Source organism: Paenibacillus sp. S-12, from assembly GCF_030363895.1.
Classification (GTDB): domain Bacteria; phylum Bacillota; class Bacilli; order Paenibacillales; family Paenibacillaceae; genus Paenibacillus_B; species Paenibacillus_B alvei.
This window is the reverse complement of sequence record NZ_JASIUF010000016.1, coordinates 173,014-230,684: the sequence shown is the minus strand read 5'-3', so window position 1 is coordinate 230,684 and position 57,671 is coordinate 173,014. Positions and strand designations below refer to the sequence as shown.

General features: G+C 47.0%; 53 protein-coding genes, 1 pseudogene and 1 riboswitch (2 of these 55 only partly in view). Of the genes and pseudogenes, 49 read left to right on the top strand and 5 right to left on the bottom strand.

Annotated features, from left to right (window positions below):
* Window positions 1–175: the 5' portion of a phage holin family protein gene (locus NO352_RS16455; RefSeq protein ID WP_005548522.1), read on the bottom strand. It extends 182 nt beyond the left edge of the window; the window shows 175 of its 357 coding nt (coding positions 1–175); its start codon is at window positions 173–175; its stop codon lies off the left edge, out of view.
* A 154-nt stretch (window positions 176–329) separates the two neighbouring features.
* Between NO352_RS16455 and NO352_RS16450 the strand changes: the two genes are divergently transcribed.
* From NO352_RS16450 to NO352_RS16370, 17 genes are all read left to right on the top strand, one after another.
* Window positions 330–2,693, top strand: a complete 2,364-nt coding sequence (locus NO352_RS16450) for an endonuclease MutS2 (protein ID WP_289356160.1) — start codon at window positions 330–332, stop codon at window positions 2,691–2,693.
* A gap of 22 nt (window positions 2,694–2,715) precedes the next feature.
* Window positions 2,716–3,135, top strand: coding sequence for a DUF350 domain-containing protein (locus NO352_RS16445; RefSeq protein WP_005548517.1), 420 nt, complete (start codon window positions 2,716–2,718; stop codon window positions 3,133–3,135).
* A gap of 261 nt (window positions 3,136–3,396) precedes the next feature.
* Window positions 3,397–3,927, top strand: a complete 531-nt coding sequence (locus tag NO352_RS16440; RefSeq protein ID WP_005548516.1) for a hypothetical protein — start codon at window positions 3,397–3,399, stop codon at window positions 3,925–3,927.
* Between the two features lie 88 nt (window positions 3,928–4,015).
* Entirely contained in the window at window positions 4,016–5,221 is a 1,206-nt protein-coding gene (locus NO352_RS16435; protein ID WP_268620728.1) for an MFS transporter, read from the top strand.
* 442 nt (window positions 5,222–5,663) lie between these two features.
* Window positions 5,664–5,933 (top strand): hypothetical protein, encoded by a 270-nt coding sequence (locus NO352_RS16430; RefSeq protein ID WP_005548511.1) that lies wholly within the window; start codon window positions 5,664–5,666, stop codon window positions 5,931–5,933.
* A 27-nt stretch (window positions 5,934–5,960) separates the two neighbouring features.
* Window positions 5,961–6,359, top strand: a complete 399-nt coding sequence (locus NO352_RS16425) for a spore coat protein (RefSeq protein WP_289356159.1) — start codon at window positions 5,961–5,963, stop codon at window positions 6,357–6,359.
* A 263-nt stretch (window positions 6,360–6,622) separates the two neighbouring features.
* The gene (locus NO352_RS16420; RefSeq protein WP_005548508.1) at window positions 6,623–7,123 is read left to right on the top strand and encodes an Lrp/AsnC family transcriptional regulator; all 501 of its coding nucleotides are present in this window, start codon (window positions 6,623–6,625) and stop codon (window positions 7,121–7,123) included.
* 13 nt (window positions 7,124–7,136) lie between these two features.
* Entirely contained in the window at window positions 7,137–8,345 is a 1,209-nt protein-coding gene (locus NO352_RS16415) for an aminotransferase class I/II-fold pyridoxal phosphate-dependent enzyme (RefSeq protein ID WP_005548505.1), read from the top strand.
* Window positions 8,346–8,558: 213 nt separating this feature from the next.
* Window positions 8,559–8,753 (top strand): aspartyl-phosphate phosphatase Spo0E family protein, encoded by a 195-nt coding sequence (locus NO352_RS16410; protein ID WP_306416469.1) that lies wholly within the window; start codon window positions 8,559–8,561, stop codon window positions 8,751–8,753.
* The gene (locus tag NO352_RS16405; RefSeq protein ID WP_289356158.1) at window positions 8,754–9,422 is read left to right on the top strand and encodes a hypothetical protein; all 669 of its coding nucleotides are present in this window, start codon (window positions 8,754–8,756) and stop codon (window positions 9,420–9,422) included.
* 98 nt (window positions 9,423–9,520) lie between these two features.
* Window positions 9,521–10,087: a bifunctional adenosylcobinamide kinase/adenosylcobinamide-phosphate guanylyltransferase gene (locus NO352_RS16400; protein WP_005548500.1), complete on the top strand. Its 567-nt coding sequence runs from the start codon at window positions 9,521–9,523 to the stop codon at window positions 10,085–10,087.
* A gap of 65 nt (window positions 10,088–10,152) precedes the next feature.
* Complete coding sequence (locus tag NO352_RS16395) at window positions 10,153–10,737, top strand: cob(I)yrinic acid a,c-diamide adenosyltransferase (RefSeq protein ID WP_005548499.1); 585 nt, start codon at window positions 10,153–10,155, stop codon at window positions 10,735–10,737.
* Complete coding sequence (locus NO352_RS16390) at window positions 10,730–11,725, top strand: RluA family pseudouridine synthase (protein ID WP_005548498.1); 996 nt, start codon at window positions 10,730–10,732, stop codon at window positions 11,723–11,725. The genes NO352_RS16395 and NO352_RS16390 overlap by 8 nt, the downstream gene beginning before the upstream one ends.
* Window positions 11,726–11,765: 40 nt before the next feature.
* Window positions 11,766–12,140, top strand: a complete 375-nt coding sequence (locus tag NO352_RS16385; protein WP_289356157.1) for an arsenate reductase family protein — start codon at window positions 11,766–11,768, stop codon at window positions 12,138–12,140.
* A gap of 344 nt (window positions 12,141–12,484) precedes the next feature.
* A complete protein-coding gene (locus NO352_RS16380; protein WP_005548495.1) occupies window positions 12,485–13,189 on the top strand; it encodes an MgtC/SapB family protein in 705 nt (234 codons plus the stop codon).
* A 42-nt stretch (window positions 13,190–13,231) separates the two neighbouring features.
* A complete protein-coding gene (locus NO352_RS16375) occupies window positions 13,232–13,399 on the top strand; it encodes a hypothetical protein (protein ID WP_268599003.1) in 168 nt (55 codons plus the stop codon).
* A complete protein-coding gene (locus NO352_RS16370; RefSeq protein WP_289356156.1) occupies window positions 13,374–14,264 on the top strand; it encodes a 5'-3' exonuclease in 891 nt (296 codons plus the stop codon). Before NO352_RS16375 ends, NO352_RS16370 begins: the two co-directional genes overlap by 26 nt.
* 105 nt (window positions 14,265–14,369) lie before the next feature.
* Here the strand turns inward: NO352_RS16370 and NO352_RS16365 are convergent, their stop codons facing one another.
* Window positions 14,370–14,666 (bottom strand): DUF3055 domain-containing protein, encoded by a 297-nt coding sequence (locus NO352_RS16365; protein ID WP_005548491.1) that lies wholly within the window; start codon window positions 14,664–14,666, stop codon window positions 14,370–14,372.
* A 275-nt stretch (window positions 14,667–14,941) separates the two neighbouring features.
* Between NO352_RS16365 and NO352_RS16360 the strand changes: the two genes are divergently transcribed.
* The gene (locus NO352_RS16360; RefSeq protein WP_005548490.1) at window positions 14,942–15,997 is read left to right on the top strand and encodes an HRDC domain-containing protein; all 1,056 of its coding nucleotides are present in this window, start codon (window positions 14,942–14,944) and stop codon (window positions 15,995–15,997) included.
* Between the two features lie 138 nt (window positions 15,998–16,135).
* Here NO352_RS16360 and NO352_RS16355 read toward each other — a convergent pair.
* Window positions 16,136–17,230: pseudogene (locus tag NO352_RS16355) on the bottom strand (LLM class flavin-dependent oxidoreductase).
* Between the two features lie 142 nt (window positions 17,231–17,372).
* Between NO352_RS16355 and NO352_RS16350 the strand changes: the two are divergent.
* Together NO352_RS16350 and NO352_RS16345 are read left to right on the top strand one after the other, a co-directional pair.
* A complete protein-coding gene (locus tag NO352_RS16350; RefSeq protein WP_268599002.1) occupies window positions 17,373–17,741 on the top strand; it encodes a winged helix-turn-helix transcriptional regulator in 369 nt (122 codons plus the stop codon).
* Window positions 17,742–17,813: 72 nt separating this feature from the next.
* Entirely contained in the window at window positions 17,814–18,494 is a 681-nt protein-coding gene (locus NO352_RS16345; protein ID WP_005548486.1) for a VOC family protein, read from the top strand.
* 134 nt (window positions 18,495–18,628) lie between these two features.
* Here NO352_RS16345 and corA read toward each other — a convergent pair whose 3' ends face one another.
* A complete protein-coding gene (corA, locus tag NO352_RS16340) occupies window positions 18,629–19,564 on the bottom strand; it encodes a magnesium/cobalt transporter CorA (RefSeq protein WP_005548485.1) in 936 nt (311 codons plus the stop codon).
* Between the two features lie 549 nt (window positions 19,565–20,113).
* Window positions 20,114–20,242, top strand: a riboswitch (SAM riboswitch).
* 164 nt (window positions 20,243–20,406) lie between these two features.
* Here corA and metA point away from each other — a divergent pair.
* From metA to NO352_RS16295, 9 genes are all read left to right on the top strand, one after another.
* Window positions 20,407–21,351 carry a homoserine O-acetyltransferase MetA gene (gene metA / locus NO352_RS16335; RefSeq protein ID WP_268599000.1) on the top strand — a complete coding sequence of 315 codons (945 nt, stop codon included), beginning with the start codon at window positions 20,407–20,409 and terminating at the stop codon, window positions 21,349–21,351.
* Entirely contained in the window at window positions 21,348–22,541 is a 1,194-nt protein-coding gene (locus tag NO352_RS16330; RefSeq protein ID WP_268598999.1) for an aminotransferase class I/II-fold pyridoxal phosphate-dependent enzyme, read from the top strand. The genes metA and NO352_RS16330 overlap by 4 nt, the downstream gene beginning before the upstream one ends.
* Window positions 22,534–23,724: a trans-sulfuration enzyme family protein gene (locus NO352_RS16325; protein WP_289356155.1), complete on the top strand. Its 1,191-nt coding sequence runs from the start codon at window positions 22,534–22,536 to the stop codon at window positions 23,722–23,724. The genes NO352_RS16330 and NO352_RS16325 overlap by 8 nt, the downstream gene beginning before the upstream one ends.
* A 43-nt stretch (window positions 23,725–23,767) precedes the next feature.
* The gene (locus NO352_RS16320; protein ID WP_005548481.1) at window positions 23,768–23,926 is read left to right on the top strand and encodes a hypothetical protein; all 159 of its coding nucleotides are present in this window, start codon (window positions 23,768–23,770) and stop codon (window positions 23,924–23,926) included.
* Window positions 23,927–23,946: 20 nt separating this feature from the next.
* Window positions 23,947–25,086 (top strand): cyclic dehypoxanthinyl futalosine synthase, encoded by a 1,140-nt coding sequence (gene mqnC, locus NO352_RS16315; RefSeq protein ID WP_040736184.1) that lies wholly within the window; start codon window positions 23,947–23,949, stop codon window positions 25,084–25,086.
* Between the two features lie 183 nt (window positions 25,087–25,269).
* Window positions 25,270–26,193, top strand: coding sequence for a putative sporulation protein YtxC (gene ytxC / locus NO352_RS16310; protein WP_005548477.1), 924 nt, complete (start codon window positions 25,270–25,272; stop codon window positions 26,191–26,193).
* A 497-nt stretch (window positions 26,194–26,690) separates the two neighbouring features.
* Window positions 26,691–28,664, top strand: coding sequence for a threonine--tRNA ligase (gene thrS, locus NO352_RS16305; RefSeq protein WP_005548475.1), 1,974 nt, complete (start codon window positions 26,691–26,693; stop codon window positions 28,662–28,664).
* Between the two features lie 202 nt (window positions 28,665–28,866).
* Window positions 28,867–31,104 (top strand): M1 family metallopeptidase, encoded by a 2,238-nt coding sequence (locus NO352_RS16300; protein ID WP_353961264.1) that lies wholly within the window; start codon window positions 28,867–28,869, stop codon window positions 31,102–31,104.
* Window positions 31,105–31,385: 281 nt separating this feature from the next.
* Window positions 31,386–32,861, top strand: a complete 1,476-nt coding sequence (locus NO352_RS16295; RefSeq protein ID WP_289356154.1) for an ammonium transporter — start codon at window positions 31,386–31,388, stop codon at window positions 32,859–32,861.
* A 326-nt stretch (window positions 32,862–33,187) separates the two neighbouring features.
* Here the strand turns inward: NO352_RS16295 and NO352_RS16290 are convergent, their stop codons facing one another.
* Window positions 33,188–33,862: a helix-turn-helix transcriptional regulator gene (locus tag NO352_RS16290; protein ID WP_268598995.1), complete on the bottom strand. Its 675-nt coding sequence runs from the start codon at window positions 33,860–33,862 to the stop codon at window positions 33,188–33,190.
* A gap of 592 nt (window positions 33,863–34,454) precedes the next feature.
* Here NO352_RS16290 and NO352_RS16285 point away from each other — a divergent pair.
* From NO352_RS16285 to NO352_RS16190, 20 genes are all read left to right on the top strand, one after another.
* Window positions 34,455–35,516: a PTS sugar transporter subunit IIC gene (locus tag NO352_RS16285; protein ID WP_005548470.1), complete on the top strand. Its 1,062-nt coding sequence runs from the start codon at window positions 34,455–34,457 to the stop codon at window positions 35,514–35,516.
* 64 nt (window positions 35,517–35,580) lie between these two features.
* On the top strand, window positions 35,581–36,288 hold the full coding sequence (sdaAB, locus tag NO352_RS16280) for an L-serine ammonia-lyase, iron-sulfur-dependent subunit beta (protein WP_289356153.1): 708 nt from the start codon (window positions 35,581–35,583) through the stop codon (window positions 36,286–36,288).
* Entirely contained in the window at window positions 36,273–37,142 is an 870-nt protein-coding gene (gene sdaAA / locus NO352_RS16275; RefSeq protein WP_005548466.1) for an L-serine ammonia-lyase, iron-sulfur-dependent, subunit alpha, read from the top strand. Before sdaAB ends, sdaAA begins: the two co-directional genes overlap by 16 nt.
* 272 nt (window positions 37,143–37,414) lie before the next feature.
* Window positions 37,415–41,353, top strand: coding sequence for an SdrD B-like domain-containing protein (locus tag NO352_RS16270; protein ID WP_289356151.1), 3,939 nt, complete (start codon window positions 37,415–37,417; stop codon window positions 41,351–41,353).
* Between the two features lie 169 nt (window positions 41,354–41,522).
* The gene (locus NO352_RS16265) at window positions 41,523–43,055 is read left to right on the top strand and encodes an MDR family MFS transporter (RefSeq protein WP_289356150.1); all 1,533 of its coding nucleotides are present in this window, start codon (window positions 41,523–41,525) and stop codon (window positions 43,053–43,055) included.
* Entirely contained in the window at window positions 43,056–43,670 is a 615-nt protein-coding gene (locus tag NO352_RS16260; RefSeq protein ID WP_289356149.1) for a PadR family transcriptional regulator, read from the top strand. It abuts the gene before it with no gap.
* A gap of 289 nt (window positions 43,671–43,959) precedes the next feature.
* On the top strand, window positions 43,960–44,607 hold the full coding sequence (locus NO352_RS25310; RefSeq protein WP_412102513.1) for a 3D domain-containing protein: 648 nt from the start codon (window positions 43,960–43,962) through the stop codon (window positions 44,605–44,607).
* A gap of 138 nt (window positions 44,608–44,745) precedes the next feature.
* Entirely contained in the window at window positions 44,746–44,964 is a 219-nt protein-coding gene (locus NO352_RS16250) for a hypothetical protein (RefSeq protein WP_163977745.1), read from the top strand.
* 238 nt (window positions 44,965–45,202) lie between these two features.
* Complete coding sequence (gene liaF, locus NO352_RS16245) at window positions 45,203–46,258, top strand: cell wall-active antibiotics response protein LiaF (protein WP_289356148.1); 1,056 nt, start codon at window positions 45,203–45,205, stop codon at window positions 46,256–46,258.
* A 7-nt stretch (window positions 46,259–46,265) separates the two neighbouring features.
* Window positions 46,266–47,384 carry a HAMP domain-containing sensor histidine kinase gene (locus NO352_RS16240; protein WP_289356147.1) on the top strand — a complete coding sequence of 373 codons (1,119 nt, stop codon included), beginning with the start codon at window positions 46,266–46,268 and terminating at the stop codon, window positions 47,382–47,384.
* Entirely contained in the window at window positions 47,377–48,042 is a 666-nt protein-coding gene (locus tag NO352_RS16235; protein WP_005548451.1) for a response regulator, read from the top strand. Before NO352_RS16240 ends, NO352_RS16235 begins: the two co-directional genes overlap by 8 nt.
* Before the next feature lie 284 nt (window positions 48,043–48,326).
* Entirely contained in the window at window positions 48,327–49,961 is a 1,635-nt protein-coding gene (locus NO352_RS16230) for a S1C family serine protease (protein WP_005548450.1), read from the top strand.
* Window positions 49,962–50,139: 178 nt separating this feature from the next.
* Complete coding sequence (locus tag NO352_RS16225) at window positions 50,140–50,826, top strand: response regulator transcription factor (RefSeq protein ID WP_040736178.1); 687 nt, start codon at window positions 50,140–50,142, stop codon at window positions 50,824–50,826.
* A gap of 4 nt (window positions 50,827–50,830) precedes the next feature.
* The gene (locus tag NO352_RS16220) at window positions 50,831–52,300 is read left to right on the top strand and encodes a sensor histidine kinase (protein WP_005548446.1); all 1,470 of its coding nucleotides are present in this window, start codon (window positions 50,831–50,833) and stop codon (window positions 52,298–52,300) included.
* A gap of 81 nt (window positions 52,301–52,381) precedes the next feature.
* Entirely contained in the window at window positions 52,382–53,332 is a 951-nt protein-coding gene (locus NO352_RS16215) for a 4-hydroxy-3-methylbut-2-enyl diphosphate reductase (RefSeq protein ID WP_040736176.1), read from the top strand.
* Window positions 53,333–53,808: 476 nt separating this feature from the next.
* Window positions 53,809–54,582, top strand: coding sequence for a hypothetical protein (locus NO352_RS16210; RefSeq protein WP_005548442.1), 774 nt, complete (start codon window positions 53,809–53,811; stop codon window positions 54,580–54,582).
* Window positions 54,583–54,780: 198 nt separating this feature from the next.
* On the top strand, window positions 54,781–55,563 hold the full coding sequence (locus tag NO352_RS16205; protein ID WP_262866633.1) for a hypothetical protein: 783 nt from the start codon (window positions 54,781–54,783) through the stop codon (window positions 55,561–55,563).
* Between the two features lie 193 nt (window positions 55,564–55,756).
* The gene (locus NO352_RS16200; protein WP_289356145.1) at window positions 55,757–56,521 is read left to right on the top strand and encodes a hypothetical protein; all 765 of its coding nucleotides are present in this window, start codon (window positions 55,757–55,759) and stop codon (window positions 56,519–56,521) included.
* Between the two features lie 307 nt (window positions 56,522–56,828).
* Window positions 56,829–57,233, top strand: coding sequence for a BlaI/MecI/CopY family transcriptional regulator (locus tag NO352_RS16195; protein ID WP_197268137.1), 405 nt, complete (start codon window positions 56,829–56,831; stop codon window positions 57,231–57,233).
* Between the two features lie 193 nt (window positions 57,234–57,426).
* Window positions 57,427–57,671, top strand: the 5' portion of a protein-coding gene (locus NO352_RS16190; RefSeq protein ID WP_289356144.1) for a hypothetical protein. It continues 520 nt past the right edge of the window; 245 of the gene's 765 nt are visible here — the first part of the coding sequence; it begins with the start codon at window positions 57,427–57,429; its stop codon lies off the right edge, out of view.

Sequence of the window (57,671 nt, the reverse complement as noted above, 5' to 3'; positions counted from 1 at the left end):
GCGTGACTCTTTTTCCAAAAATGCCTTCGACAATCCAGCCGAATAAGGCTATGACTAAGGCAAGGATTAAGGCACTCCAGAAACCGCCTACGGTAAACATCGGCACAATCCAGCCCGTAACCATCAATACGATGGCTGCCACAATGAATCGAACGACATGACCGAGAAAACTCATGGACTTTTCCTCCTTACTCGTTTGAAGGGTATAGGTTTGTGCAACAATTATTGTAACCTTATCCGCGATATTCATGAGTGGCATGTTCAGACATTGGATAGCCATTATTTCGGTATACCGCTATAATGAACAGCGAGAGGAGCCGTGACTTGTTTTGGACTCGAAAATTTTAAAAACAATGGATTACCATAAAATACTGCAATCGCTTGCCCGACATGCGGCTACCCCGTTAGGGGAACATGCTTCCTTGTCCCTGCTGCCGAGCACGGATTTGGAGGAAGTGAAGCGTCGCCTGCAGGCGACGGATGAGGCGATGACGATAGATCGGTTGAAGGGCGGAGCTCCCTTCTCTGGTGTTGCCGATATACGCCCTGCCGTAAAGCGCGCACGCATTAATGCAATGCTAAGCGCAAATGAATTGTGGGAGATTTCCGTGCTGATCTTCGCAGGTCGTCGCGTGAGACGCCATATTGAGAGTGTGCATGAGGACAACCCGGTGCCGCTGATGATGGAGCTGGCGGATTCTTTAAGCTGGCAAAAAGAATTGGAAGATGAGATTAGACGCTGTATCGACGAGCAGGGTGAAGTGCTGGATCAAGCCAGTTCGGAGCTGGCAGCTGCACGTCGCGAGCTGCGCATCGGAGAAGCCCGTATTCGGGAAAAACTGGAATCAATGATTCGATCATCCAATGCATCCAAGATGCTGCAGGAGCAACTCATCACTATCCGAAATGACCGGTATGTAATCCCGGTTAAGTCAGAATACCGCGGTCATTATGGCGGAATTGTACATGACCAATCAAGCTCTGGTGCTACGCTCTTCATCGAGCCAGAAGCGATTGTTACGCTGAATAACAAGCTGCGGGAAACGAAGCTCAAAGAAGAGCGTGAAATTGAACGGATTCTGTCTCAATTGACCGAACATGTAGGTTTGCAGGTGGATCTATTATTGAATGATACAGATATCATGGAGCAGTTGGATTTTATCTTTGCCAAGGCTCGCTTAGCGCATGAGATGAAAGCTACGCTGCCACGCATGAATGACCGCGGTTATATGAAGCTGATTAAAGGCCGCCACCCGCTTATCGATAGGGAAAAAGTTGTGCCAATTGACGTGGAGCTTGGCAATGACTATACCTCAATCATTGTTACTGGACCGAACACAGGTGGTAAGACAGTATCGTTGAAAACGATGGGGCTGCTGAGCCTTATGTCCATGTCTGGTTTATTTATACCGGCGCAGGACGGCAGCCAAATGTGTGTATTTGATGCCATTTACGCCGACATCGGTGATGAGCAAAGTATTGAGCAAAGCTTGAGTACGTTCTCCAGTCATTTGACGAACATTATTCGCATTTTAGGTGAAATGACACCGAAAAGTCTTGTGCTGCTAGACGAGCTTGGAGCGGGAACAGATCCTGCGGAAGGTTCTGCTTTGGCGATTGCGATTCTCGAACATATTCATCGCCTGGGCTGCAGAATCGTTGCAACCACTCACTATAGTGAGCTGAAGGCATATGCATATGAGCGCAAGGGCGTTATTAATGCCAGCATGGAATTTGATGTGCAAACACTGCGTCCAACGTATAGACTTCTTGTTGGTGTTCCAGGCCGAAGCAATGCATTTGCAATTGCAGAACGCCTTGGCCTGCCATCCTCCATTATTGAACATGCTCGTGGAGAAGTGACAGAAGAGGATATGCGTATCGAGACGATGATCGCTTCACTAGAGGAGAACCGTCTTCGTGCAGAAGCGGAACGCGAGGAAGCGGAGAGGATACGGAAGGAAACAGAGCATCTTCGAGCAGTGCTTGCCTCTGAGGAAGCGAAGCTTCACGCAGAGCGCGACAAGCGAATCGAGCGTGCTTCCGAGGAAGCGCGCGAAATCGTTCGTAAAGCGCGCCATGAAGCGGATGACATCATTACTGAACTGAAGCTGCTCGCTCAGGAAGGCGTAAATGTGAAGGAGCATCTGCTAACCGAGGCGCGCAAGCGGCTGGATGAAGCTGCTCCAGCAAGCAAGCTTGCCTCCAAGGCGAAGCCAGCGAAGAAGCAGGCTCGCAAGATTGAAGCTGGGGATGACGTTATGGTGTACAGCTTGAATCAGAAGGGCAGCGTAGTCGAACTGGCGGGCAACGAAGCAGTCGTGCAGCTTGGCATTATGAAAATGAAGGTTCCAATGGACGATCTGGAACTTGTCACTTCCTCGGCTTCGAAGCAGAGCAGCAAGTCTGTCAAAGCAGGCACAAATGTGAAGCGTACACGAGCAGATAATGTACGTTCTGAGCTTGACTTGCGTGGAGCCAACTTGGAAGAGGCCATCATTGAGGTGGATCGGTTCCTGGATGAGGCGCTGCTCGCTAATTTGGGACAAGTGTACATCATTCATGGCAAGGGGACGGGAATTCTGAGAACGGGAATCCAGGAGTTCCTGCGCAAGCATAAACATGTGAAGACGTTCCGTCTCGGCAACTATGGTGAGGGTGGTACAGGAATTACAGTTGCAGAACTGAAGTAACAGTGAACCGGGGAGGATGAATGTGGAACGATTTATTGAGCAATGGCTTAGTAACCCATACGTATCCATGTGTGCCTATTTTTCTGTAACCGTGCTGGCGCTTGTGTTGTTCTTGTCCATATTTGAATTAGTGACGCGATACAGATGCTGGGAAGAAATTCGCAAAGGAAATATTAGTGTTGCGATGGCCACATCCGGTAAAATCTTCGGGATTTGCAATATCTTTCGCTTCGGAATGGTAGCGCGGGATACACTGTATGCATCATTGACATGGGCGGCCCTTGGGTATGTACTGCTGTTATTGGCTTACTTTTTGTTTGGATTTTTGATGCCGTACTTCAAGTTGGACGATGAGATTCAAAAGGATAATCGTGCAGTAGGCTTATTGTCTATGGTGATCTCGGTATCCATGTCCTACATTATTGGAGCTAGCATTAAATAGATCAGTAGGTTTGAGGTTCGTTACTATCGCAGCGGAGGTCTTGCATGAAGTACTTATGGGGAACACTGTTTGCATTGGCAGCGATATTTATTATTATCGGAATCGTGTATTGGGTGAACCTGTAGAAGCTGTTATCAGTAGTTGCAGCCAGGCACGGACGAGTATAACGATATTGAGTGAAGACATCTAAGATAACTGAGGGATGTGCTCTGCAAGCAATTGAAGGAGCCTTCTCATTTACGAAAGGCAGGTTGATAGGACATGAGTCAAATTTGTCCTTGGTGTGATACGGAAATTGTGTGGGATGAGGTGCTTGGTCCTGAAGAGGAGTGCCCACATTGCCACAATGAACTGAATGCTTATCGAACATTGAATGTAGATATTGAGCATGACCCCGATAAGCAGCATGGCGATCATGATGAGCACGAGCATGATCAGGAAGAAGCAGAAGAAAAAGGCTGGTCCAACTTCGGATGGGCAGAGGATGCTGCCATGTTCGGCGATTCAGATTCCTTGCGCTATCAAGAGGGAGTGGACAAGGCACTGCATGGACAAGCTGAAGTACCAGAATGTCCACAATGCAGAGAATATATGTTGCTGGCCGGCACAGAAACCATTAGCTCCAATCATTTTGAGCCGAATGTATCAGAATCGTTGAAGGAGCCAATTGTAACGGCGCCTTTCCGAATGAATGTATATGTGTGCACATCATGCTTCCAAGTATCAAAAGTATTGGCCGAACCGCATCGTGAGCCGTTGATGGAAGTCGTTCGCCGCGCGCAGTCAGAATAAAATATCATAAGACGCCTGCTTTAGGGCAACTTAAAAGCTGTAACGAAGAGGGCTATATGCCCGATTAAGCAAGGGAGGGGTTCCCTTCGTGACAGCGCGTCTTGACGCTCAATCGCTTTTGCTGTTGATCGTTTTTGGCCTCTTTTCGTTGGCGAATGCTCTATCCGGGGCATTCGTCAATGTTTTTCTATGGAAGGCAGCCTCCGATTACAGCTTAATCGGCTGGTTTGCGTTCAGTCAGCAAATATCCAGTGGATTGGTCTTCTATTTTGCCGGCAAGTGGGTAAAGGAAGGCAACAAAATGAATTGCTTGCGGCTTGGAATCGGATTAGCGGGAGCCTTCTATGCAGCTGTACTTTGGCTCGGCAAAGGTGCTGTTGATTACATATGGCTGCTGGGATTCCTGCTAGGTGCAGCATTCGGGGCCTTTTGGCTTGCTTATAACGTGGTGTATTTTGAGGTAACAGACCCTGACAATCGTGACCTATATAATGGCTGGGCCGGCCTAATTGGATCATGCTGCGGTATGGCTGCACCGTGGGCTTCCGGTTATCTGATCTCCAAGCTTGGCGATGGGATAGGTTATCGCATTATCTTTACCGTTTCGTTCGGGGTGTTTATTGGGGCAATTATTTTCAGCTTTTGGCTGCGCAAGCGTCCTCCTGAGGGGCATTATAACTGGACGCTGCCCTTTACAGAGTGGAAATCCACCGATAGTCCTTGGAGGCTCGCGCTGCCGGCGCTGGCTGCACAAGGTGTCAGGGATGGTGTCTTCGCTTTCTTAATTGGACTGGTGGTGTATATTGCGACGACAAACGAAATGAAGCTGGGGAATTACACGCTAATTACTTCAGCTGCTGCATTAGGCAGCTTCTATGTAATCGGTAAGATTATGCGCCCAGCCTTCCGTGCACCGGGTTTGTTTCTCGGAACAATTGCTATGGCACTTGCGGTCATTCCACTGTTTTTCCATGTTGGATATGGAAGTCTGTTGCTATTCGGTGTCATTACTTCTTTGTTCTCACCATTATTCGTTATCCCAATGACGTCGGTTACTTTCGACATTATGGGAGTAAATGAGCAGTCCGCATCACAGCGCGTCGAACTGACGGTATTGCGTGAATTTGGCCTGCTGATTGGGCGAATGGTGGGAGTTGCAGCCTATTTAGTTGTTGTTCAATGGAAAACGACAGATGCGGTAGTCGTTGCTTTTTTGACTGTCATTGGAGCGTTTCCGATTATCAGTGCAATATGTGTCCGAACATTAGTGAAAAATCATCCTACGGGGAAATAAGTAAAAGCCCTGCATGCTTCATAGAAGCAGTGGGGCTTTCATGCATTACATTCTCAAATAAGGATATGACGTCAATCTCGATTCACAACTTATCTCCTCGAATACCGAAATAGTCCAGCGTCTGGATGGGAACCACATTCAATCGTAACACCCACCTGCAACAATTCGCTTATCAGTTGAGGTTCGCAAGTATAAAATGCCGCTTCGTTTCCCAAATCAAAAAAGCGTTCTTGCCGTATCTTATGCAGATCCCCAATGTGTGTTGTCAGGGGAGAATGTGCAATCCTTTTAGGCAATATAGGTTCCCAAGAACGCGATCCATATAGTAAATCCACGGGTTTTCCCCCTTATTCTGTATTTCCGGTTACATATTTCCCTGATATTGGGTTCATAATACATAGAGAACAACAACCTACAGACATGATGAAAGGAGTATGCTCAGATGCAATATGCTCAGCATAACCAACAGTCACATCAAGGCTCTATGAAGCCATTATCAGCGAAAGAATTAGAGTATATCGTTGACTCCATTTCCAATGAAGATTTGCTTATCAAGCAATGTGCGGCAACCGCTTCGATAGCGACAACTCCCGGCGTTCAACAGGCGCTGACACAAATGATCAATGTTCATCAGCAGCACATGAATGCATTGCTGCATACTCTACAGCAGCACGCACATTTGGCGCCAACCAGCCCGCAGCAATCTCAATAATAGAAGGAATGAAGGAGGAGCCGCAGTATGAACGGAGCTCAAAATAATCAATTCATGCAAGAAAAGGACTTGCTGTCTTCGATCTTGGCAGATTTGAAGCGAACCTCTCGCGAATATACAACAGGTGTTACGGAGGCTGCCTGTCCGGTGGTACGGCAGATGTTCACTGAGTTAACGCATAGCACGTTAACGCTGCAAGGTCAGCTGTTCACGATTATGGAACAAAATAATATGTATTCCGTAGCGTCACCTGCTTTGCGTCAAGAGATAAACAAGCTATTGAATGACAATCAACAGCTGCAAATGAAGTGCAATCAGTTCGTACAACAGAAGCTTGGCCAAGCGGGAGCGGGATATGGTCACTATCAGCAGCATGCTTATCCTTCCCAAGAGCATCACCAAGGGAACAATAACAATTACATGTAAAAAGGATAGAGGGCTGCTGAGCACATCGGCAGCCTTTTCTCTTGCTGAGGCAAACAATGCAAAGACCAACCAGTACAGCCGCAATTTCGCGTGGCCGTGGACCTTCAATTCCATTACGGCAACAGGTATCATAGTTGTAGGAGATAAAGCGGATTTATTGCGAAGACCACTGATTATTGGCACGAGGCTGTGAAAAGGTGTATCATATGTAGCATATTTACACTAAAATCGGCTTGCCGCTGCAGGCCGAGGGAGGAACGAATATGAAGGAATTGAGCGATTTTAATATTAGCATACTGAAATTGTTAAAAGAGGACGCGCGTCGTTCCCCGGCGCTCATCGCTACGATGCTAGGCGTGGACGAAGAGAAGGTACGCACTGCGATTGCCGAGATGGAAGAGGAGCACGTCATTGTTAAATATGCAACAGTAGTGAATTGGAGCAAGGTTGACGACGAGACGGTTACGGCTCTCATTGAGGTTCAAATTACGCCTGAGCGCGGCCGCGGATTTGAGGGCATTGCTGAGCGGATTTATTTGTTCCCGCAAGTGAAATCCGTCTACTTAATGTCCGGTGCATATGATTTGCTTGTTGAGGTGGAAGGGAAGAACCTGCGTGAAGTGGCTTCCTTTGTATCCGACAAGCTGTCTCCGATTGAATCAGTTCTATCGACCAAAACTCACTTCATCCTGAAGAAGTATAAGCAGGATGGCATCATATATGAAGAGCGCGAGGATGATCATCGTCTCGTAATTACCCCGTGAAAGGTGATGTACCATGATTAAAGAAGAAGAGAAGCAAGCTGGCGTACGCTCTATGAGCGGCTACATTAATCCACTCGTGCGCGATATTGCCCCATCCGGTATTCGCAAGTTCTTCGATTTGGCTAATGCCAGCAAGGATATCATCACTTTAGGTGTTGGGGAACCGGATTTTTGCACGCCTTGGCATGTTCGTGAAGCTTGCGTATATTCATTGGAGCGCGGTCGTACGAAGTATACCTCTAATGCAGGGATGCTGGAGCTTCGCGAAGCGATCGCAGAATACTTAAACCATTCATTCCATGTGAAGTATGAACCGTCAGAGGAAGTGCTGGTAACGGTTGGCGGATCGGAGGCCATCGACTTGGCGCTGCGGACGTTGGTTGCGCCTGGCGACGAAATTTTAATACCAGAACCGTGCTATATCTCGTACTCACCAATCGTATCAATTGGCGGTGGTGTAGCGGTAGGAATTGAAACGCACGCTGAAAATCAATTCAAGCTGACAGCGGAGGCGTTAAAAGCCAAAATTACACCTAAGTCCAAGGTGCTGATTCTGTGCTATCCGAGCAATCCTACGGGCGGCATCATGACATATGAAGACTGGCTGCCAATAGCCAAGATTGTTGAAGAGCATGATCTGATCGTGATTTCAGATGAAATTTACGCGGAGTTAACGTATGATCAGAAGCATGTCAGCTTCGCTTCCATTCCGGGGATGAAGGACAGAACCGTGCTTGTCAGCGGCTTTTCCAAGGCATTTGCGATGACTGGCTGGCGTATGGGGTATGCATGCGGTCATCCGGAAATCATTGCTGCGATGATGAAAATTCATCAATATACCGTCATGTGTGCACCGATTATGGGACAAATTGCGGCACTTGAGGCACTGCGCAATGGTATGAGTGAGAAGGATCATATGATGGAGTCTTACAATCAGCGCAGACGTCTCGTTGTGAACGGCTTCCGCGAGATTGGGCTGGAATGCCATGAGCCGCAAGGGGCTTTCTATGCATTCCCATCCATTAAGTCTACAGGTCTTACTTCGGAACAATTTGCACATCGGCTGCTGTTCGAAGCTAAGGTTGCAGCCGTTCCCGGCGATGTATTCGGTCTGGGAGGTGAGGGCCATATTCGCTGCTCTTATGCGACATCTGTTACGCAGTTGAATGAAGCTCTCGACCGTATGGGGCGTTTTCTCGACAAGATGAAGCAGGAAATGTGATTTTTATTCATAATCAACGAAAATGAACTAGTTTTCTTTCTTTTCCTCTGGTATAATATAACATGTCTCGCTCAATTGTCCCATGTTATGGAACAGTTGGAGATATCTAGGATACTCTAGTCAAGCCATGAAGGGAGGAAAGGTCGATTGTTTTGTTCGAACTATACATTGACGTCGTATCCGCATAGTTCAGTGAGAGAAGAAAGATCTCATTTGAGATGGTCGGGCAGAACAAGAAACGTTTCGTCCAAGCTTCTGGCGCTTGAGTATGAAATCCTTGTCCTTCGCAAGCAGATGGAGCAAATGTTTCAAGAGGAGCAATCCTTTACTGCGGAGACAGTGATTGAGATTAGCAGCATGTTGGATCTGAAAATTAATGAATACATGAAATCACAATTGATGAAATAGATGAAGCAAGTAGAAGGCTCCTATGTGGAGTCTTCTTTTTTTGCCTATGTTGTTTATGATATAGTGAAGGTTGGGATTAACTTAATAGATATCAGTGATGTGGGCTGCGTAGAGAGGGGACAGGCTATTATGCGTAATTGGGGATGGTTCGGTGTTCTAGCGGTAATGCTTGTGCTTGTGAGTGGTTGTGGGGGGCCTAAGGCGGATGCAACGATTTTCATTATGACATCCTCGTCAGTACCTCCTGAAATGACCCAAGCGTTGCAGGATGATCTCAATAAGACGTTTGAAAATAAATTTACAGTCCAAGTGGTAGCTTCGCCGCTGTATAGCATTGAGAAGCTGTTCGTGGAATATGCGGCAGGGGAAAATAGTGTCATGATCATTCCGGAAGAGGATGCGAAGAGAATGGCTCCTCAGGGAGGACATGTGCCGATGGATAAATATTTCGATGCCAAAACATATCGCGAAGGCGTGTATGAAGGTTCCGTATATGAAGGGAAGAATGAACGTAAGGGAACTTTCTTATTCTCGCTGCCGGCTGAGCAGCTGCCAGGTCTGAACAAGCACGGCATTAAGGAGAAGGGGTTGTCTGTTACGATCCCTTCACGGACTCCAGATGAAGCCAGATCCGTAGAGATTATTAAGGCACTTGCCGCAAAGAAGTAAGTTAGAAAGCGGTGAATGGAAGAACATTGCGGATAGCGAAATCCAAGCAATCGTAGAGCATCAAGTTAAGACAGAATAGGTGAAAGGGGGGAGCGCTCGTGATCATTGGTGTAACAGGAAGCACCGGGAGCGGAAAAACATCATTTGCACTGCACTATGCAGCAACTTTCGGGCATGAAGGATTTTATATGAAAACCCAACATACACCGCCTCCGGATGAATTGCCTGCGCCACCCCATTTCACATGGCAGACCATAGATACGGAATATGCATTGCCAGAGGTTCTTCATCGGATTAATGAGCAATCGAATATGTTTCGAGCAGATCGGCGCGTGCTGGTTATTGACAGCGTTACTGCTTATTTATACGGTGCGCATAAGAAAATTATGGATGAACTGGGCAATAAACAGGATCATGCAGCATATACTGCACGGCTGACAGCTGCGCGAATGGAGCTGCAAGAGGCGTTGTTCATATTTCAAGGTAAGCTGTTCATTATTACGAATGAGCCGCCGGGATATACACCGTTTACCAATCAATTGGAAGTGGAATACATTGTGCAGCACGCTGCATTGAATCGTGAGCTGGTGAAGCGAAGCTCGCAATGGTTCCGCATGACATCAGGCATACCAGAGGACATTAGCGCAAAACGGAAGCGAAAGTAAACCTTGTGACGCGTGCAGGAGACTTGAAGCCCAAGATAGATCGGTAGTGAGGGGGGCATTTGCAAATGAAATTATATACGCGGACGGGAGATGAAGGAACGACCTCATTGATTGGAGGACGTGTACCGAAGGATCATCTGCGGGTAACGGCATATGGTGAACTCGATGAGTTGAATTCCTTCGTTGGATGGGCGATCACATGCTGTCGGAGAAGTGAGATGGAGATGTTGCGCGAGCAATTGTCCACGATCCAGCATGAGCTATTTGATTGTGGTGCAGATATTGCTTATGCAGAGAAGAAGCAAGGCAAGTTTATCTATAAAATACGATCCGAACAAGTGGAGCAACTGGAAAAATGGGTGGATGAGCACGAGGCTGCGAATGCGCCGATAACGAAGTTTATTTTGCCAGGGGGATCGGAAACGGCGGCGGCCCTGCATGTTTGTCGAACGGTATGCCGCCGAGCTGAACGGCAGCTTGTTACACTCTCACATCAAGAGACAGTTCACGTGGACGTGATGAAGTATGTGAATCGATTGTCAGATTATTTCTTCGCAGCAGCACGCCGTGCCAATATGCTTATTGGTGTTCAGGATCAGGAATATGTGCGAAGTGCTGACGTGTTCGGGAAGAAGGAACAGCATGATTGAAGAACGAGAGCAGCAATCGGACACCTTGGCAGGGGAAGTAGCAGCTGAGCTGTCGTATGTAGTTCCTGAAGGGGAGGAAGGGATTCAGCTCCGCACTGTTCTTCGCTCAAGGATGAACTTATCCAGACGCTTGTTAAAGCGGCTTAAGACATTAGAGCAAGCGATAACGGTAAATGGCGGTACCGAATATAATGGCAGAGTGCTAACTGTGCGCGATAAGCTCCGTGCAGGTGATGTGATTCGTGTGGAGATTGCAGAAGACTATGTCGAGACGATAGAACCCGAACCGATCCCGATTCACATTGTGTATGAGGACGAGGATATTCTCGTGCTCAATAAGCAGGCAGGATTGGTTGTACATCCGACTAAGGGATATCCAAATGGAACACTGGCGAATGGGGTCGTTCATCATTGGCGCATGCGGGGGGAGCGTACCCGGTTTCGTCCGGCGAATCGGCTCGATCAAGATACCTCTGGTCTGCTTATTGTTGCCAAGCATGGACATGCGCATCATCAGCTAGCAGATCAGATGCAGAATAATGAGGTATGGAAGCAGTATGAAGCATTTGTGTTTGGCGTGCCTAAGGAGAAAGAAGGAACCGTGCGCGCGCCAATCGATCGAGATAAGGAGCAGCCGCACCTTCGTGTCGTAACGCCAGACGGTTACGACTCCATTACACATTACCATGTGCTGGAAACCTATCAAGGGCAAGCTTCACGTGTAAGCTGCCGTCTGGAAACGGGACGCACACATCAGATCCGGGTACATATGAAGCATATCGGATGTCCACTGCTCGGCGATAAGTTCTACGCGGATCCGAGCTTGGTAAATACTCCCCTGCTTCATGCGGTAGTCGAGCCATTAACACGGCATGCGCTGCATGCCTCTGAGCTGCGATTCAAGCACCCGATGAATGGGTCGGAGCTTCATTTCACGGCTGAGCTTCCTCCAGAATTAGTGGAGCTGCATGAACGGCTTCTAGGATAGGACGGTCATTCACAATTGAGGATAAGAAAGGAGAAAATGAATGATGAACGTTACGGTGTATCAATATGCAAAGTGCAGCACTTGCCGAAAAGCAGTGCAGTGGCTGAAGGGAAAGGGCTATGAGGTTACATTGATCCCAATCGTTGAGGAGCCGCCTAGCAGTGAGGAATTACGCAAGCTTGTAGCTAAAAGCGGCTTGGACTTGAAGAAGTTCTTTAATACGTCTGGCGAGGTATACAAGGAGATGCAGCTTAAAGACAAGCTCCCTGCGATGAGTGAGCAGGAGCAGTTGGATCTGCTGGCTTCGAATGGCAAGCTGATCAAGCGTCCGATTGTCACAGATGGGAAGCGGGCTACGGTTGGCTTCAAGGAGGACATGTTTGCAGAAGCGTGGGGAACAGCTTCCATGCATTAAGTGAAATGCTTCGGTCATGTTAAGCCTCATGAACAAGTAAGATTCCACATGGAGCATTTAACTTGCAAAGAAAGGGGAGGGGAATTGTTGGAAGGAAGTCCGAGCTATTCTAAACAATGGTTATGGAATCGTAAAGAGGACCCGTCCAACACTAACGGCCCTCCCATGTTTTGTTATGCCTTGATTCATCTTGCTTGGTATTAGCGTGAGGATACAGTAGGCTTATTTTGACATGCGAGTAATGTAGGTGTTGGATGCGGTAAGCTCCCTTTTTGCGAGGGGGCTTTTTTGCGTGCATTTTTCTACGGCAGTAGATGTGAATTTGAGGAAGAGGGTGAACGGGCATGATATTTTTGACTTTGGAAATGTTGATGAAGCTGTGCTTGGCACTATTATTTGGCTTGTTAATTGGACTCGACAGACAAATAAAGCAAAAACAGCTTGGCCTAAGACCAAGTATGGTTATATGCATAGCCAGCTGCTTGGTTACGATTGTTTCTATTGAGGCATTCGGGAAATTTGGCGGAACCAATCATCCGAATATGGATCCGATGCGCTTGGCTGCACAAATTATTAGCGGGGTTGGTTTTATTGGGGCGGGCGTTATTTTGCGCAGAAGCAATGAGGTAATATCTGGACTTACCTCTGCAGCGCTCATCTGGTCTGCATCGGCACTCGGTGTGGCGATTGGGGCCGGTTTCTATTTGGAGGCAACCTGTGGGGCAGCACTGTTGATTGCAGCTGTCAATCTTATTCCGAATGCAATTAAGATGATTGGGCCTGCAAGACTGAATCGGCATGATGTGTCGTTGAAGATCGTCGTAGAGTCCAACCACCAAATGACCGATCTAATTAAGAAAATTCAGCGCAAGGATCGGCCAGCTGCCGAAGAGTTTCATATCCGCCACTTTAAGCTGAAGGATTTGGATTCGGATCGTCAGCGAATCGACCTGGTTCTTTCTGTGCCGAGTCAGCAGTATCTGACGGAAATTTATTATTACATTAAGAACATCGAGCACGTAATCAGTGTGGAGATTGAGCAGCTTTAGCTCTAAGGATAGCTAACGGCTGTATGAAAGGAGAGGAAGACCGTGATTAAATTAAAAACTATCAATTTAGATGGGCAATCAAATGGTATGGATTCCGGGCTTGGCAGAAACCGTTATCTAGGTCATGGAGGAATTATGATATACTTGTCTTTAGGCATTGAAGCGAAAGGGGTTATCCATACCAATGGAAGTACAATTGAATGGGAATAAAGAGCAGCGCTTACTGCTCGTTGATGGAATGGCGCTCTTATTTCGCGCCTATTTCGCTACAGCATACGGCGGTTCGATTCGCCGAATGAAGGATGGAACACCAACAAATGCGGTGTATGGTTTCATGAGATATTTTTGGGATGCAGTTGAGCGGTTCGAGCCGACGCATATTGCTTGCTGCTGGGATCTCGGAAGTAAAACATTTCGTTCAGAGCAATTCACAGACTATAAAGCAAATCGTCCCGATTGTCCAGAAGATTTAGTGCCTCAATTTCAACTGATTCGGGATGTGATGGATGGATTCGGCATTCCTAATATATCGGCTGAAGGCTATGAGGCAGACGATTGTATCGGAACCTTGGCGCGCCTATTCCGTGAAGATATGCATGTGTATGTATTGACAGGCGATCATGATATGCTGCAACTGGTACATGACAAGACTACGGTTGTCATCATGAAGAAAGGGCACGGTAATTACGCAGTATACTCCCCGTTGTCACTGCTGGAAGAGAGACAGTTGACTCCAGAACAGGTTATTGATGTGAAGGGGCTTATGGGGGATACAGCGGATAATTATCCTGGCGTTCGAGGTATCGGTGAAAAAACTGCACATAAGCTGATTCAACAGTACAGCAGCATTGAAGGGATCTTGGAAAATTTATCGGAGCTGGCGAAGGGTGTGCGAACGAAGATTGAAGCAGACCTTGATATGCTTCACTTGTCGCGTCAGCTTGCACGCATTCAATGCGATGTGCCGGTGGAATGCAAGGTAGATGTATGTGTATTTGCACCAGAACGCGAATCTGTCAGCGAAATATTTGAACGGCTTGAAATGAAGAGTATGATTTCGTATGTTGGCTTGTAGTCAATGGTGTGCAGCGACTAAATGAAAGGGAGGGGCAACTGCTCCTCCCTTTTGGCATATTTGATCCGTATAAAGTGCAAGATACCGAAAATAATTGCGCAAGTCTTAATCTGTAAATTGTGCCTCGCCAATCACCATGTACAGGAAGCCGCGCAGCTCTTCTCCCTCTTCCTCAGACAAACGATAAAAAGATTCCAAGTATCCTTCTTCCTTGAGATCGTCCTGACCAAGTATTGCGGTTAGCCCGCTTTGTAAATCGGTAACGAGCTTCTTGCCGTAAAAACGGCCTGTTGATGTAATCGCGAGGTCAAAGCGGCGATAGCTGTGCCCAACGAAGGTGACGAAGCGAGTCGTTGTCGTCTCTGTGGTGTCTGACAAAAAATCAAGATCGTGCTTGCTCATTTGTTAGCCTCCCTTAACTGCTGTTCCAATAAGAATGACTTTATTATATAGTAGCGTCCAACATTTAGAAATAGAAATACAGGAATTGACACTTGTGAGAAGCATGCTATAATGGTAATAAATTCATAACTAGGACGAGGAAGCACCTCATTGCGATACGTATGTACGTATTGTGATGGGGTGCTTTCTTTTTTTGTCCGAGAAATGAATAGAAGAACACAGCAGTAGAGGATGTTAACTCATTATCGATCCTATTGACTAAGGAGGCGTAGTTAATGCAGATTGTATGGATGGCTAGGCTGGAGCGAATGAAGCTGGAAGGAGTTGATAAGGTTCTGGATAAGAGAGATTCGGGAGATGAGTCTCGTCAGTATAGTACATATGGATTAGTGACTGCAGGAGAGGATGAAGGGAAATGGATTGTCCTCTGGGAACCGGATGGGCAGCCGTCTGAAGTATGGTTTGAGGGAACAGTATGGGCGGAAATGCGTGCGGCGATGCGATGCGGATTGGCGCGTCTGCTCCATTCCGGGTATCGACTGTCGATAGGATTTGTACCGGAAGCTGATATACATGAGCGAAGAATGAAGGAGCGCAATGAGTGGATCGCTTGTTACGCGGATTTGTATGCTCGTTCCGAGGTGTATGAACAGCTTGCGAAATGGCGCAGGGATGTTGCGAGCAAGCTGCGGCGAGCTCCATACTGGATTGCGACTAATCGCATGCTCCGTATGGTTAGCGCTCTGCTACCGCAGACCTTAGAAGAACTGAAACAGCTCCCTGGATTTGGTGAGGCGAAGCTGAACGCCTATGGTGAAGATATTATTGCGATTGCCAAGCAATTCGAACGGACGACGACCTTTCCGCCGGATTGGATATCCACAGTTGTGTCACAAGAGGAGTTCGCGAAGTGGGTATATTCGGAATGGGAGTCGAAGCAGAACCAAGAGCTTTCCAAGCTTACAGATCGGCGCGTATTGCTAGAAGGACTGCAGCAGCAGCTTTCTATTGAGCAATTAATGGAGCGTCTACAGGTGGATCGGCGTGAATTGATCATGCGCATTGAGACGGTAGAGCGTGATGGCTACAATGTGAACAATCTGGCTGAATCAGAGCTCTGTTCGATGCCGGAAGAACAGAGAGCAGTCATTGAGCAGGCTTTTGCTGAACTGGGTGAAGAGTACTTGAAGCCAATTTATGTGCGGGCATTTGGCGAGGAAGCGCTGGATGGTTCCTATACTGAGGTGCAGGCGAACTATGAGCGTATTCGCCTCCTTCGGCTTCTCTATCGCAGTAGAGTGAGGAACAGTACCACGCAGGCAGCGAGCTGAGAGAGCGAATATCGCGTGTTTCAGGCGGCAATCGTTTGATGCTGGATATGTGTTGAATGGAATTACCGTTATGACTTGCAACACCCCGTTCCACAATTTAACATGGAACGGGGTGGATGTATTTTATATAGTTCCGATTCATTGGTGGATATGCGTGGTTGCTCGGCGAATGGCGGGTGCCACCTCAGCGGCCAACAGTTCGATGGCTGCAGCGACTTGTGAGAAAGGGAGGCCGCCGATATCTATCTGGGCAATAAAACGGTTATGGCCGAACAATTCATGCTGATGGAGTATCTTCTCGGTGATTTCTTGTGGGCTTCCTACAAAGAGGCCATGATTTGGAGCGGCAAGTTGCTCGAAGTCGCCAAGGGTTATGATGGACTCGCGGCCGCTGCGTCGCATGAAGTGCTTGCAGTAATTCGCGAAATAAGGATAGAATTCATCTCTTGCCTGCTGTGAGGTCTTGGCGACGTAACTGTGATCTGTTACGGCGATTTGGAGAGTTTGCGGGTTGTGGCCAGCCTTTACCCCTGCTTCTCGATATATTTCCACCAGCGGCTTGAATTTGGCGTATTCGCCCCCTAATATCGCAAGTGCCATATTCGCTCCCAATGTTCCGGCACGTTCGGCACTTTCTGGCGAACCGCCAACGCCGACCCAAATGGGCAGTGCCTGCTGCACTGGACGCGGTGCTATTTCGGCATCGTTAAGAGGCTTGTGAAGTCTGCCGTTCCAAGTAATGCGTTCTTTGTCGTTAAGTTGAAGCAGCAGTTCAATTTTCTCTGCGAACAATTTTTCGTAGTCTGCCTGATCGTAGCCGAACAAAGGAAACGATTCGACGAGCGCTCCTCAACCGGCGATAATTTCGGCCCGTCCGTTCGAAAGTAAATCAAGCGTGGCGTTATCTTCGAACACGAGCACAGGATCTGAACTGCCGAGCACCATGGTTGCGCTCGTCAACCGAATTTGCTCGGTGACGGAGGCAATTGCCCCCAAGACCACCGGTGTAGCGGATACAGCAAAATCCAGCCTATGGTGTTCGCCGACGCCGAACACATCGAGGCCCACCTCGTCAGCTAACTTGGCCGCGGCTACAATCTCCTCAAGACGTTGTCGCGGGCTGATGACTCGTCCGGTCAGCGGATCTTGAATGACGTCCCCAAATGTATACACCCCGATCTCGATACCGGAATGGCTCTTGCTATTTCGCGAGATGTTCTTCTTCAATCCCATTTCACCTCATATGATTTAGTTGAAACTATGCACTGGATTCTGTTCGTTGCAATTCGAATTATGATGTCTCTTGAGGAAATTGAAAAGTAGGCACTATAAAGTGGTATAGTATTGTTGAGGATACCATTGATGGGAAGGAATTGTGATTTTGGAAACAAAAGGGGAGTGTCCCGGAGCCAATTCCGCTATAGATGTTATTACGGGGAAATGGAAACCGAGAATCTTATATCGATTGTCGCAGTCTGATTCCGTGCGCTTTAATGAACTACGACGATTCATACCGGAAATAACTCAGAAAATGTTGACAGCTCACTTGCGAGAGCTTGAAGAGGATGGGGTTGTTAGTCGGGAAATATACCCTGAAGTACCGCCGCGAGTAGAATACTCGCTTACGGAATATGGACAAAGTATTATTCCGATCCTGCAATCGCTCCAGGATTGGGGAATGAATCACTTGTCTCGCTTGCAACAGAACCATGATGGATCGACTGGTACACGTACTCAAATGTAGTGATATGCTTTTTTTATAACAACTGGAACATAGATCGATTGTGATAGGAAACATGAGAGGGAGGGTGAATGCATGCGGATTGCGGAAATCACATTGCAGACGGATCGTCTCCATGAAATGAAGCAGTTTTATAGTGTGGTGTTGGAATTCCCGATTGAGGAAGAAACAACAGAGTCGTTCACTGTGCAAGCTGGACAATCGCGGCTAATCTTTCAGCAATCCTTTTCCAGTAAGGGATTTTATCATTTTGCATTTACGATTCCAGCGAACCAACTCGAAGAGGCAGGACAATGGGTTCAGCGTAAAGGTATTTCCTTGTACACGAAAGATAATAAAAACCAGTATTTTTTTGAAGATTGGAACGCAACGGCCTCTTACTTTTATGATCCTCAAGGCAACTTAGTTGAATTTATAGCGCATCACGCACTGCAAAATGCGGCACAGTCTCCTTTTGGAGCGCACAGCATGATTAGAATTAGCGAAATAGGTCTACCACTCTACCAATTTGAGAAAGGACTTGCGCGCATTTGTGAAGATTTTTCCTTACAGGTATGGCGAGGTGATGGCAAGCAATTTGCTGGAGTGGGTGACGAAGAAGGATTGTTCATCCTGATTGATATGACTCGTCCTTGGTTTCCTGACGGCAGAATGCCTGTTGTGGCTCCTGTAAAAGTCGTTATCGAAGGGAAAGCAAATCATTTCGTAGAGCTTTCCGGTTTGCCTTACCATCTTGGCAGCGCAACAGTCCATTGATAATGAGATAGGCTGCATGAACACTAAGTATAGTTAACTGCTTTGCTAGGAAAATGAGAATATCGATGCATAGAACAAATAAGGGGTGATTCCAAAGCCATCGTTCATGACTTTGGAATCACCCTCGCCAGTTGTTAGATCCAATCTTTTTTGCGGAATAAGTAGAACATAAAAATACCTAATGCAAGCATGAATCCGATCATATACAGGGAGCCATACTCCCAGTCCATAATCGGAATATATCCGAAGTTCATGCCGTAAATACCTGTAATGAGTGTTAGCGGCATGAATATGGTTGTAATGGCTGTGAAGACTCTCATAATATCGTTCGCGCGATTGGCTATGCTAAGCTGATACGATTCCCGCAAGTTTCCCATAAGGTCGCGGAATGTTTCGAATGTCTCTGATACCTTGACGGCATTTTCATAAATATCCTGGAAGTACTTCTGCAGGTCGTCGCCGATCAAGCGCAATTCCTTGCGGTACAGGACAAGAAGTACCTCTTTTTGAGGGCCAAGCCCCTTCTTCAGCCATAGAATTTCACTGCGCAAACTTATGATTTCATTCAGATGTTCTTTCTTTGTGCTCATAATGAGCTCTTCCTCAAGCTTGTCGATCTTCGCTTCAATACGATCCGCTACCGTGAAGTAGTTGTCTACGACCAAGTCAATGAGCAGGTAAAGCATAAGGTCTGGTGTGCTTGCTTGCTGTTCCCACAATACGGGCTTCACCATGCGGAGCTCATTAATCTTCTGCTTCGTTACAGTAATAATGAAATGCTTGCCGAGGAAAATGTTCAATGAGCGTAAAAAGATCTCTTCATCGTCAAAACGGATGCTGTTGAACACGATGAAGTAGTGACCTTCATAAATCTCAATTTTGGGGCGCTGTTCTTCTTCACTCATACAGTCCTCTACAGCCAAATCATGCATGTGGAACAACGGTTGTAGAATAGCTAGATCCTCAACGTCAGCATCGATCCAGTAGAAGCCGTTCTCTGGCGGTGTTAAGGTGACATTGATATCTTCCTCAGTCGTGAAGACGCCCTCATTGACCAGACGGATTTTCATTGCACTCACTCCTTGGCGCTGTCGCCATTGCGACATGCGCATCGTCTAATGTTAGCAGACGATTCGAACAAGGCTGGTGCAGCATGCGCAGTCCGTCGTTCGCGCACGTGATATAAGCCTAGGCACAATGCTGAGCTAGGTTCTCTTCGGAGGCACGAGTCCCGACAGAGGACTGCGAACTTGCCGCTGCCTGTCGAATCGTTATATTCGGTTGTACGTACGTACTACGGAACGACCTCGGGTCGCCATCCATCCGAACTCACCTCAACTTGAATAATTGTACGTGGCATTATGCACCATGCGTCTCGTTAGGGAACCATGAGCTCCCAGCTAATCATAGATGGTTAAGGCTTTGACGCACCTTGTTAAGTATAACGCTCGTACTTGATCCTTTCAAGACTAAATCCATTGGCGGAATTCGTCAGTAATTAGCCTATGCGATGGTGTTTGAATGGTGATTTTTTTTGTTGTGTTCACCCTCTTGACGAACAGCTTCTCTTTGCCGTACATTATTACCAAGGCCAAATCAAATGAATATTCATATAAGCAATCTTATCAAGAGTAGGTGGAGGGACAAGCCCGATGAAGCCCGGCAACCGGCAATGCACACGTATATTACGTGTGACGCACGGTGCTAATTCTTGCAGGACGATGGAAGTCGTTACTGACAGATGAGAGAGGCTCATGGGAACGTACAGCATGACCTTTCTCAAGTCGAGGAAGGTCTTTTTTGCGTCCTCCAATTAGTCAGCTAATGCAAGGCAGGCCGAGTTGCGGAATGGCTCTATGCATTATGTTAGCCATCACCGAGTACATTATCCAATTTCGAGGGGGAGAGCGTCATGCCGATTAAAATTCCGGATCATTTGCCGGCCAAAGAAATATTGACCCAGGAGAATATTTTCGTCATGGACGAAACGAGAGCCTATCATCAGGACATTCGTCCGCTGCGAATCATCATTCTCAACTTGATGCCGACGAAAGAAACGACGGAAACCCAATTGCTCCGATTGGTGGGCAATACGCCATTGCAAGTCGAGGTGACGCTTCTTCATCCAGCGAGCCATACATCCAAAAATACATCTGCTCAGCATTTATCTTCCTTCTACAAAACGTTTGAAGATATCGAGGGAGAGCAGTTTGACGGCATGATTATTACGGGAGCGCCTGTCGAACAGATGAAGTTCGAAGAGGTAAACTATTGGGAAGAGCTGTGCCGCATCATGGATTGGTCCAAGGAAAACGTTACTTCTACGTTCCATATTTGCTGGGCATCCCAAGCGGGTCTCTACCATCACTATGGCATCCCGAAATATGGGCTTGATCAGAAAATATTCGGTGTCTATGAGCACGTGCTGACCAAGGAAAATGTGAATCTGACACGAGGTTTTGATGAGATGTTCCTTGTCCCGCAATCCCGCCATACAGAGGTGCGGAAAGAGGATGTCGAGAAGGCTTCCGAGTTAGAAATATTAGCGGAATCGGAAGAAGCAGGTGTGTATTTGGTTGCGACACATGATGGAAAGCAAATTTTTGTGACCGGCCATTCCGAATATGATCCCTGTACCCTGAAATGGGAGTATGACCGCGATATCGCCAAAGGGATGGAGATGGACATTCCGAAAAACTATTTTCCGAACAACGATCCGTCCCGCAAGCCGTACTCCACTTGGCGTGCACATGCTAGCCTTCTTTTCTCCAATTGGCTGAACTACTACGTATACCAAGAAACACCTTACGAATTGGGCAAAGCCGTACCGCGCAAGGAAGGAGCTCATGAATTATGATCGAACGTAATGAAGAGAACTACCGCATCGAAAGTCAGCTAGCTCAAATTGGATCGGTTCATGAACCGAAGACTGGAGCTATTAATTTCCCTATTTATCAAGCGACCGCATTTAGGCATCCGAGACTTGGCCAAAGCACAGGGTTTGATTATATTCGAACGAAGAGCCCTACGCGGAGCGTGCTTGAGGAAGCGGCTGCAGGATTGGAGCAAGGGGATGCAGGATTTGCTTGCAGCTCGGGGATGGCTGCCTTGCAGACATTGTTTGCGATGTTCGGTCAAGGTGATCATCTGATCGTCTCCTTGGATTTGTATGGCGGAACATATCGTCTGCTGGAGCGGATTATGTCTCGCTTTGGCGTTACGGCTTCCTATGTAGATACGAATGACTTCGATGCGCTTGAGTCTGTTCGTACACCGCGGACCAAGGCTGTTTTCATAGAGACGCCTACCAACCCGCTGATGATGATTACAGATATTGAGAAGGTAGCGTCATGGGCAAAAGTGCATGGTATTCTTACTATCGTTGATAATACACTGCTAACACCATTTTTCCAGCGCCCGATTGAGCTCGGTGCAGATATTGTTGTTCATAGCGCAACGAAGTATTTAGGAGGGCACAATGATGTTCTCGCTGGTCTCATCGTGACAAAAGGCAAGCAGTTATCGGAGGAAATCGCCTTCCTGCACAATTCGATTGGCGCTGTGCTGAGCCCGTCAGACTCCTATCAATTGATGCGCGGCATGAAGACACTCGCTTTGCGCATGGAACGGCATCAATATAATGCGATTAGGATTGCAAATTGGCTTTTGGAACACCCTGCTATAGATACTGTATATTATCCTGCGCTTGAACAGCATCCAGGATACGAAATACAGCGGCGTCAATCAACAGGAAATACAGGGATTTTCTCCTTCCGTTTGAAGAATGCTGCCTATGTAGAACCGATTTTGCGCCACCTGAAGTTAATCGCCTTCGCGGAAAGCTTGGGTGGAGTAGAGTCGCTCATGACGTATCCGGCGGTACAGACTCATGCGGACATTCCGCAGGAAATTCGGGATCAGATTGGCGTTGATGATCGACTGCTCCGATTCTCGGTTGGAATTGAGCATGTTGAGGATCTGATTGCCGATTTGGAGCAAGCGATTCAAGCGGCTAGAGTAGAAGTGGAGGATAAGGGACATGAGTGAACACAATTCGATTCAATCATCGGATGACCATGCTGGCAAGCAATCGCGACGTTTTGCGACGAAGTTGATCCATTTTGGCGGCGAAATCGACGCTGGAACGGGAGCTTCAAGTGTGCCGATCTATCAAGCAACGACGTTCCATCATGAGGATATCTACAACCCTCCTCAATTTGACTACTCCCGTTCAGGAAATCCGACACGTGAGGCATTGGAGCAATATATCACTCTGCTGGAAGGTGGGACAAATGGCTTCGCCTTCGCATCAGGAATGGCGGCTATCTCTTCAACGTTTCTTTTACTGTCAGCAGGCGAACATGTCATCGTAACGGAAGACGTATATGGCGGGACTTATCGACTGTTGACTGCAATTTTAAATCGTTTGAACATTGAATCTACCTTCGTGGATATGACCGATATGGAGCAGGTGAAGGCAGCACTTCGTCCGAATACGAAAGCTGTCTATTTAGAGACGCCGTCCAATCCTACGCTTAAAATTACGGATATTGCAGAGATTACAGCGTGGGCGAAGGAGCATGGACTGCTTACGATGCTTGATAATACCTTTATGACTCCATATCACCAGCGCCCGATCGAGCTGGGGGTTGATCTGGTTCTACATAGTGCCACCAAGTTCTTGGGCGGGCACAGCGATGTGCTCGCAGGTCTGGCCGTTACAGCGAATGAGAGCTTGGGTCGCCGTGTGAAGCAACTGCAAAATGGACTGGGCACCGTGCTTGGCGTACAGGACAGCTGGCTGCTGATGCGTGGAATGAAGACATTGGAAGCGCGCATGAATCATAGTGAGCAAAGTGCCCGTCGTCTTGCTCAGTGGCTAAGCGAACGATCGGATATTGCTGCCGTTTATTACCCAGGCTTGGCGAATCACCCTCGCCGTGAAGTGCATGAGAAGCAGTCTCAAGGATACGGAGCAGTGGTGTCGTTCGATGTTGGTTCAGATGAGCGGGCGATGAAAGTGTTGAATAAAGTGTCAATCCCGCTTGTTGCAGTTAGTCTTGGTGCAGTTGAAAGCATCCTGTCTTACCCTGCAATGATGTCTCACGCAGCTATGCCGCGTGACGTCCGCCTGCAGCGCGGGATTACGGACGGGTTGCTTCGCTTCTCTATAGGCCTTGAACATGTCGAGGATCTGATTGCCGATCTGGAGCAGGCGTTGTTATCATGATCCAATCTACCAGCACCCTTCTCTTGGGAGGGTGCTGTTTTTTATGGGCAAGTTATGTTACGATTATTTAGTGAAGCTGCTTCTTTGGACCGATACAATGGACAGCATTGATGCTGAAGCGGCGTATGCAATAATCCGTACAATTCAACCCTGCCATGCGCAGGGCTACTTCGCTTTATATACGAGCATTAAGGCATTTTGAGAGGGGAAGTGACTGTGACGATGTCACCGATAGACCGCATTTTGGACAAAGCGCTTCGTGGCGAACGAATCAATACAGACGAATGCGTGACCTTGTTCGAATCTGATCAGATCGAGAAAATGGGGGCAGCAGCCGACCAAATCATGAAGAAATGGCATCCGGATCCGATTGCTACATTTGTAATTGGGCGTAATGTCAACTATACGAACATCTGTGATACGTATTGCAGATTTTGCGCCTTTTATCGTGCCCCTGGCTCGAAAGAAGGATATGTGCTCCCAGATGAGGTTATATTTCAAAAAATTCAGGAAACGATAGATGTAGAAGGTACGGAAATTTTGATGCAAGGCGGCACAAATCCAGAGCTTCCGTTCAGCTACTATACGAATCTGCTTCGAGAAATTAAGAAGCGGTTCCCGAATATTACGATGCATTCCTTCTCTCCTGCAGAAATTATGAAGATGAAGGAAGTGTCAGGCGGATTGTCTTTGGAAGAAGTGATCCGTCAAATCCATGAAGCAGGTCTCGATTCGCTGCCAGGCGGCGGCGCTGAAATATTGGATGACCGCACTCGCCGGAAGATCAGCCGCCTGAAAGGCTCTTGGCGTGATTGGATGGATGTAATGCAAACGGCTCATAAGGTCGGCATGAACACAACAGGCACAATGGTTATTGGCTTCGGAGAGTTGCTTGAAGAGCGTGCGCTTCACTTGGAGCGTATTCGCACGGCCCAAGATGAATGCATGCAGAACGGCTATCCTTCCAAGGGTTTCCTTGCGTTCATTCCGTGGACATTCCAACCGGATAATACGAATATGAAGGCAGAGCGTGTATCGCCTGAGGAATATTTGAAGACCCTTGCAATCAGCCGCCTGTTCTTGGATAATATTCCGAATTTCCAAGCATCGTGGGTAACGATGGGGCCGGAAATTGGCAAGAAGACACTCAGCTTCGGCTGCAATGACTTCGGCAGCACGATGATTGAGGAGAATGTCGTATCAGCTGCCGGTGCAACGCATAAGGTCAATATTGGAAGCACACTGCAGCTTATTCGCGAGGCGGGGAAGATTCCTGCGCAGCGTGATACGAAATACAATATTTTGCGCGTGTTTGATGATGAGCATGCAACGGTAACCAAAGATTTTGTCATGCAAAATTAGGCGTCAACTATAAAATAGAACGGAGCACCTGTTAGGCCTTCCACTTGGAAGGCAGCAGGTGCTTTTTTATTTTTGATCGTGTTTTCATAAGGATTGCGATCGTCCTCTGTTTTCCAGATTCGTCTTCGTATATCTCCATTCATGACCCCATATACTTAAGAAGGAACAGAAAGGAGTGGGCTCATGGAGTTATTCACGATCTCGTTGCCGCTGCGATCCGAATATGACGCAGTAACGTTGACCGACTTGCTGCAGCAGGAGCTGAGCGATTTACATAAACAGCCGAATGGCGTGGAATTCCAACAATGGTCTGAAGGGCAGACGGCTTGGATTACTTGCCGGGGCATCTTGCCTGGTTTTCAACTTTCTACACAAGGACAAGATGTATGGAATAAGGCTGCTAAGGCGGTAGCGGAATTTATTTTGTCTCATAAAGAGAGGCTGCTTCTTGCTTCATTAATTGAAAAGGATTCGAAATACAATGAGGTGGAACGTCGAAAAATTGAGGAGTACTGCCAGCAGTTGCTCAATGGCGGGGATGAATCGGGGTCAAGTGAGTCCAGGCGGAGACGCAAGGGCAAGTTAACTCGGGCATTGCGTCGTTATTTGGAGGATCATACAGATCTTAACGTTGAAGGGTTCATTCAGTTCCGCTTGCGTCATTATTTGTCTGAGCTGCGTGAAGTGGTCGATTATGCCATTGATGAATATGTGCTTGAGCGGCAGTATCAAGAGTTCATTGGACTATTGAAATACTTCGTATTCATTCAGGAGACGAAAATCCCGCTCGCCCACTTGATGCACAAGGGCGGACATGAGTTTACACTCCTAGACGAAGATCTTCAGCCGCTTGAGCCCAAGCATGTGATGAATGGCATGGTCGTGGAAATGATCGATTATGATATGGAGATGGAGGATATGATTGTGAGCACGCTCATCAATGTATCCCCACAAAACATTATCATTCACACGAGGGAGCCGGATTCGCAGGTCATTAAAACGATTCAGCAAATATTCGAGTCAAGGGTGCATGTATGTGTACTGTGCAATTCCTGTCATGCTGCGCTAGGCGGGGACGGTTGGCATTCGCGAGACTCTTGTACATAAGATGTGCAGGAGGGACAGTCCAAGCTTATCTCTGCGGCATTCTCGTCTGAAGGCAATCGGAATAACTTGACCACCTTGCGAAGATCGCATATAATATGCGGTATTGAGTAATCAATAGCATACACTATGCGATGACAAAGACATGAATAACGGACGGAACCGTTCAGAGAGAGGGATCAAGGCTGCAAGTCCCTTCGGCATACGCTGTTTATTTACCACTTTCGAGCTTTGGATGGGAATACGAGGCTACTCGGTAGTATCATCCAACGAATCATTCCCGTTACCGAATGCTCAAGGACTGCTGTGGTGCAAGAAAGAGTGAGGATGTATCGCAGAGGCGATATTTCAGCATACGATAATGCATTCGTAATTGGTTGGTCAGCAGTTGAATGAGGGTGGAACCACGGGTTAATTAACGTCAACAATAACACTCGTCCCTTTCCAGGGCGGGTGTTTTTTATTTTTATAAGGCTTATATTTACTGGGAGGAATCGCAAATGTCTAACGTAAAAGTAACATTTCCAGACGGTGCTGTTCGTGAATACGAACAAGGCACTACAATCGAAGATGTAGCGGGTTCGATTAGCAGCGGCTTGAAAAAGGCTGCACTCGCAGGAAAACTGAATGGCAAGGTTGTTGACCTGTACACGCCAATTCAGGAAGATGCCAAGATAGAAATTGTAACTGCTGATTCAGAAGAGGGGCTTGAAGTGCTTCGTCACAGTACGGCGCACTTAACAGCACAAGCGATCAAGCGCCTATATAAGGACGCGAATGTGAAGCTCGGTATCGGGCCAGTTATTGAGGATGGATACTACTACGATATCGACCTTGATATCTCGTTGACTCCAGAAGATCTGCCGAAGATCGAGAAGGAAATGCAGCGTATCGTGAATGAGAACTTGCCAATTCAACGCCGTGAAGTATCTCGTGAAGAGGCGCTTCGCATCTACACAGAGATTGGCGATGAATTGAAGCTTGAACTTATTCGTGATTTGCCGGAAGATTCCGTGATCACAATTTATGACCAAGGTGAATTTTTCGATTTGTGCCGCGGACCTCACGTACCATCCACAGGCAAGCTGAAGGTATTCAAGCTTCTGAATTTGGCGGGTGCTTACTGGCGCGGCAACTCGGACAACAAGATGCTGCAGCGCATTTATGGTACAGCCTTCGCGAAGAAGTCACAGCTTGATGAATACTTGCACTTCCTGGAAGAAGCGAAAAAGCGCGATCACCGCAAATTGGGTAAAGAGCTGAAAATCTTCTCCTTCTCGCAAAAAGTTGGACAAGGCTTGCCGCTCTGGCTGCCGAATGGTGCAACGCTGCGTCGTACAATGGAGCGTTATATCGTGGATATAGAAGAGCGCTTGGGATACAGCCACGTATATACACCGGTGCTTGCAAACGTGGAATTGTACAAAACATCCGGTCATTGGGAGCATTACCAGGAGGATATGTTCCCGACAATGGTAATGGATAACGAAGAGCTTGTTCTTCGTCCAATGAACTGTCCGCACCATATGATGGTATACAAGTCTGACATGCGCAGTTATCGCGAATTGCCAATTCGTATTGCAGAACTGGGCACGATGCATCGCTATGAAATGTCAGGGGCGCTGACTGGTTTGCACCGTGTTCGTGCCATGACATTGAACGATGCGCATATCTTCTGCCGTCCGGATCAAATCAAGGAAGAATTCGCGCGAGTTATTAATTTGATCCGTCGCGTATATGATGATTTCGGAATTAAGGATTACCGCTTCCGCTTGTCTTATCGCGATCCGCAGGACACAGAGAAGTACTTCCCAGACGACCATATGTGGGAAATGTCTCAACGCATGCTACGTGAGGTTGTTGAAGAATTGGGTCTTCCATTCTACGAGGCTGAAGGTGAAGCAGCATTCTACGGACCGAAGCTAGACGTACAAATTAAAACAGCGCTTGGCAAGGAAGAGACATTGTCTACTGCACAGTTGGACTTCTTGCTTCCTGAACGCTTCGAGCTGGAATATGTCGGCGATGACGGTCAAAAGCACCGTCCTGTCGTTATCCACCGCGGCATCATCAGTACGATGGAGCGCATGACTGCATTCTTGCTGGAGAACTTCGCAGGAGCGTTGCCGCTTTGGCTCTCTCCAGTTCAAGCGAAGGTCATTCCGGTATCGCCAAACTACGAAGAGTACGCCAAGGAAGTAACGGAATCCCTGCGTGATGCAGGTATCCGCGCTGAAGCAGATGTGCGCAATGAGAAGCTTGGCTACAAGATTCGTGAGGCACAGTTAGAGAAAATCCCTTACATGCTCGTCGTAGGGGAGAATGAGAAGAACAACGGCGCAGTATCCGTTCGTAAGCGCGGAGAAGGCGACCTTGGCATGAAGCCGGTAGCAGAAGTAGTTGCATTGCTGCAGGAAGAGATTCGTACTCGCTCTATTGCACAAGCTGCTCCACAAGAAGATTCGCAAAAATAAGGGGCTTGTTAGAGGCATCCTTCATATAGAGAGGGCACTCGTCATAGACGGGTGCCTTCTTTTTTCTGCAAGACTATCTATCTTATCATTAACCAACATGACAATAATGTAAGGCAATGATAAGGAAAATCGAACGATTCAATGGTCAACGTGCACTATAATTGAATGTATCATCATGTGATGAAACAAAAGGGAGAAAGAAGTGATTGGACGAATGAAGCTTACAGGGAGACAATTGCTACATACAACGGTAGCATGTGCGATGGCATTTACACTGCTTGCTGCTCCGTTGACATCTGGTGGTACAGTCTATGCGCAGGTGGCTGCGGAAGATCAAGGCAAGACGCTTTCCACGGCAGGAACACGATCTCAACAAAGCGAGATTCCACATATTCAATATGATATACAAGCGAAGCTGAATACGGACGATATGACGATTACAGGCAAGCAGACAGTGAAATATCGCAATATGTCCAAGGACAAGTTGAATGATGTTGTATTCCGGCTGTTCGCGGATGCCAACCGCTCGAAGGATACACAATCAGGCATGTTCGTTAGTAAAAACAAGGAAATTGCAAAAGAATACCCAGATAAGAAGCCTGAGGATTTCCTTGGCGGCATTGACATCATCAGCGTAAAGGACGCTTCGTCCGGGACAACTCTCGCTACCAAAAATGAAAAGCAGGCACTGACCGTTCAATTGACTAAGGCATTAGGCAAGAATGAGGAAGTAACATTGGAGCTTGAATACAAGACAAAGATCCCATTCGGCTCGCAGCGGCTCTCGTATTATAAAGACATCATTAATGGGGCACATTGGTTCCCGGTAATGTCTGTGTATGATGAAGCATCGCACAAATGGAACAAGACGCCATACAGCACGACATTTGAAACGGATTACTATGAGGTGGCCGACTATCAAGTTGCGTTGAATGTTCCGGAAAAGCTGCAAGTAGCCATGCCCGGACAGATGTCGGAGAAGCCTGCTGAGGCTGGCCGCAAAATTGTAACCACGAAGTCGGACAAGACACGCGAGCTCGTGTTCTTCTCCAGTGAGAAATTCCATAAAGCAAGCAAAACAAAAAACGGCTTAACCATTGAATATGTATATTACAATGATAACAATGACCCAGCAAAGACTGCGGTAATCAATAAGTATATTGACGAGGCGTTTAAAGTTATCGCGTTTTTTGGGGATAAATTCGGCAAATATGAGTATCCGGATTTTCGGATCGTAGAATCCCATGTAGAAGGGGTTGCGGTTGAGTTTGCACGCCTTATCCAAATGGGGCGGGTAAGTCCAAATGCTGTTCCTGAAAAGGATTCTGTCTTTGTTCATGAGATTGCGCATCAATGGTTCCATTCCATTATCGGCAACGATTCTGAAACCGAGTCGTTCTTGGATGAAGGGTTTGCTGATTTTTCCAAGGTGTATTACTATGATGCCCAGGGCGACAAGATGAATGGATTTGATAGTGCCCGCATTGTGACGTTCTCATTGGATCGGGCAATTAATTCCCCGAATGGCAAGGCTGGAGATTCCCCAGATGCGCTGTACTATAAAAAAGGTCGCCTTGCGATTTATGAATTGTACCGTACGGTTGGGCAAGAAAAGTTCGATGCCTTTATGAAGGAATATTTTAATCGCTATGCGTATCGCAACGCAACAGTAGCGGGTTTGCTTCAAACGATCGAGGATCAGCTTGGCAAGGCTGTGCGTGACCGAATGGATGATAATCTCAATAAGCCAAATTTTGAACTTAAGCCGGAATTCCAGATGACAGAAGCTGAAATGGCGGAGTATATGCGGTTGTCGATTTTAGAAATGTATGATGGAATTGATCGATCCTATCCTAGTTTGCCGAAAGAGACAATGTACAAAGTGCTTAGCAAGGCGATGCATGGAGAACCGCTGGCGATCATATACAGCAGTCCTGTAAGCGCAGAAGCGAAAAAGCAGCAAGAGCAATTTTTCGAGAATATTTCCAATGTGTTGAACATGGGCGGCGTTAAACCTGTGTTCTTGAGCGAGAAGCAGGCTGTGAAAAAACAGTTGGAGACTTCTCTGGCCAAGAGCAATGTCATTGTAATTGGTAATCCGAAGTCCAATTCATTTATTCAAGCATTAAAGCCGGCTATAATTGCGAAGGCTGAACAAGCGGGCTTCCCTTGGAAAGAAGTCATGAACAAACAAGGACTGCTGGGTGGATACGGAATTAAGCATCCGTACAATAAGGATCGTCTTGTGGTGCATTATTTCTGGACAGATGATCATATGAAGCAGGAGTCGGCAGAACAGTTGCTGACGGGAATTGGTTTTCAGAGCTTGTCGGTTACAAGCAATTTTCAGCAGCATATTGTGAAAAAGGTTGATGGTTCTATTTATAAAGAAAAGCATGTTGAAAATCCGATTGCCAAGTTTTTTGAACAAGCCGAGTAAACTAAGAAATAGTGCTACATTAGATTAAACAATCCAAGCCAAATGAAGCGAGAATGTAAGACTTAGACTGCAGAATATATTCTGCAGTCTTTTTTATTTATCACCATTTTTATGAATACTATATGTGAGATTATATTACATCAGATTTGTATAACTTGACGCAATTCATGGATTTTATAACAGAACCCATTGATTTGCACAATTTACCTTTATATAATTCCTCTAATAATAAGTTTTAATGTTATATAAAATAACATTAATGAATGAGGAGTGTGGAGGAAATGTGGGAGTACAGAGACAAGAACCTCAATCGGAGTGCTGGCAGGCGTCTCCGTATGGGGGCAGGTTTACTTGGTATTGGATTTGCATGTTTTAACCTCATTCCGGGAGCTGTCAACGCTGCCGGAGAGGCTTCTGTGCAATCATTAGAATCTGGATTGAACGCGTTGTGGATCATGCTGTCGGCAATTTTGGTGCTGCTTATGCAAGCTGGATTCATCCTGCTGGAAGCGGGATCCGCGCGTATGAAAAATGCGGGTCATATTGCCGCAAAGACGGTTGTTACGGTTGGGCTTGGCTCCCTTATATTTTGGGCAGTCGGCTATGGTTTGATTTTTGGCATCAATGGCAATGCGTTTATAGGTTGGGGTGATTTCTTTTTTGCTCCAGCAGCCTCTGCAGGTTTGCCGCCTTCCGTATTTTTTACCTTCCAATTAGCCTTTGCTGCTGTATCACTCTCTATCGTGTGGGGCGGATTTGCTGAGCGTGCGCGATTGTCCGCCTACATTTGGTTTACGATTCTGTTCACAGCATTTATTTACCCAGTTATTGCTCACTGGATATGGGGAGGCGGCTGGCTTGCGATGCACGGCAAGCAGGATTTTGCCGGTTCTACGGTAGTTCATCTGACGGGGGCTATGGCAGCGATGGCAGCGACATTGCTGCTGAAGCCGCGCATGAACAAATACCATCCAGACGGTTCATCTAGGAAAATTAAAGGACACAACCAAGTATATATAACGCTCGGTGTGCTTTTATTGTGGGTGGGATGGTTTGGTTTCAATGCAGGTAGTACGTTGTCGGTTGGAGATGGCTTTTTCGGATATGTTGCCATGAACACACAGCTTGGAGCTTCGGCAGGAGCTGTAGCGGCGCTTGCGATCAGTTGGCTGCGCAGCGGCAGAGCAGATGTGCCTACCATATTGAATGGAATGCTGGCTGGCTTGGTTGCGATCACAGCTTCGTGTGCATTCGTGGAGCCTTGGGCGGCAATCGTAATTGGTTTGGTGGCTGGTATTCTAGTGTATTACAGTGCGCTCTGGTTCGAGCGGCTTCGAATTGATGACCCAGTCTCAGCCTTGTCGGTACATGGGGTGGCAGGGATATGGGGGACACTATCTAATGGGATATTCGCCACTTCGGCATTGGCGGAGAAGGTTGGTGTAGGCCAAGGAGGTTGGCTGGATACTGGCAGTCTGCATCAGCTATGGGTGCAAGCCTATGGAATTCTGGCTGCGGGCGGATTCGCATTTGTCAGTTCTTATGTTCTGCTGTATGCAGGGAAACGGTTGGTCGGCTTGCGCGTTCAAGCGGAGCAAGAATGTATCGGCTTGGATATAAGTGAGCATGGCGAGTATGGCTATCCTGAGCATTTTGAACGTGCTGATTCAGACATGCCAGAACCATTCAGAACTGAATTAGATGAGGAAAACGTGAAGCGAGTGTCCTACTTGCCCCGGACTTTCCATTTAAGATAGATCCATACAGATTGACAGTTATGATTTTGGAAGAATCATGCTTATCGCAAACAGCCTTACACGGTCTTTTTTGCGATGAGCATGACTGCGTACAATCTCGCGAGCCGATACCCGCAGTGTTCCGGAGCTTAAATGAAAGGAATCTCTTGATCCAAGGGGACTAAACACGAATGGAATCTGTTGAAAGTTGATTGGGAAAGTTTACATGCATCTTTCCCTGAAGGGGAGGCTGGCCTTATAACAGATGTTGCCCGCAAAAAAACAGCGACCTGGCTTAATTGAAAAACCGGTCGCTAATCCTGCTATGATCTTCGTTCATTCTATCTCTATTTCGTTGCTTTTTCGCTTTTGGAAGTGATATTGCGCAAATGCAGATAAACCGTATGCTTTGTGATTTTCAGCGCGTTTGCCACGATGGTGACCGCATCCCTCAGGTTGAATACGCCCCGTTCATGCAGCAGGCCGATAATATGCTTGTTCCGGTTCGCATAAGAGATGTCTGGAGAAGCATCGACCTCTTCAATCGTTCGTTCAATCGTTTCTTGAATCATATCCTCCACGGAGGAAGCAAAATGCTCGGACTGCCCCTTTGAATCCATTTCTGGTTGCGGCAGGAAGGTTTGCAGCACATCGGCAAAAGATTCGTCAATATTCATGTTGATGCAAAGCAGGCCGATAATCTTGTCGCTATCACCCCGAATCGCGATTGTGCTGGACTTCATCAGGCGATTATTCTTGCTTCTCGTAAAATAGCTGAGCGATTGCTTCCCATTGGTTTGTTCAATTTCTTGCAGCATTTGCAAAGCTATATTGGTGATAGGCGCTCCCAGTTCTCTGCCTGTATGATGCCCGTTGGCGATTTTAACAACCGAATGCTGATAATCTTCTAAGCTATGAAGAACAATTTCCGAAGCAGGCCCCAAATATTTGGCCAACCCCTCTACTACTGCATCGTAGGATTGTAAAATTAAATGATCTTGCACTGTAAATTTTGTATTCATTGCATCAAGTCCTTCCTTAGACAACCCGAATTTGACCAGAAGATCTCTTTGTCATTCGAGAAATATTATATTGCTTGATACAAAATAATAATGGCGCTCTGGACAATCTCGTAATCAAAAATAGTTGATCATATAAACTAAAGTTGATTGAATCAACATACAGTAATGATGAATTACTATTATCATAACGCTAACTCCAGCCTCAATCAATCCCCGTTTCTTTTTTACTACCAAAACCATCCACCGATATTAGTTGTACTGAAGTCCCTATATTAATAGGAAGACACGCTCATTTAAAGGGATTAAAGCGTTTCCCTTTTTGTTTTGCTCCTTTATCCCTTGAATCATTATCCATGGCAAATTGCTTAGTTATGGTAAATTGCGTCAATTTCCGAAAATACGTATAAAAGAATTGTGTAATTGAAAAAAAGTTGATACAATCAAGTTGTAGTTGATAAACTCAATTATTTTTGAGTTAATTAATCATTAATTAAAAATTTTATTTAATCAATCATGTAGCAGTAAAAATGCGCCTTAAATGTTTTGTAAGCGGTTACCACTAATATGTACCCATGAAGGAGGAGCTTCACGTATGGACATCGTAATCGGTACAGCCCTACTATTGCTCGTATTGTCCCTTTTCTCCCTTTTCAGCTTTAAAGCGCCTAACGGCATGAAGGCAATGGGGGCCTTGGCAAGTGCGGCAGTTGCCAGTTTTTTGGTAGAAGCATTTCAAAGTTATGTAGGTGGCGATTTGTTTGGCTTCAGTCTTGCCAAAGAGGTTGGGCTCGCTTCCGGCAGTATGGGCGGTGTGGTCGCAGCCGCATTGGTAGCGCTCGCAATGGGCGTTTCCCCCGTCTATGCTCTGCTGCTGGGGGCAGCGTGTGCGGGAACAGGATTGCTGCCAGGCTTCATTGCCGGTTATCTCGTATCGTTCCTTGTCAAACTAATCGAGAAGAAAGTTCCGGACGGACTAGATCTCATCGTATGCATCATCGTTGCCGCACCGCTTGTTAGATTTGTAGCAAACATAGCAACGCCAGTAGTCAATGCAACACTGCTTAATATTGGCGGCATCATTACAACGGCAGCAAATGATAACCCAATCGTTATGGGTATCGTGCTCGGTGGAGTTATAACCGTCGTCGCAACCGCACCGCTCAGCTCGATGGCGCTGACTGCCATGCTGGGACTTACGGGCTTGCCGATGGCCATCGGAGCTTTGTCCGTCATGGGATCATCCTTCATGAACTTCGTCTTTTTCCATCGTATGAAGTTTGGTGACCGGAGAGACACGATTGCGGTAGCGATTGAACCATTAACGCAAGCAGACATCATATCAGCCAATCCGATTCCGGTATATGTAACCAACTTCTTGGGAGGAGCGATGGCTGGGGTCGTCGTAGCTTTGTTCAATCTGACGAATAATGCGACAGGTACTGCAACCCCAATTGCGGGACTCATGGTGATGTACGGCTTCAACGATCCGCTGACGGTAACGATTGCGGCAGCCCTTTGCGCACTATGCGGCATCACGGCAGGTTACATCGGCTCGCTGATCTTCAAAAAATGTAAGATCCGCACGGTCGCTGAGATTCGCGGAACCGCGCTTTCTCCTAAGCCTGCAGCCGCAGCCGGCACTGAAGTGGCGTAAACCAGAAGATATAACAAAAATAGTCTCAGTCATCCATCAATTCCTTTGTAAGGGGGGAATTATTATGCCGTTCACATCTGTATTTGATATTATTGGCCCTATCATGATCGGCCCATCCAGCTCGCATACGGCAGGAGCCAACCGAATTGGACGCGCAGCCCGCAATCTGTTCGGACGACTGCCAGAATCCGTCACGGTTACCTTATACGGTTCATTTGCGAAAACGTACAAAGGCCATGGGACCGATATGGCAATCGTAAGCGGAATCTTGGACTTTGATACGTCAGACGAACGAATTCCGAATGCCCTCAGCATCGCAGAAGAGCAGGGCGTCCGCATTACTTTCGTGACATCGGAGGAGGAGAGCGAGCATCCGAATACGGCACGCCTCACGTTGCGGGACAAGCGCGGCGCGATCGAGGTCGTCGGCGTGTCAATCGGCGGAGGAAGCATGGAAATCCGCGAAGTCGTACAATTGGATCCGAATCCAGCCGGCAGAGCTCCAGCCATGCTCGTCCTGCATGAGGACAAGCAGGGTGCCGTTGCAAATGTAACCTCGCTGCTTGCACAGCATCATATAAATATCGGATATATGGAAGTGTCCCGTTCAGGTAAAGGCGAGAGCGCCTTGATGGCCATCGAGCTTGACCAAGCGGTTGATGTGACAGTGATCAATCGCATGTATGCGCTCCCCCATATAAAAGAAATATGGCAAGTGCAAACCTACCAGCGCACGGGCGCGGAAGGAGGGCAATCATGTTCCATAGCGTAGCAGAGCTTGTCCGGTTGGCCGAAGAGAGGCAGTGTAAAATATCCCGCGTGATGCTGGAGAGAGAAGTATCGCTTCGGCAGCAGACGGAAGAAGAAATCATGAAGGCGATGGATGCCAATCTGACCGTGATGGAGCAGGCCATCGAGAAAGGATTAAAAGGAGTCCGGTCTCTCTCCGGCTTGACCGGAGGGGATGCACTCCTCCTTCAACAATATATAGCCAGTGGCAATGCATTAGCTGGATCCCTCGTACTTGATGCAGTTAGCAAGGCTGTTGCTACCAACGAAGTAAATGCGGCCATGGGCATCATCTGCGCCAATCCGACCGCAGGTTCGGCAGGCGTCGTTCCAGGGGTTTTGTTCGCCGTCAAGGAGAAGCTGAACCCTACGCGGGAGCAAATGCTTGAATTTCTATTTACAGCAGGCGCCTTTGGATTCGTAATCGCGAATAACGCCTGCATCGCGGGCGCGGCTGGCGGCTGCCAAGCAGAGGTTGGATCCGCAACGGGAATGGCTGCTGCGGCTGTCGTAGAAATGGCAGGCGGAACGCCAAAGCAATCGGCAGAAGCGATGGCGATTGCACTCAAGAATATGTTGGGATTAGTATGTGACCCGGTAGCAGGCCTTGTAGAAGTCCCTTGCGTGAAGCGGAACGGAGTCGGTGCCTCATCGGCGGTCGTAGCCGCGGATATGGCTTTAGCCGGCATCAAGAGCAGAATACCGGCCGATGAGGTGATTATGGCCATGTATGAAGTTGGACGTTCCATGCCAAGCGCCTACCGTGAAACTGCTGGAGGCGGTCTGGCCAACACGCCGACCGGCCGCAAGCTGGAAAAGCGTGTGTTGAGCCAATAGCGCAAACGCCAAAATCCCCTGAACGCATGCTTGGTTTATATGCCATGGGATGAAGTTCAGCGTTACTTTCATGTATGGCAATGGCAGGCAATCGCCTGCCTTATTTTTTGTCTTCGCATTTTTCCCCTATCTTTGCATATCGCTTAAGATTCCTCCTCCTTCATTCAGAATTTGTTCAGTGCCATTGATTAGGATAGGAAGGAAGTCGTACGTGTGGATAGATTCCTAAACGGACGGCTCAAATTTATTTACAGAAAGGAGAAGAGATCGATTTGAGGAGGACACTAAGAAGGGCGCAGGCGTCCATATGGGCGCTGTTGCTCATCTTGAACACAGTGCTCCTGCCTGTCACGGCGCATGCGAACGCAACAGGTAACGACTCACGAGGAATTCAATTGCGATTAAGCAGCAGTATGGACACAGTGCTCACAGGAGCGACATTTACCTACACAATTGAGTACAGCCTATCCAGTACGACAGAGGACTATTCCAATGCGGAAATTGTGCTTCCCTTGCCTAAAGGCATCGTGTTCGAGGAAGTGCAGGGTTCTGAACATGTTGTAAGTAAGCATGAGAATATGGACGGCATGGATAAAGTGACGTTTACATTCAAGAATCCTACTTCATCTGGCGCGACGGGAAAACTGCAGGTAAAGGCTTATTTCCCTAATCACACAACGCCTAACGGGACTGCTGGAACGACAACTGCGACATTTAACCAACGTTCCGGAAGCTTACAGGTCGAATCGAACCCTGTAACCGTTACAGGGAAGGCATCCGCGGACTGGGCACTTACTAAGGAGCGAATCGTACCCGTTGAAGGCGTGAAGCCGCAGCCAGGAAATGAAGTCGTCTATGAAATTATGCTGAAGGACAACAAGAATCCGGCAGACAAAGACGGCAATCTCAACATTGACCATGTAGTGATTACCGACGTTCTGCCGCCTGAAGCCGAATTCTCTAAGGCAGCCCCCGCGCCTGATTCCATACAGGGCCAGACCTTAACATGGAAAATTGATGCGAAGGAGCTCAATAAGGAGAAAATAACGGAGCGTTCCAAAAGTATACTCGTGACGGTTTTGTATCCTAAAGATAAGGTGATTGATCCGAGCACTGGCGATACGAAAACGGTGGTGAATACGGCCAAAGCAACCTATCAACCTTTGGGAGATACGGCCAAGCAGCTGACAGCGAAGACTGAACACGACTTTATTAAGCAACCTGGCGGAGGAATATGGATTTACAAGCAAATATGGAGCGGCCAGGAGAAGGAATTATCGGAAGGCCAGGAAGTCAGCTTTTTTATTGGCGGAGTAGGGAATGCTGCCAATGTCTCTCTGAATCAGGCCGTCATGACAGATATGACGCCGAAGGGCATGAAATTGCAATATATCCGCATTCCGGCCTTCGATGGTGCAGATAAAGATGAGTACGAGATTCAGTACACGTCGAAACGCACACCTGAGGAAAGAGATTGGAAGACTTGGAAGGGACTAAGTTTCAAGACAAAACACGAGCTGTTGGCAGCAGAACTTAACGCTGACATTCAAGGCATCCGCCTTGTTTTGGGCGACGTCCCTGTTGCGTTCCGTCCGCAAGACGTTTTAGAACTTCGTTATCAATTAACGTCTTATGATAGCGTCAAACATGATGATTATAAGTATGGCGATTTTCCCCGCCTGACAGAAAAGTATCCAAAAGACGACTTTACCTATCTGGATAAAAATAACGGACTTCCTACAAACGAAGAAGCCAAGCAGCACCCGAAGCAGTGGAAACAAACGATTAACTATGCAAGCATGGAATACAGCTTCAACGGCGAGAAGACCGAGTATTTAACGGGGGTTAAGGTATTAGCGGTAGATAAGCGTCCGCTGCTGGAAGTGGATAAAACGGTTGTACGTGGAAAAAGTACTTCTCCAGGAGGTACGGTTACCTATAAGATTGTTGCAACCAATGCCAGCCCAATAGATGTTCCGTTTCACGATCCGGTTGTTACCGACCTGCTGCCGAAAGAATTGGAATATGTGCCGGATAGTTTAAAGCTGGAGCCAATTAACGGCAAGCAGGTGCCTGCTCCTGCGTTCTCAGAAGCGAAGGAGGATCAGCAAGGGCGCACGCCGATTACATGGGCATGGGGCATGAACGGCAACAATTCCTTGACGCTGCAGAAGGGCGAAGCGCTCACCTTTACCTTCGAAGCGAGAGTGAAGCCGGATACCCCGACAGGCGAAGTTTACAATGAAGTCGAGGTCACTTCAGAACGGCACAACTATATTAACGGGCTGACCAACTTTAAGAACCAGCGATACAAGCAAGATGACGGCAAGTGGTATGTATATAACGGAGATAAAATTGATGTGAACGGCATCGATAGCTTGGTCTCGGAAAAATGGGTTCTAGGGGATTTAGATAACGGGCAATGGTCAAAATATCCAAATATCGGAAATGCTGCGCCGGGTGGAGAAATTAAGTATAAAATCTCCATAACGAACCGGGGATCTATTGGTGTCAAAAACCTTTTGATCGTAGATGCGCTTCCGCATATCGGTGATCACGGAGTCATCGATAAAACGCCGCGAGGCAGTAAGTGGACCCCGATTCTGAAGGAGCCGATATTGCCTTCGAACGGTGTAACGGTATATTACAGCATCGATGAAGCGGTATCGATGTCAGGCGGCAACTGGGATAAGGAGCCCCCGCAAGATATTTCGAAGGTACGAGCCTTAAAGTTCGAATTCGCCAGTGATGTTATACTGGCTCCCGGACAATCCAAGGAATTGACATGGACAATGCGTGCGCCAGTTGACGCGCCTGCAGGCGGCGATCAGATTGCATGGAATTCCTTCGGATATACCGCGACTTCAGTCATTAGCGACATAGCTATGCTCCCGGCTGAACCGCTCAAGGTCGGTATTAAGATTAAGGGCGATCCAAAGGGAGAGATTGGGGACTACGTCTGGTACGATGAAAATGGAAACGGGATTCAAGATGAAGGTCAGGATCATGGCGTTAACGGCGTTCGCGTCGACTTGCATCGCGAGAGTGACGGCAAGGTGATACAAAGCACTGTAACCGGCAATAATCACGAAGGGCAACCTGGATACTATCTGTTTACTGGATTGGATGCGGGCAAATACTACGTTACGTTCTACTTGCCGGAAGGCTATGATGCATTTACGGTGAAGGATGCGATAACGAATCCAGGGCGGAACTCCAAGGCTAACGTGGAAGGCAGAACGGACGTCATTACGCTAGGACAAGGCGGTAAAAATCATGACATTGACGCAGGTCTGATTAAGAAGGATATCCCGTCTATTCCGGGCAAGGGAGCCATCGGCAAATATGTATGGATCGACACGAATGGCAATGGAATTCAGGACGAGAATGGAACTGGTTTGAATGGAGTTGTGGTCGAATTATATAACTACAACAATGCAAAGCTGGCTACGACGGTCACTCATTCCGTGTATTACAGCTCGGTGACAAATTCGGTCTATGATCCGACTGTCACGGGATCGGTCTATGATCCTGGTGTGACCGATTACGTGTATCAGCCTGGCTATTACTTATTTAATGATCTGGATGTAAGCACTTATAAGGTTCGATTCATTGCGCCAGAGGGGTATTCGTTCACAAAACGACATCAGGGAGACAATCGCGTGCTCGATTCTGATGCGGATTCAAATGGTTGGTCAGACAACATCGTACTTACGGCGGAACGTCCACGGGATCTTACGATTGATGCGGGGCTTATTGTAAGAACGGTCAATCCAAATCCAGATCCGGAACCAGGAACGGGCGGGTCAACTAATCCCGGCGGATCTACCAATCCCGGGTCGCCTATAGAGCCAGGTAAACCGGGTATTCAGGAACCGACGACGATTCCGGGCACAATCGTGGAACCTAGACCTGGGAATCCAGATGGCGAGACGAATCCTAACCCAGGCGAAGCGACAGAGCCGGATGACGATACAAAGCCGGATAAGGGTCAAGGTACTGATGAAAAGCCGGATGAAGGAACGAATGAGGAGGAAGCGGACGGTACTGAATTGGGCGGGAAGCACGACGTTGATCAGCAGCCGAATCGTCCGGGCGTCTTGCCTCAGACTGGAGAGCAAGCGCCAATTGAACCGATCATCGGTATGTTCTTGTGCATCGCCGCTGTCATCATGTGGGGATTGCGAAAAAAAGCGGCAGCAGATCGCTAACGAATCGGCCGTCGGGGAGTAAAGCTCCTCGACGGCTTTTGTTATGCATAGATGGACGAACTCGATTACAAATTTCCAAAATAGCGAGAAAAAGATTGCTTTATATTCTAATTTGAATATAATGAACTTGTGTTCACAATATTCAAATTAGAATATAGGGGTGGTTAAAATGAGCGCTTCTACTCGTGCTCGCATAACGGTTATTGGTCTTCTGCTTGGGCTATTGATCGTATCGTTGGATCAGACGATATTATCGACAGCCGTGCCGACGATTGTTGCAAAGCTTGGCGGCTTCGAACAATACGTGTGGTTGTTCTCGGCTTATCTGATTGCGAGCGTGGCGAGTATGCCGCTGTTCGGCAAATTATCCGATATGTTCGGGCGCAAGCGTTTTTTTCTAATGGGGATCGCCTTATTTATGTTAGGTTCGGCATTATGTGGATTGGCAGGTTCGATGAACGAATTGATTTGGTTTCGCGCAATTCAAGGCGTTGGCGGCGGAGCGCTTATGCCGGTTGTATTTACGATTCTGTTCGATATATTTCCAGAGGGGAAACGAGCAAAGATGACAGGGATGTTTGGGGCAGTGTTCGGCCTGTCCAGTGTGTTTGGGCCCATGGCAGGAGCATTTTTTTCCGACCACTTGCACTGGCGCTGGATTTTCTACGTGAATCTTCCGTTAGGACTGATTGCCCTTCTTCTTGTTATGGTCGGCTATCGGGAGACACTTTGCTTCCAGAAGCAGCGGATTGATTGGATGGGCACATTTACGCTGGTTGTTGCGATATTGTGTTTCATGTTCGGGTTGGAAATGGGCGGCAAGGATTATGCATGGTTTTCTCCAACGATCATAGCGTTATTTGCAGGGGCGCTCATCATGCTTGTTCTGTTTATCATTGTCGAGATGAAGGTGGCAGAGCCAGTCGTCCCGCTTGGCTTGTTCAAGAATAAGTTGTTTACCGCAAGCATGGGGGCAGGAATGCTCATTGGAATGCTGTTGATGGCAGGAGCAACTTTCATTCCTTTATTCATTCAGGGAGTTGCGGGCGGCTCCGCAACGAATGCCAGTACGGTACTCACGCCGATGATGCTAGCACTCGTATGCAGTACAGTTACAGCAGGATTTCTGTTAAGAAGAATGTCTTTCCGCAACATTATGCTAATATCGGGAATATTGCTGCTGCTGTCTGTTGTGCTGTTATCACAGGTAACGCCTGACACCTCCATGTCTACAATGGTTGTCTATATGATCATGATGGGCTTTGGGATAGGTGCTTCCTTCCCTGTCACTTCGCTCGCGGCACAATATAAGGTGGATTATCAGCAGCGGGGCACGGTTAATTCGCTAGTGCGGTTCTTTCAAACGCTTGGCAACACACTGGGGATTAGTATTTTAGGAAGTATTCAGACCTCCTATTTACGGGATCGATTCAGCGATGTGTTGACTGATCCGAAGCTTGTGGAACAGCTTGGCAATCCTCAGATTCTATTGCAGGAACAAGTGCGGTCATCCATTCCAGAGCCGATTTTGAAGCAACTGACTAGTGGGCTGTCTGATTCCATTGCCCAAGTGTTTGTCTGGTCTATTCCATTTGCGGTGCTTTCGCTGTTGTTCATTTTGCTAATGGGACGTGTTACAATGATGACTAAACACTCTCATGGGCGTGCGGCAGCCGCTGAGCAGGGAGGAGAACCTGCATGATTGCGAAAGGGCTGTCGTTTCATGAAGGAAGAGGTGGAACGCATGTCGATGAAGCTGGCCATACTTGGTTTGCTTATGGAGCAAGATCGCCATCCTTATGAGATGAGTCAGGCTATGAAAGAACGCGAAATGCATAATTATATGAAAATTCAATACGGGTCATTGTATTACGCGATTGACCAGTTAAACAAAGGCGAGTTTATAGAAAAAGCCGAGTTCGTGAGCGGCGGTTCTCGCCCGGATAAGACGATTTATCGCATTACGGAAAAGGGAAAGCGAGAGCTTAAAGGACTGCTCATCGAAGAAATGAAAAAGCTGCCTCATTTGAATCATCCTTTTTATGCGGCGCTGTCCTTTGTGAAGTATGCGGATCAGGCAATAGTTATGGAGATTATTGAGAATCGCATTTCTTACTATGAGCAGGAAGCGGAACGAATGTGGGCCTTGTATGAAGAGCATATCTCATACGCTCCTCGTTCTGTTCTTTATATGCTGTACGGAGGCTATAAATATACAGTAACGGAACTGAATTGGTTGAAAAGCCTGTACGAAGATGCGCAGGCTGGCCAATTGGGCAGCGTGGGAGAAGCTTTGCCCGTCCAGAAGCTGCATTAGAGGAAAGCTGTCGAAAGAATATCTCGATCTGTCGGGGATGTTCTTTTTTTGTTGAATATGAATAAAAGGGAACTGAGCAGGACATCCTTCCCACTAAGGGAGGGGTAACCATATGTTTACAATATCGACTATAAGTTCGGAACGGAAGGGAAACATGACATCAAGATCGGATAAGCGCGCTATCGTATTCGCAAGGTTGTCGTTAGGAATTGCTGGAGCAGTGTTGTGTGCAGCAGCAGGTTTGCTCCTATCTCCAGTCTCTGCCCATGCATGGTTGACGGAAACAGGTATGTATCAACATGGAGCTTTGACACAAGCATCGTGGATCAAGCATGCTTCCTTACAGGTGCAATCGAAGAAATTGACCTGGACCTCGAGTGCTGTAAATGAAGCGCTGCCACTCGTGTATGTGCAGCCTTTGCCAGCGGCTAAAGGGCAAAAGGCAAAAGAAGGACAGGAAAGCCCTAATGTTGCGGTTGCGGCGGCCAAGCTTACATTTACGGCTGCTGAGCTCGCTCCCCAGAAGGAGCATGTGATTCGGTCAATGAAGGTAGTGGCTACTGGCTATACAGCAGGAGCAGAATCAACCGGCAAGGAGCCGGGGCATCCGGAGTATGGGGTTACCTATTCGGGTGTTAAGGTGCGTCGTGATTATGTCTCCACGATTGCGGCTGATTTGTCTGTTTTTCCGTTAGGAAGCATCCTGTATATTCCGGGATATGGGTACGGTGTTGTATCGGATATTGGCTCTAAAATTAAAGGTAAGAAGCTTGATTTATTCTTCCATACAACGAAGCAGGTATACGGGCAATGGGGGAAAAAAGAAGTGGAAATCAAGCTAATTAAACGCGGAAATGGAAAAGTATCGGAGCAGATGCTCGATGAATTGAACGCTGCGGTGTTTAAAAATAAAGGAATTCCGGGCTCGATGCTGTAATTGAGGCTTATTCGTTGCTGGAATGCGAGCTGTTGAACCCGAATAATCGAATGCCGCACTAAGCATAATATCTCCTGTAGAAACGCAATGTTTCTGAACATGACCCGCCATTAGCGGGGATGCAGGAGGTGAATAGTGATGGTGAAGAACAACAAAGCGAACCGTATGCACCCAGCGAACTCAAAGTATACTTCTACTGAATTCGCAGCAGAAAATACTGCTGCTGATACAGAATTCGGTCAAGAGGCTGCAGGTACAGTTGGTGCTGCAGGTACAGCTGGCGCTGTAGGCGCTGCTGGTGTAACAGGAGCACAAAAAGGCATCGTGCAAAAGGTGCAGGAAGCTGACCAAAAATAATACACCAAGATGCATTGGCAAGTGACAGACTCGGCCTGGCATTGGATTGAATGGCTGCCCTTGAGGCAGCCATTTTCATTTGACCTGGGAATCAAGAGGACAAAATAGTAATTCACTTCCAGTCCCTCGGTCTCGAGACTGAGGCGAACTTCCTTCCTCCGGCGCTGGTAGTTGGACATGGTATCCCTTACAATGAGTACATAATTAATGACATGTGTATGGAAATGGAGGGAACCTAATGAATAATCAGCGTGGTAGATGGTCGGGCGGATTGTTTCTGATTGCTATCGGTGCTTTTTTTATGCTTAACCAGCTTGGATATATTGATATGGATTTGAGTGAGCTAATACGAACCTTCTGGCCAGTTATTCTCATATTAATAGGATTTAATGCCCTAATTCACGGAGCATTATGGGGGCTTATTCTATTGGGAATCGGTGGATACTTCCAGTTATCAACCTTAGGTATCTTGACGACGTCTGTAGGATCAGATATGAGACTGCTCGTTCCGTTCATCCTCATTATGATTGGTGTAGGCATGTTGATCCGTCCACGGAAGGATCGGCATAGAGATAAATACCGGGATCGTCGAGACCGCAATCACTGGGATGAAGGGCATTGGCATGAACAGGGCTCGCAAACTGACAGATCGTATCGCGAGCCTCGCCCGCTTGATGATGATTTTGATCAAACTTTTAACAAGCACTTCAAGCAAGACGGGGTGTCGGGCATGCCTCCCGGATATAATGAAGATGGCTCAGGACAGAAATGGGATGGGGGCAAGCGTCAACAAGACGACTTCAGCCAAAGTCAAGATCGGTCGTCGGATTATGATCCCTTCAAGTATGCAGGCTCGGTTCCACCTCCACCTCCACCTCCGCCACCACCTCCGATGGGAGATGGATCGAGGGGCGGTACGATGAACAAGGCGGGATTTATCGGTGATATTCATCTTGGCAGTGACTATTGGGAATTGAAGCCGATGAACATCTCGCATTTTATTGGAGATACCGTCATCGACTTGACGAAGGCGCAGGTTCCATATGGCGATACAAAGATCAATATCTCCTCCTTTATCGGAGATGTGAAGGTGTATGTACCGAATGATATGGATCTTGGCGTGATCGTGAATTCAAGCTCCTTCCTTGGTGATGTAAGAGTGTTCAATCAAGAGAAGGAAGGATTCATGAACAACCTGCAAGTGGAGACGCCCTACTTTTATGAAGCGGGCAAGAAGGTGCGGATTACCGTCAGTACCTTCATTGGAGATGTCAAAGTCATGAAAGTGGGGTAATGCAATCATGGTGTCACGGTGGTTTCGCCGCACGAAAAGTGTAAAGTGGGAACTGCTTCTCACCTTTGTGATTTCTGGCTGCATTATCATGAGCGTGTTCTGGATTGGGTTTGTCTATGGCGGATCCTGGTACACGGGTATGAACTGGTGGCTGTTCGGCATCATTACCGTCATTATAGTATCGGTTATTATGGGCTATGTCGCAGGCGTGCGCCTTCAGCGCCGCCTCGATGTGCTGCATGAGAGCATGATGCAGGTAATGAAGGGGAATTGGTCGGAGCGGATTCCGCTCGGTGATGAGGAGTCATTCGCGCGCTTATATGAGGATTTTAATACGATGGTAAGCGGGATGGAGCAGAAGCTTCGGCTGTTGCAAAAAATGTCCGAGCAGCAAGTGATGGATCGGGAGCGGGAATGTGAGGCTGTCGTGCTGGAAGAGCGGAGACGGCTCGCTAGGGATTTGCATGATACAGTCAGCCAGCAGCTGTTCGCGCTTCATATGGCCTCCTCGTCCTTGACGAAGGTGATGGACATGGATATGGAGCGAGCGAAGAAGGTGGTCGGTCATCTTGTCGAAATGTCCCATACCGCACAGCGTCAAATGCGCGGATTAATCGCACAGCTGCGGCCTCTGGAGCTCGACGGAAAGACGCTGCAGGAAGCGTTGGAACGCTGGTTCCCAGATTATTGCAGACAGAATGGATTGCAGGGTAAAATTGATATTGAGCTGAATAGCGGACTGTCGGAGGCAAAGGAACATCAATGCTTCCTTATGATACAAGAGGCAATGGCGAATGTCGTCAAGCATGCCAAGGCGAGGAAGGTGACCTTGACGCTGCAGGAAACGCCGAATCAAATCATTCTTGCTGTCGCGGATGATGGTCAAGGATTCGATCTGCAGGGGGCATCATTTAAGGCTGGAAGTTATGGATTGACGACAATGCGCGAGCGTGTGGATAAGCTGGGAGGTCATATGGATCTGATTAGCCGCCCCGGTGCAGGGACGACGATTCGTGTGCACATCCCTAGATTTGAGGAGACGAAAGAACGGTTAGCTGATAGCAGCACTTCAGATGAAGGGCGTACGAACAGCGGCGAAAGAACGGGAGAGGATTCGGATGAGTGATCGGACAACGGTATTTCTCGTAGATGACCATGAAATGGTACGGCTAGGATTGCAAACCTACTTAATGCTCGATCCGGAAATTGAGGTCGTTGGTGAAGCAAGTGGAGGGAGAGAGGCAATAGCTGCGATTCAGGCGATGGGCAATAACAATGAGCCGCTCCCAGACTTGCTGCTAATGGATTTGATGATGCCGGATATGAATGGTGTGGACACAACGAGAGAGCTTATTGCACAATATCCGGACTTGAGAATTGTGATGCTTACCAGCTTCATGGAGGATGATCAGGTTGTAGAGGCGATTCAAGCAGGGGCGGTGAGCTACGTGCTCAAAACCGTGTCAGCTGAAGAACTGGTATATGCGATCCGTGGCGCGCTGCAGGGCAGACCCGTTATGAGCGGTGAAGTATCTCAGGCATTAACTCGAGGCTTGCGCAAGCGCGCAGCTCAGCCGGATGACGAGGGACTGACTGAACGGGAAAAAGAAGTGCTTCTGCTTATTGCTGACGGCAAGACGAACAAGGATATCGCAGATGAGCTCCATATCAGCATTAAGACCGTTAAGACGCATGTATCGAATCTCCTCATGAAATGCGAGCTTCAGGATCGTACTCAGCTTGCTGTGTTCGCGCACCGCAAAGGGTGGGTTAAAAGTGGATAAATTCGTCTATCCTATTCATAGATGCAATGGTACGAATGAACAGCTTCTAGTTAATGGATATGTCAAATGTGTGCGTCTGCTCGTCCAATTTCCAGTTTTTATTCTATAGAGCAGCAGGAGTTGCAAAACAGGCCGAATGGCCTGTTTTTTTGTCGAACTTTAGTCGTATTATCTTTTATGGTGTTTTATAATGATTTTAAGCTAGGATTAAGGTTTATCATCCATTATATAAACATATCATTATGAAACTTCATCGATACGAGTTAACTTAGGAGGTAGGCAAAATGGACGAACAAAAACGCAATTTATTTCGTGCATCCGACAAGGATTCTCATACATCTGAATTAGACGACAACGCTCGACAAGAGCGCGAGGGACGTCTGGACGAAGCTCAGGAGCATGGTGAGCACAATGAACGTTATTATTACGCCTACGGCCCTTATCAATCGGTAAAGCAAGAAGAGCCTTCGCGAACTACAACATCAATAGATCCGGCTGGCCGCATGAATGATGTGCAGGTTACACCGCCAAATCCGGTGAAGCCCCTGCCGTTCTCCAGTGTTACACAACAAGGATCGGCTCAAGCTAACGGTGTTGCCGCTCCGAATCGTGGAGATGGCGGAGGACAATCCGCTCCGCCGCAAGGTGGTTGGAACTTCAAGGAGTCAAAGCGCAAGGGTGGAACATCGTTTAAGGCTATGTTCGCCTCCTTCATGGCAGGGGCCTTAGTTATAACGGCACTTATGGTTACAGCTGACAAGGCGAATCTGTTCACGGGCGGCACCGCGCTTGCTGGTGAAGGAGCGGGAAGCAGCGCGGCGAATGCAGTCCAAACGAATGGTCCGGGAACTACGCTGCCTAACGGCTCGAACAGTGTGGCCGACGTATTTAAGAAGGCGAGTCCAGCTGTAGTGAAGATTGAAACATTTGCTACTACAAGCGGCCAGAGCGGGGGCAACAACCCATGGATGAACGATCCGTTCTTCCGCCAATTCTTTGGAGACAGCTACGGCAATGACAATTCCCGTCAAGATGTGAAGCCGAAGCTTCAGCCTCTTGGAATCGGTACAGGATTCATTTTCGATAAAGAGGGATATATTTTGACGAATCAGCACGTTATTGAAGGTGCGGAGACCATTCAAGTACAGGTTGAAGGGAGCAAGGAGCCGCTTAAGGCGGAATTGCTGGGGCAGAGCAAGGATTTGGACTTGGCTGTATTGAAAATTAAAAGCAATGGCGATCTTCCGACCGTTAGCCTTGGCAATTCCGATGCAACGCAAATTGGAGACTGGCTCGTTGCGATTGGCAACCCGTCCGGATTTGATCATACGGTAACCGTTGGTGTTCTGAGTGCGCGTGAACGCAAAATCAATGTTGACGATAACGGCAGCGCGCGTGAATACCAGCACTTGCTTCAGACGGATGCATCCATTAATCCAGGTAACTCTGGAGGACCGCTGTTGAATATGCAAGGTGAAGTTATCGGCATGAATGTGGCGGTAAGCCGTCAAGCGCAAGGAATTGGCTTTGCCATTCCATCCAATGTAATCAGCAAAGTTGTGGAAGACTTGAAGAACAAGCGCGAGATTCCAAAGGAGCCTCTTCCATTTATCGGCGCAACATTGATTACGATGACAGATGATATTGCAGATCGATTGGGTATGAATTTGATTAAAGGTTCTCTCGTAAGTGAAGTGTTGTTCGGCTCGCCTGCATATGAGGCAGACCTGCGTGCTTACGATATCATTACTGGCATGGATGGCGCTAAATTTACAACCAAGGAAGAGCTAATTGAGCAAATTAGTAAGAAAAAGGTTGGAGATACGGCTAAGCTTCAAGTTGTACGCAATGGCAAGTCCATTGATGTAAGTGTGAAGATTGGCGATAAGAATAAATTTGCAAAACAATTACAGCAATAAGGGGAAGGGAGTGCGTCTCGACATGAACAATGACACATGAAGGGCGCATCCCCTTAAAGTATAAGGATAGGAAGCACAGAATGGCTACGGCGATTACTGGCTTCCTTTTCGCTTTAATTGGAAGAATGGAAAATGATTTGCAATATTTGATGAAAATAGGAATTAGGAGTTGAGAATGATGCGATCGACGATATTGGTCATTGATGATGATGAGAAAATTACCTCGATGCTTCGAAGAGGGTTAGTATTTGAAGGCTTCGAGGTGCGAACGGCTTCGAATGGAGCAGAAGGACTTCGGGATATGATGCTGCATGAACCGGATATGGTTATTTTGGATGTTATGATGCCGGAAGTCGATGGTTGGGAAGTATGCCGTCGTATGCGTGAAGGCGGCAGCTCAGTGCCTGTACTTATGTTGACGGCTAAGGATGAAGTGCAGGATCGCGTGAAGGGATTGGATAATGGGGCGGATGATTACTTGGTGAAGCCCTTTGCGCTTGAAGAGCTTCTTGCGCGTGTACGTGCCTTGCTGAGGCGTCGCAGTGACAATGAGGGTGGATCGCATCGATTGACGTTCGAGGATGTTGTGCTCGACTTGCATACACGCGAGGTGCAGCGGGACGGCAAGGCAATCGAGCTGACAGCGAAGGAATTCGAATTGCTCCATCTGTTCATGCAAAATCCGAAGCGGGTGCTGCCGCGTGATATGATTATGGAGAAAATATGGGGATACGACTACAGCGGTGAATCCAATGTACTGGAAGTATACATTGCAATGCTTCGCCAGAAGACGGAAGAGCATGGAGGCAAACGCATCATACTAACGATTCGCGGGACGGGCTATGTATTGAGAGGGGACAGCTAAATCAATGTCGATTCGATTGCGGCTTACAGTTTGGTATTCAGCGTTGCTTGCCTTTACCTTGTTTTTGTTCGGCATCGCGATTTATACATTTGTCGATTACAACCTTTATCGGGATGTTAAGGCGCGTATTACGAATCAAATGGATCAATTGTACATCTACCCGACTATCGACTGGGAACGTTCACAGCTAAATTGGGATGTTCAGAAATCCAATCGGTTAAACAATGAAGAAGTGTTCTTCCAAACGATTAATTTCAGTTCAGGCAAGCTTATTCGTTCTGATAATTTGAAGTCGTTAGGTTTGAAGCTGCCGGTTCCGACGAATGTCAATCAGATTCAAGCAGGCATTCGCAAGGTTGAGGTGCAGTCGCTTCAATTTCTCGTATATGAACAGCCGATTAGATTAGAGAATAACGATTCAATTATCGGGGCGGTGCAAGTTGCTGCATATACCGGACATGAATCTAGATTTATGCGTGAATTGCGGAGCATTCTGATTGTGGCCTCCATGGTTACGGTGGTGCTGGCATTCTCGCTAGGGCTGTTCCTGGCGCAGAAATCACTTCGCCCGATTGGGAACATCATTAGAGCGACCGATCGGATTCAGAAAGGCGCGGATCTAAGCGTGAGAATTCCGCGTGTAGGGCCGCCGGATGATGAGATTGGCCAATTGACCGACAGGATTAACAGTATGCTTGGGCGCATGGAGGCTTTTTACAATGAGCTTGACGAAGCCTATCGGGCTCAGCGCAGATTCGTATCTGATGCCTCGCATGAGCTGCGTACACCGCTGACGACGATACGCGGAAATGTGGATCTGCTTGCAAAGATGTGGCTCCAGGAGGGAGGCTCTCTTGCCCTTACGGAAGCTGACAAGCAGCAGATGTCCATGGAGGCGCTGAGTGATATTTCTGATGAATCGCGCCGGATGAGCAGGCTCGTCAATGATATGCTGTCCTTGGCTCGTGCGGATGCGGGCTATGTGATGGAGAAGTCCATACTCGAATTGAAGCCGCTTGTGGAAGAGGTGGTGCGCAGGGCGCAGTTCCTGCCGCGCAAGGCAGAGTGGATACTTGGAGATATTTCGGCAATCGAGGATCGAGTGGTGTGGGGAAACAAAGATTATTTGCAGCAGATGCTGTTTATATTTATCGAAAATGCCTTTAAGTACACGGATAGCGGATTTGTTCGTCTTGATGCTATTTTACAAGATGATCAGATTGGCTTGAAGGTGCAGGATACAGGCATGGGCATGAATCAGAAGGAAGTTCCGTATATTTTTGAACGATTCTATCGTGCAGACGTATCTCGCGGCGTGACTTCGGGTACAGGGCTCGGTCTGTCGATTGCAAAGTGGATTATTGATGAGCATCGCGGTTCTGTAGAAGTGGTTACGAAGCCTGGAGAAGGAACGACGTTCATCATTTGGCTGCCGCTTACCTCGGTCGACGCGAGTGAGGAAATTCCGGTATAATGGAGATGCCGGATGCTCGCAGCGGGTGTAGACACAGCTCTGCCAGCAAACGAAGCGATTGGAAGGGAAGCAGGTGTACTTGTGGAAGTAAAGAAAATAACACCGCGCGGTTATTGCTATGGCGTTGTTGATGCAATGGTCATTGCGCAGCAAACAGCACGCAATTTGGATTTGCCGCGGCCTATTTATATATTGGGCATGATTGTGCATAACAGTCATGTGACAAACGCATTTGAGGATGAAGGAATTATTACGCTTGATGGCCCGAACCGGATGGAAATACTGGATCAGGTGGAATCTGGGACAATTATCTTCACGGCACATGGCGTGTCGCCAGAAGTTCGACGCAAGGCTCGCGAGAAGGGGCTTACTACGGTCGACGCTACTTGTCCGGATGTAACGCGTACTCATGATTTAATTCGAGAGAAGACGGCCGACGGCTACGAGGTTATTTACATCGGGAAGAAAGGGCATCCGGAGCCTGAAGGGGCGATAGGTGTCGCACCGGACAAGGTACACTTGATCGAACGAGAAGAAGAAGTTCCGACGCTTCAATTGGCGACAGACAAAATTATTATTACGAATCAGACGACGATGAGCCAGTGGGATATTAAGCATATTATGAATCGGCTGGTTGAGAAATTCCCGACGGCCGAAATCCATAACGAAATTTGTATGGCGACACAGGTTCGGCAAGCTGCAGTTGCTGAACAAGCGGGAGAATGCGATCTCGTTATCGTCGTCGGCGACCCTCGCAGCAATAACTCGAATCGTCTTGCTCAGGTGTCGGAGGAGATTGGCGGAACGAAGGCATACCGCATTGGCGATCTGTCCGAGCTGGATGTGGAATGGCTGCGTGGCGTTAAGAAGATCGGTGTAACCTCCGGCGCTTCGACGCCGACGCCAATTACGAAGGAAGTCATTGCGTATTTGGAGCAGTTCGACGAGGCGAACCCGGAAACATGGGAGAAGAAGCGTACCGTGAATATGAAGAAGCTGCTTCCTCCTGTTCGAACGAAGTCAAAATCGTAAAGATGAAACAAAGGGACTAGCTGGTACGTAGAAATATAGAAGAACAGGGGCTCAGTGAATCCCGTTGCAGAAGCGGGCTTCGATCCAAAGTAATGTAACTTCATATCATAAAGTCTGCATGTGTAACATGTAAAGGCAAATGAGCACGGCTCCCTCAAAGGAACTTACATGCTAAGTATTCCTTTGTAGGGAGTTTTTTGTGTCTGGAATTGCTGGAAGTCTGTCGAAAAATGGGTTGTGGAGATTGTTATGCATAGGGGGACGTGCCCATATTCGCACGAAGAAAGGTTTCGCAATCTGACGAAATATATCGAGCAATCCCCGGAGAAGCCGTGAAAGGTTAGCAGTTTTTCTGGGGGTTATTTTTTGTACAAAGTAATTTTTAGTTTATGTCACAAACAAAAGTTTTATGTTGTTAAGTAGGTAAAGTGGAAATTAGCTCTGCGATATGAAAAACAGAGAGGAGAACTATCAATATGAAGACGACAATGAAAATGACGATTGCGACGCTTAGTGGAATTTTATTTATAAGTTCCGTGCATTTTACGGCTTTGGCTGCGCCGTCTCTTGCTCCAAGCGAAATGATGATGAAGATAGCGGCTGCTAATAAGAAGAATGAAAGTAAGGCGGAGAAGCTAGAAAAAGAAGAAACTGCTAAAATTGACAAGTTGCTGGCTAAAAATCCAGAGGATCTGTATGCGGTATATGTCAGTAATGAATTAACGAAAACAAAAGGAATAGAGGTGTTCTTCAAGGGCAATGTTTGGCCAAAATATGACAGTTATAAGGATTATCTTAAGAAGGCGTCTACTTTAAAAGACGGCGTGCTGCAGCAACCGGCAGATCTGCCGGAAGGATATGAATTTGTAAAGGCAGCAATGAAGGGACCAAATAGCGGGGAGTATTTTGCTGAAATGAAGGCTGAAGCTAAAAAGCTTGGAAAGCAGGTTTACTCCAAAAAGATTAACTGGGTGCACGCGAGAGGAATCGAACTAGAGTATGCGAATGGGGAGCATAAACTAATATTAGGCTATATGCGTCTGGATCCTAATGAGGTTGTAAATCAAAAAGGCTACGTCTATCAGACTGCTGAGGAGTTAAGTAAGAAAAATAAAGTGTATGAGAAAGACCCCAAAAATATGCTCATTTGGTTTGAAAAAGGAAAACAATTCAAGATTGAAACGGATCCGGGAAACCCCTTAACAAAAGAAGACCTGATCAAGCTTGCAAAGACAATGGTCAAAAAATAAAAAAGATTTCATTTTACGGTGAATAACAGTAGTTACTTTGATATAAACGACCCTCAGGGAAGACGTAGAGAGAATGTCTTAATCTGAGGGTTGTTTTTGTTTCATGGACTACTGAAAATGATGTCACAAATGGCATACTGAAAATTGTTATATAAATAGATACTATTCCACGTTAAAACAAGAAGGGAGTAATTTGAAATGAAAATGACGATGAAAATAGCAATCGCAACAATAAGCGGGATTTTATTAATCGGTTCGATGAATCTCGCAGCAGAGGCAGCATCTTCTCGTTCGATAAGCGATATTACGCTGAAGACGGCAGCAGCTAAACCAAAGACCATGACTGAAGGTGAAAAGCTGGAGAAAGCAGAACAGGATAGAATTACCAAATTGCTTGAAAAAAATCCGGATGATACCTATATTGTGTATGTAAGTAAAGAATTGACAAAAGTCAAAGGCAGTGTGGAAGTCTACATGATGGGCAACACCAGGCCGAAATTTAATAAATATGAAGACTATCTGAAGAAAGCAGCCAGTTTGAAGGAGGCAACGCTGCAACAACCTGCTAACTTGCCTAAGGGATATGTCTTCTCCGAGGCAGAGATGATAGGACCATACAGCACAGATTATTCTGCGCAATTGAAAGCAGAAGCGAAAAAATTAAAAAAACAGATTTACTCTAAAAAGCTTAACTGGACAATCACAAATGAAACCAAATTAGAATTCAAAAATGGAGACAATTTTATCAAAATAAGCAGTAGGAAGCCTGATGCGGTGGATAAGAAAAATTTTAGTCAAGAGTATACCTATACAAGCGCGGAAAAAATGAAAAAAGATAATCCATATGTAGACGAGAAATATCTAGTAAATTCGTTGGTTTGGATCCAACACGGCAAGTTGCTTTCCGTTCATACGAATCCAAAGAATCCAATGACGAAGGAAGATATGATCAAGTTGGCAAAAACGATGGTCAAAAAGTAAGAAGCCTCCTGTTATTGATACGAAACGTAAGATAGTCCGATATTGAACACCCTCAGGGAAGACGTGGATCAGCATGTCTAACCTGGGGGTATTTGCGTTTCTTCGATTGAAAGTCATGTCACAAATCAAATGGTTGAAATTGTTATATAAATGGTAGATATTACATACTAATACAGGAAAGGTGCGATTTTATATGAATACGAAGATGAAAATAGCAATTGCTTCACTATGCAGCATTCTATTGTTCGGATCCATGCACCTCATGTCAGGCACAGCGTCAGATCATGCTATAAGCGGCATCAACTTGAAGTCAGCAGCAACGAAACCAATGGCTGCAAGTGAAGGCGAGAAGTTGGAGCAAGCAGAGAAGGCTAAACTTGACAAACTGTTGGAAAAAAATCCGTGTGATATGTATCTAATATACAGCAGTTTTCAGCCAAAGGGATTTGAGGTTTTTGGTTATGGCAACTTTAATCCACGATATGAGAGATACGAGGACTATGAGAAGTTATTGCGTGTTATGAAAGAGCCGGCTCCACAGAAGCCTGCTGACCTGTCGAAGAGCTATACGTACGACGGGGTTATTGTTGTAGGGCCGTATACAAATGAGTATGCGGCAGCCGTAATGTCTGAGGCTAAAAAGCTCGGTAAAAAGGTGTATTCAAAGAAGCTTGAGTGGAAGGATACGAATATGATCCAGTTACGTTTCGTAAACGGAAAGGATTATATACAGTTCTCGAGTTATCGGATTGAAGAAATGGATAAGAAAGAAAAAGGATTTGTCTACAAAATTGCTGCGGATGTGAAAAAGGAAAATCCAAAACTTGATTCAAAATTTATTAGTAACACATTAAGTTGGTATGAACAGGGTAAAGGGTTCTCGATTTCAACCAATCCTGACAATCCGCTGACAAAGGAAGACCTGATCAAGCTTGCAAAGACGATGGTTAAGAAATAAATACATTTTCTGTTGATTACAAATACAGTATTTCCACTTCATCAAATATGTCTAAAAAAAGAGAATCGAAATTTTGAAAGCAGCGGTAAAAAAATAATAGGTTGAACAATTAGCTTAGGTTTTGTAAATTAGGCCCACGCAGTCCTTGGAACGGGATTGCATGGGTTCTTTTTATTGATTATCATTCCTGCAGCAACAGCAACTAACCCGTTCTGTACAAAAGAGGTTGACATTATAAAAGTACAATTATAGCATGAGTATAACTACATACGTGGTTCTTGAGTGATTGAGTTTGGAGGTTTCTTGAATGAATAAAATACCGCCTATTACGGATGCTGAGCTGGAGATTATGCGCGTATTGTGGGCGCGTCCGGATTGTCCTTCCAGTGAGGTTGTAAATCAAATGACGGATTTGATGGAGTGGAGCCCGAATACGACTCGGACGCTCCTGAGCCGATTGGTTCAGAAAGAAGCGGCCGGAGCAAAGCTGGAGAAGGGGTCGAAACGAAACTATCTGTATTACCCGCTCATCAGCGAGCAGGAGTATCTGCAATCCGAAACCAAATCCTTTATGAAAAAGCTGTATGGCGGAGCTTTAAAGCCGATGCTGGCCAACTTTTTACAGGATAAAAAGCTAAATGCGCAGGAAATTGAAGATCTAAAATCGTTATTTGATGAGAACCGTGATGACGATAAAGCAAAAAAAGAATAACACGTGTAACCTATAATGGTCTACATCCCTCGGAGAAGACGGCAATAACGCCAGTCTTATTTCGAGGGATTTTTTTTAGATTTATAACATAAAAAAGTCGATCCGTGTCACAAATCTCGTTTTTCAGTTGTTCATATAGATGAAAATAAAACTTCCATAAGAAAAAAAGTACAAAGTGAGGTAAATAGTCTTTATGAAAATGACGTCGAAACTAGCAATTGCAGCAATATGCGGAATGCTAATGTTCAGTTGTATGAACAATGCCGCGGAGGCTGCGCCAGCCAAAAGCGAAATAGACTATACCGTGAGAGACCCTTCGGGAGAGCCAAAGGTTCTTGAAGATGAGTTGGCAAGACTAAATAAATTGATTGAGAAAAATCCAGGCGAGTCTTATGGCATATTTATTGACAATGAAAAGACAAAAAGCCAGGGTTCGGA

What these genes read in the sequence shown, in the direction of transcription:
- NO352_RS16415 (WP_005548505.1), top strand. Translation starts at nt 7,137, where the DNA reads ATGATTAAAGAAGAAGAGAAGCAAGCTGGCGTACGCTCTATGAGCGGC.
- NO352_RS16265 (WP_289356150.1), top strand. Translation starts at nt 41,523, where the DNA reads ATGAGCGCTTCTACTCGTGCTCGCATAACGGTTATTGGTCTTCTGCTT.
- NO352_RS16285 (WP_005548470.1), top strand. Translation starts at nt 34,455, where the DNA reads ATGGACATCGTAATCGGTACAGCCCTACTATTGCTCGTATTGTCCCTT.
- NO352_RS16405 (WP_289356158.1), top strand. Translation starts at nt 8,754, where the DNA reads ATGAAGCAAGTAGAAGGCTCCTATGTGGAGTCTTCTTTTTTTGCCTAT.
- metA (WP_268599000.1), top strand. Translation starts at nt 20,407, where the DNA reads ATGCCGATTAAAATTCCGGATCATTTGCCGGCCAAAGAAATATTGACC.
- sdaAB (WP_289356153.1), top strand. Translation starts at nt 35,581, where the DNA reads ATGCCGTTCACATCTGTATTTGATATTATTGGCCCTATCATGATCGGC.
- NO352_RS16295 (WP_289356154.1), top strand. Translation starts at nt 31,386, where the DNA reads ATGTGGGAGTACAGAGACAAGAACCTCAATCGGAGTGCTGGCAGGCGT.
- NO352_RS16380 (WP_005548495.1), top strand. Translation starts at nt 12,485, where the DNA reads ATGATATTTTTGACTTTGGAAATGTTGATGAAGCTGTGCTTGGCACTA.
- corA (WP_005548485.1), bottom strand. Translation starts at nt 19,564, where the DNA reads ATGAAAATCCGTCTGGTCAATGAGGGCGTCTTCACGACTGAGGAAGAT.
- NO352_RS16425 (WP_289356159.1), top strand. Translation starts at nt 5,961, where the DNA reads ATGAACGGAGCTCAAAATAATCAATTCATGCAAGAAAAGGACTTGCTG.
- NO352_RS25310 (WP_412102513.1), top strand. Translation starts at nt 43,960, where the DNA reads ATGTATCAACATGGAGCTTTGACACAAGCATCGTGGATCAAGCATGCT.
- NO352_RS16345 (WP_005548486.1), top strand. Translation starts at nt 17,814, where the DNA reads ATGCGGATTGCGGAAATCACATTGCAGACGGATCGTCTCCATGAAATG.
- NO352_RS16390 (WP_005548498.1), top strand. Translation starts at nt 10,730, where the DNA reads ATGATTGAAGAACGAGAGCAGCAATCGGACACCTTGGCAGGGGAAGTA.
- NO352_RS16395 (WP_005548499.1), top strand. Translation starts at nt 10,153, where the DNA reads ATGAAATTATATACGCGGACGGGAGATGAAGGAACGACCTCATTGATT.
- NO352_RS16240 (WP_289356147.1), top strand. Translation starts at nt 46,266, where the DNA reads ATGGTGTCACGGTGGTTTCGCCGCACGAAAAGTGTAAAGTGGGAACTG.
- NO352_RS16235 (WP_005548451.1), top strand. Translation starts at nt 47,377, where the DNA reads ATGAGTGATCGGACAACGGTATTTCTCGTAGATGACCATGAAATGGTA.
- NO352_RS16365 (WP_005548491.1), bottom strand. Translation starts at nt 14,666, where the DNA reads ATGAGCAAGCACGATCTTGATTTTTTGTCAGACACCACAGAGACGACA.
- NO352_RS16200 (WP_289356145.1), top strand. Translation starts at nt 55,757, where the DNA reads ATGAATACGAAGATGAAAATAGCAATTGCTTCACTATGCAGCATTCTA.
- NO352_RS16385 (WP_289356157.1), top strand. Translation starts at nt 11,766, where the DNA reads ATGATGAACGTTACGGTGTATCAATATGCAAAGTGCAGCACTTGCCGA.
- NO352_RS16250 (WP_163977745.1), top strand. Translation starts at nt 44,746, where the DNA reads ATGGTGAAGAACAACAAAGCGAACCGTATGCACCCAGCGAACTCAAAG.
- NO352_RS16230 (WP_005548450.1), top strand. Translation starts at nt 48,327, where the DNA reads ATGGACGAACAAAAACGCAATTTATTTCGTGCATCCGACAAGGATTCT.
- NO352_RS16205 (WP_262866633.1), top strand. Translation starts at nt 54,781, where the DNA reads ATGAAAATGACGATGAAAATAGCAATCGCAACAATAAGCGGGATTTTA.
- NO352_RS16225 (WP_040736178.1), top strand. Translation starts at nt 50,140, where the DNA reads ATGCGATCGACGATATTGGTCATTGATGATGATGAGAAAATTACCTCG.
- sdaAA (WP_005548466.1), top strand. Translation starts at nt 36,273, where the DNA reads ATGTTCCATAGCGTAGCAGAGCTTGTCCGGTTGGCCGAAGAGAGGCAG.
- liaF (WP_289356148.1), top strand. Translation starts at nt 45,203, where the DNA reads ATGAATAATCAGCGTGGTAGATGGTCGGGCGGATTGTTTCTGATTGCT.
- NO352_RS16320 (WP_005548481.1), top strand. Translation starts at nt 23,768, where the DNA reads ATGGGCAAGTTATGTTACGATTATTTAGTGAAGCTGCTTCTTTGGACC.
- ytxC (WP_005548477.1), top strand. Translation starts at nt 25,270, where the DNA reads ATGGAGTTATTCACGATCTCGTTGCCGCTGCGATCCGAATATGACGCA.
- NO352_RS16440 (WP_005548516.1), top strand. Translation starts at nt 3,397, where the DNA reads ATGAGTCAAATTTGTCCTTGGTGTGATACGGAAATTGTGTGGGATGAG.
- NO352_RS16360 (WP_005548490.1), top strand. Translation starts at nt 14,942, where the DNA reads ATGCAGATTGTATGGATGGCTAGGCTGGAGCGAATGAAGCTGGAAGGA.
- NO352_RS16325 (WP_289356155.1), top strand. Translation starts at nt 22,534, where the DNA reads ATGAGTGAACACAATTCGATTCAATCATCGGATGACCATGCTGGCAAG.
- mqnC (WP_040736184.1), top strand. Translation starts at nt 23,947, where the DNA reads ATGTCACCGATAGACCGCATTTTGGACAAAGCGCTTCGTGGCGAACGA.
- NO352_RS16420 (WP_005548508.1), top strand. Translation starts at nt 6,623, where the DNA reads ATGAAGGAATTGAGCGATTTTAATATTAGCATACTGAAATTGTTAAAA.
- NO352_RS16290 (WP_268598995.1), bottom strand. Translation starts at nt 33,862, where the DNA reads ATGAATACAAAATTTACAGTGCAAGATCATTTAATTTTACAATCCTAC.
- NO352_RS16210 (WP_005548442.1), top strand. Translation starts at nt 53,809, where the DNA reads ATGAAGACGACAATGAAAATGACGATTGCGACGCTTAGTGGAATTTTA.
- NO352_RS16370 (WP_289356156.1), top strand. Translation starts at nt 13,374, where the DNA reads ATGGAAGTACAATTGAATGGGAATAAAGAGCAGCGCTTACTGCTCGTT.
- NO352_RS16330 (WP_268598999.1), top strand. Translation starts at nt 21,348, where the DNA reads ATGATCGAACGTAATGAAGAGAACTACCGCATCGAAAGTCAGCTAGCT.
- thrS (WP_005548475.1), top strand. Translation starts at nt 26,691, where the DNA reads ATGTCTAACGTAAAAGTAACATTTCCAGACGGTGCTGTTCGTGAATAC.
- NO352_RS16195 (WP_197268137.1), top strand. Translation starts at nt 56,829, where the DNA reads ATGAATAAAATACCGCCTATTACGGATGCTGAGCTGGAGATTATGCGC.
- NO352_RS16220 (WP_005548446.1), top strand. Translation starts at nt 50,831, where the DNA reads ATGTCGATTCGATTGCGGCTTACAGTTTGGTATTCAGCGTTGCTTGCC.
- NO352_RS16430 (WP_005548511.1), top strand. Translation starts at nt 5,664, where the DNA reads ATGCAATATGCTCAGCATAACCAACAGTCACATCAAGGCTCTATGAAG.